Here is a 57671-nt window from a genome sequence, read left to right as displayed (position 1 = left end):
AATTCATCGGCGTTCAATTCGATTCGATGTTCCGGCAAATGTAACCAACCACGACTATTGACCAAGGCTTTTTGCTCCACCAAATCCTCAATAAATTGATTTGCCAAGTTTTCAGGCAAATCCAATAACGCTATGCGATATAAACGAGCTTTGGTCACGCCGATTTGATCTTGATGTTGCAGGTGGTATTCTGCCATTTTTTCCAACACCCGTTGCTGGGCTTGGGCTTTAAAATCCGAATTAAATAACCATTTAGACGAGACATCAAACCCCAGTTTTGCAATATCCTCTGCAAAACATTGCTCCGCCCATAACAGCAAGGATAAATCCATCGCTCTGTTTTGCAGATAGAGATCAAGGCGTGTCGCAAAGTCATTACAAGCGGTGGTTTTTGCTAAATTTTTTACCAAAGCTAAACGGGCTTCGGTACGTTTATGCCGTTTTGGTGAGTGAATTTCCAGCACCTCCGCTCCGGCTAACGTTAGGCTGTCATCACCGCTGCGGATGATCAACTTATCACCAACGGCAATATGAAGTGGTTCATCTAAAATCACTTCTGCAAAAAATTGCTGATTTTTGACCGCTTGTTGCCCCTCAAGCAAATTCAATTTGCCGGTAATGTGCGAAGCAAAATGGTAAAGATGCACAATGCTGTTTTCTTTGAAGGCTTGATTGGCAGTGAGTTGAACCGTAATGCGATCGGTGGCAAATTTCGGCTCAAGCTCGGTAATCCAATCGCCTCGCTTGATTTCCTCTTTTTCCACGTTAGCGATATTTAACGCCAAACGTTGCCCTGCCACTCCCGTTTCCGAAGGCGTATTTTGGGCGTGAATCGCTTTGACCCGCACTTTTTTACCATTCGACAAAAATAACTCAGAGCCAACGCTCACTTTTCCCGCCACCGTTGTGCCGGTAACGACCAACCCTGCTCCTTTCACATTAAACACACGGTCAATCGCATAACGGAACGGTTTATGGGTTTGGGTATGTTGTTGATTTAATTGAATTAAATGTGCTTTTAATTCTTCAATCCCTTGCTGCGTTTTTGCCGAAGTAACAAAGGTTTTTGCTTCCGCTAAAAACGGATAGCTTGTTTTCACTTGCTCAATTAAGTGGCTGATTTGAGTTTCTTCCGCCCGATCTGCCTTAGTAATCACAATCATAATATGCTGGAAATTCAGCAGGTGGAGAATATCCAAATGCTCTTCGGTTTGTGGCTTAATCCCTTCTTCGGCAGAAATCACCAACAGGGCGTGTTGAATGCCGCCAAGCCCTGCCAGCATATTAGATAAAAAACGCTGATGACCCGGCACATCAATAAACCCTAAAATATCGTTCTCAATCGGTAAATAGGCATAGCCCAAATCAATGGTTAGCCCACGTTTTTGTTCTTCGGGCAAATGGGCGGTGTTAGTGCCGGTTAAGGCTTGTAAAAGCGATGTTTTGCCGTGGTCAACGTGACCGGCGGTGCAGATGATCATTGATAGTCCTTATAAAAATGAGTAACTATTCTGGCGAGCAGATTTAAAATCTACAATATAGACATTTTCCTGACCAATCAGGAACTTTACTTGGTACTTACCGTTTAAAATGGGAATTTCTTTTTTCTTGCGAAGTCGATAAACATCGGCAGTAAAGGAAAGTTTATCCACTTCACTTTTTATTGCATCATAAAATTGTTCTGCAATAATCGGGTTTTGGGATTGTTGTAATATATAATCTGCTTGATAAAACAATTTTATTTCTGCTTTCTGTAGCCAAACAATATTGTAATCAAACTTCATCATTTTTCCGTGATTCCCAATTTTTTGCGTAAATCTTCCATCACCTGAGCGTGGGATTTAGTTTCAATTAAGCCATTTTCTAATTGATGTAATAAATCAAGTTCATCATTAGTATAAAAACTTTGTGGCTTATCTGTGCGTAATTTTGCTAAATCTTGTGCGAGTATGAGTTCCATATTTCCCCCTTACAAACTTAGATTATTCAATATTGTAACCTGATAAAACTAAAGTTCAAGGAGTGTATTTAAGGCGATAACCGCTCTTTTTTCCACTCATTATTTTCCAACCAGTAATGAATGCGGTCGTGTAGCCGGCTACTTCTGCCTTGCCAGAGTTCAATACTGTCGGGAATCAGAATATAGCCACCCCAATGCGGTGGGCGAGGCACTGAAAGTGGATATTTCAATGCAAATTGAGCTGATTTTAGCAACAAAGCCTTGTAGTTTTCGATAGGCTGACTCTGCTCGCTCGCCCAAGCCCCCAAACGGCTGGTGTAAGGACGAGAGTCAAAATAGGCATCGGATTCTGCCTCTGGAATTTTTGCTATTTTCCCTTCAATCCGCACTTGACGTTGTAATTCTGCCCAAAAGAAGGTTAAACATCCAAAAGGATTATCGGCAATTTCCCGCCCTTTACGGCTTTGATAATTGGTAAAGAACACAAAGCCTTGTGAATTTACCTCTTTCAACAGCACCATTCGGCTACTTGGTCGCCCGTTTGCTGCAACGGTAGCAATATTCATTGCTGTCGGCTCATTAACTTTGGCATTGATTGACTCACTCAACCATTGTTCAAATTGGGTGATTGGGTTTGAGTGACAATCTCGGATTGAAAGCACTTTTTTGGTGTAATCTTCTCGAATGTGGTGCAGATCCATAAGGATTCCTTTATCTTATTCTAAATAATCGGACAGGCACAGTCTGCCCTACCAAAATTAATATTCCAACATCTCAATCAACTTATCAAACTCCACGACCGAGCGTAAATCTAACCAAAATTTCTGCTGAGCAAAACGCCCGATAATCGGGCTTGGGTAGGTTTTAAATTGTTGTTCCAATGCAATTAAATCGCTCTGTTTTTCAGCGGAAATAGTCACTGCCACCGAAGGTAAGGTTTCTGTGGGTAACGCACCGCTGCCGATTTGAGCGAGGCTTGGCTCAATTTGCAAAATATAAGCAGAATTTAACCGCTTGTGTAGTGCCTGTTTTAATCGCTCTGCTTTGTGTTGCAAGGTTTCAAGCGGTTGAGTGAGTAAATGAAGAGTCGGCAAGTTATCGGTTAATTGCTCCGGAAATAAGTAGTGGCGTAGCGTTGCCTCAAGTGCCGATAAAATCACTTTATCGCAACGTAGCACCCGTTTTAGCGGGTGTTGTTGCAGTTGGCTAATCATCGCTTGGCTACCGACAATAATGCCGGCTTGCGGCCCGCCTAATAATTTATCGCCCGAGAAGGAAACCAAATCTACCCCAGCCGCTACTTTTTGCTGAACCTTTGGCTCAGCAGGCAAATTAAGAGCTTGCATATCAGTTAGCGAACCACTGCCTAAGTCGGTAATCACAGGCAGGTTAAACTCTTTACCGAGAGCCACCAATTCCTCTTCCGACGCTGAACTGGTGAACCCCTCAATGTGGTAGTTACTGGTGTGAACTTTCATTAAAAAGGCGGTATTTTCGGTGATCGCGTTGCGATAATCCTTTAAATGAGTGCGATTAGTCGTACCAACTTCCACCAATTTGCAACCGGCTTGAGCCATAATATCCGGAATGCGGAATGCCCCGCCAATTTCCACCAGCTCGCCACGGGAAACGATGACTTCCTTGCCTTGTGCGAAGGTTGCTAACATCAACAACACCGCTGCCGCATTATTATTCACAATGCAAGCGGCCTCCGCTCCGGTAAGTATTTGCAACAACTCGGAAATGTAGTTATCTCGGTGCGAGCGCTTGCCTGCTTCAATATCAAATTCCAACGCCACATTGTTTCGCATTGCGTTGGTTGCTGCCTGTATCGCCTTTTCCGACCACAACCCACGCCCTAAGTTGGTGTGTAACACCGTACCGGTTAAGTTGAACACGGAACGGATTTTCACCTCACTCAACGCTTGCACTTTTTGTTCCAGCCTTATAAAAAACAGGTTTTCATCGGCAATAAAATCCGGCAAGGCTTGCTGTTGGGAAATAAATTGACGTGCTTGAGTAAGCAAACTCCTAGCTTGTTCAGCCACGCTGGAATATGCAAATTTTTGGCATAATTCGACCGCTTGTGGCTTTTTCAACAAGAGGTCGAGCGAGGGAATTTGGCGAAATAGTTGTTGCATAATGTGAATGATTGAGAGAATATTTTGGACAATTCTAATAAATAAAGTACAATATTGCCAATTTTTCGGAAGTGCGTCATCTCCGGTGAGGTGGCAGGACTTCAAATCCTGTTGAGGACGCCAGCGTTCTCGGGTGGGTTCAACTCCCATGCACTTCCGCCACATTTCAAAAGCCGTTAATCTTTAACGGCTTTTTGCATTTCTGCCACATTCTCTCTTTCCGTTTTGATAAAAAATGAGACTTAGCTCACATTTTTTTATTTTTCTGTTTGTAGTAAAAATTTATTAAATTATAATTATTTGGAGTATTTCTTCACAAACAAAATCTAGTCCATTGACTACCTTTTGAACATAAAAAAGGAACTGTTATGTCAACACTATCTCGTGATTCTATTTTAAGTCAAATTCAAAACGGGCTGATTGCCTCCTGCCAACCGGTTGATGACGGCCCCATGGATAAACCTGAAATTGTCGCCGCAATGGCAGCAGCCTCTGTGATTGGTGGTGCTAAAGGCATTCGCATTGAAGGTGTCGATAATTTAAAAGCCGCTCGTGCGGCAGTGAATGTGCCGATTATCGGCATTGTAAAACGTGATTTGCCAGATTCCCCTGTGCGTATTACGCCATTTTTAGAAGATATTGATGCCTTAGCCGAAGCCGGTGCCGATATTATTGCGGTGGACGGCACATTCCGCACCCGCCCGGTCAGCATTGAAGAGGCGGTAAAACGCATTCACGAAAAAGGTTGCTTGGCAATGGCGGATTGCTCCACCCTTGAAGAAGGTTTACATTGCCAACAATTAGGCTTTGATATTGTGGGTAGTACAATGTCTGGCTACACCGGTGGCGAAGTGCCTGATGAGCCGGACTATCAATTAGTGAAAGATTTAAAAGCTGCCGGCTGTAATGTTATGGCGGAAGGTCGCTACAACACGCCTGAACTGGCAAAAACGGCGATTGAAATCGGGGCGGATTACGTTACCGTTGGATCGGCATTGACCCGCTTAGAGCATATTGTGAGCTGGTTTGCCGACTCTGTAAAATCGGCTCAAAAATAGGAGCTGCTTATGCGTTGTTTAGCAATAGACATCGGTGGCACGAAAATTGCCACGGCAATTGTGCAACACAATCAAGTGTCACAACGCCAACAAATTCAGACCCCGACTGATAAACCACAAGCTGATCAGGCAGGCAGTTTGCATCAAGCGATTGGTGAGATAATGCAACATTATCAAGGGCAATTTGATTTTGTGGCAGTTGCCTCAACAGGCATTATCAATAAAGGGGTGCTTACCGCATTAAATCCTAAAAATTTAGGCGGATTGGCAGAATTTCCGTTGAAACAAAGCATTGAAAAACATACCGATAAGCCGATTGCATTATTAAATGACGTGCAAGCGGCGGTGTGTGCCGAATATTTAAATGAAGACCAACAAGCGGTCAAAAATTTTGTATTTATTACCGTTTCCACCGGCGTAGGCGGCGGCATTATTTTAAACGGCGAACTGCAAATCGGCAGTAACGGCATTGCAGGACATATCGGGCATACTCTAGCCGATCCGAACGGGCCTCTCTGTGGTTGTGGACGAGTCGGCTGTGTCGAAGCAGTCGCAGCAGGGCGTGCAATAGAGGCAGTTTCCAGCCAATGGGAAAAGCCTTGTTCACCGAAAGAGGTGTTCGAGCGATTCCGCCAAGGCAACCCACAAGCGGTCGAATTAGTACAAAAATCTGCAAAAGCGATTGCTAATTTAATTGCAGATTTAAAAATCAGTTTAGATATACAAAAAGTGGTGTTAGGTGGCAGTGTGGGCTTAGCGGAAGGGTATTTACCGCAGGTGTCCAACTATTTAGCTGAAATGCCGAGCGTATATCATTGCATATTGGAAAATGCTCTATCCGGGCAAGATGCCGGCTTAATCGGTGCGGCTTGGTGGGCGGAAAACCAACTTAATCAAGGTTTTACTCTTTAACAAATTCTAACTCCGGAGATCCAAATGAAAAACTTAAAAGGTATTTTTAGTGCGTTACTCGTCTCTTTCAACGAAGACGGCACCATCAACGAAAAAGGCTTACGCCAAATTATCCGCCACAACATCGACAAAATGAAAGTGGACGGTTTATATGTCGGCGGTTCAACCGGTGAAAACTTTATGCTTTCTACCGAAGAGAAAAAAGAAATTTTCCGCATTGCCAAAGACGAAGCGAAAGATGAAATCGCCCTTATCGCCCAAGTCGGTAGCGTAAACTTAAAAGAGGCGGTAGAACTGGGTAAATATGCCACAGAATTAGGCTACGACAGCTTATCTGCGGTCACACCGTTCTACTACAAATTCAGCTTCCCGGAAATCAAAAATTTCTACGAAACCATTATTCGTGAAACCGGCAACAAAATGATTGTTTACTCCATTCCGTTCTTAACCGGCGTAAACATCGGTGTGAGCCAATTCGCTGAATTATTTGAAAACGAAAAAATCATCGGTGTAAAATTCACTGCCGGCGATTTCTACCTGTTAGAGCGTTTACGCAAAGCGTTCCCGAACCACTTAATCTACGCAGGTTTCGATGAAATGATGCTACCGGCAACGGTATTAGGTGTGGACGGTGTAATCGGCTCAACCTTCAACGTAAACGGTATTCGTGCAAGACAAATCTTTGAATTAGCCCAACAAGGCAAAATCAAAGAAGCATTTGAAATCCAAAATGTAACCAACGATTTAATCGAAGGCATTTTAGGCAACGGTTTATACCAAACCATCAAAGGCTTATTGGAGTTAGAAGGTGTGCAAGCAGGTTACTGCCGTGAGCCGATGACGAAAGAACAAACTCCGGCACAAAAAGAAGTGACCAAACAGTTAAAAGCTAAATTCTTGTAATTTAAGTTGCAAAAGGCTAAACGAAAATCACCGCTTGTAGTAACAAGCGGTGATTTTTTCTCAACGACTTGCAATTAATGAAGCCATTCTGCTTTTTCTACCACGGTGTAACGGTCACCATTATATTTTAATCGCACTTTTTCTTGGCGAGTATTTTCTGATTTCAACTCTCTACCTATATCATAAAACCCTGTACTCCAGATATTTTGAGTAATATCCGCTTTTACAATGATATCATTGAAGCCGTTGGTCTGTTTGTTATCCATTTGCAATACCAAGTTTGTCGTTTCCGTTTTGGTTTCTTTATCATCTAAAATAGACCAAAAAGTCATCGGGTAATCAAAAACAAGTTTTAACTTTTCTTTTTCCGGCACAAATAACATCAAATGATCATTTGCAGAATACTCAGGAGCACTTGGACCACGAGCAGCATTATTAAACCTCACGCCGAAAGCTCTTACTTTGTCGTTTAGAATATAACGGGCGGTATCAATTTTAAGACTATCTGCATTCACATCGATAGAGGCATCGATCTCCATATCCTGCTCCCACGATTGCAATATCGCATTATCATTCACACGAGCAACAAAAAGCGTCCACTTAGGTGTGTTTTCGTCGTTTTGATAATTTTCTTTGCTGTATTTAGGCTCTATTACCGCATAACTCACTAAGGTTTCCGTTGAATTGTTAGGAGCTGTTTTACAGGCAGAAGCTAAAGTACGAGCAGAAAGTTTCTCTTGAGAAATCTTAAAGTAATGAGCAATAATTTGATGTTGTTGCTCAGCACAAACCTGTGTGTTATTACCTTCATCTGCTTTTATTTGAGTTGCAAGCGTAAGTAAAAGAACTAAGAGGAGTATCTTTTTCATATAGATTTATCCGTATAGAAAGATAACTCATTCTAAAAGAAAAGCAGTCTATTCTCTACCACATTTTGCAAAAAGTGGCAAAAATAGACCGCTTGTATGGCATATCACTCCGATAAACTCACCCCATAAAATGGCGTGTAGCCAAACGGATTTTGCACAAAACCTTGCACCCGTTTGCTGAGTGGTACATAATTGATAGCGTGAGCCAGCGGAATAAATGGCGTTTGTTCGTTGGCAATTTCCACCGCTTGTTGATAGAGCTTCGCCCGCTCGTCACGGTTTTGGGTTTGTACAGCTTGAGCTAATAACTGCTCAAATTTCTCATCCGTCCAACGCCCATAATTTGTTCCCGGAATATTAGATTTGCTTAATAAAGGGAAGAGGAAATTATCAGGATCACCATTACGGCTTGTCCAACCATAAGTGCCGGTAGAGAACTCGCCTTCACGGGTGCGTTTGTTAAAATCCGCCCATTCGTGGGTCACTAATTTCGCTTTCACCCCGATTTTCGCCCAATCCGCCTGAATAATTTCAGCCGTTCGACGTGGGTTTGGGTTAGAAGGGCGCACTACCGGTTGTACCCAAATTTCCGTTTCAAATCCATCGGCAAAGCCGGCTTCTGTTAATAGGGCTTTGGCTTTTTCAAGGTTAAATTCATATTGCGGTAAATTTGGATTATAGCCCAACACCGAATCAGGGAACGGATTACTTGCCACCGTGCCACCGCCTTGATAAACAGCCTCGACAATCGCTTTCTTATCGGTTGCATAATGCAAGGCTTGGCGAACTTTGGCGTTATTTAATGCCGGTTTGGTGCTGTTTAAGCCGATATAAGCTAAATTCAGCCCGTCTCTCTGTAACAAATTCACCTTCGGATCTTGTTTCATTTGGGCAATATCGGAAATATTCGGGAAATCAATCACATCGCATTCACCCGCTTTCAGTTTAGCATAACGAGTGCCCGCATCAGGGGTAATACTAAAAATCAGTTTCTCAAATTTTGCTTTACCTTGGAAATAATCCGGGTTCGCAACATAACGCACCGCTTGATCGGTTTGATAGGCTTGGAACACAAAAGGCCCTGTGCCGATCGGGGCTTGATCCAATAACTCCGGCTTGCCTTCCGCCAGCAATTTATCCGCATATTCTTTTGAATAAATCGACAAGAAATCCATCGCTAAGGTTGTCAGAAAAGGAGCATTAGGTTGCTGTAAGGTGATTTTAACAGTGTAATCGTCCACTTTTTCCACTGTTTTTAAAATCTTCGGCAAATTCATCCAATGGTAATAGAAATAAGTACCGTCAGAGACCTTATGGTAAGGGTGGTTTAAATCCATCTGGCGTTGGAACGAGAACACTACATCATCCGCATTCAGCGTTCGAGTTGGCGTAAATTGTTTATTGGAATGAAATTTCACGTCTTTACGTAAATGGAATGTGTAACTTAAGCCATCGTCACTGATTTCCCAACGTTCCGCCAAACTCGGCTCAACCGTTAGTTCACCGGCTTTAAACGCTAATAAGCGATTATAAATTTGTTGTGAACTGGCGTTGAAATCATTGGCATCATTAGTAATTGCAGGACTAAGTTTCATCGGTGGAGTTGCCACGCAATTAATCAACGTATTTACCGGAGCTGCTGCCACCAAACTGCTGGCACTTAAGAGTAAAACAGAAAGAGATAATTGAGAAAGACGCATAAAGACTCCTTAACATTTTCTACTAACTTACTCGGCATTAACGTATTTTCAAAATAACTAAAGGTTATAATTTATAATCAGAATAATCAGTTGCAAACCAATGATTCTTGGCTAGAATATTGGCAGTTTTTTAAACGAGAGATTTACTATGACATCAATTTGTATCATCACCGGCAGCACCTTAGGCGGTGCGGAATATGTTGCCGATCACATTAATGAGGTATTAAGCGAGCAAGGTTTTGAAGTGGAACTGTTTAACCAAGCCACCCTTGCCGATATTGAAGGTAAAGCCAATCTGATTGTCGTTACCTCCACCCACGGAGCCGGCGAGCTACCCGAAAATATCCAGCCGTTATTTGATGATTTAGCAAATAGCACGGCGGATTTCAGCTCAATGAAATTTGGCGTAATCGGCTTAGGCAGCTCAGATTACGACACCTTCTGCAATGCAGTAAATATTGTTGAAGAAGCTCTCAAAGCGAAAGGGGCAAGCCAAGTTTGCGAATCACTGAGAATTGATGTAATGAATAATTTCGACCACGATGGCAGTGCTGAAGAATGGTTACCATCATTTATTGAACAATTATAACTTAAGTATCAATGAAAAAAATCAGTGCAAATAAGGCGAAGTGGATTAAAATTGCTATTATCTTAATCTATATGTTCAGCCCTGTAGATATTCTACCCGAAGCAATTTTAGGCCCACTCGGTTTGGTTGATGATGCTGCCGCATTAATGCTATTGATTAAGACTATTTTGGAAAAATAGGCATAGTAGACAAAATAGTTGCAAAAAACCAAAACAAAACGACCGCTTGTAACCCAATACAAGTGGTCTTATCTTTTACTTAATTCTTTTAAGGGAGAATATCTCTTGAAATAGGATTTTGAAGTGAAATAAGCGTTTCTGTTGACTGAATATCATCAATAGACTGAATTTTTCCTGCTAATACCGAATGCAACTCTTCGATGGTATGGGTCATTACTTTAATAAAAATAGAATAATTACCAGTGGTATAGTACGCCTCAACAACTTCATTAAATTCACTAAGTTTAGCAATTACTTTATCATAATCTTTGGCTGATTTTAAAATAATGCCAATAAAGCAACACACGTCATACCCAACCTTACGCTCGTCCACTACGATTTTGGTAGATTCAATAATGCCGGCTTGGCGCATTTTTTCAACACGGACATGGATTGTTGCGGCACTCACACCAAAAACTTTTGCCATTTCCGCATAAGGCGTGCGAGCATCTTTAATTAGCCAACGTAAAATTTTTTGATCCAGCTTATCAATTTCCGATTTAGTCGTGTTTTTACTGTACATTTTTTCTCCTCAAAATCAAACTAATTAGATAATATTTAAAAATATTGCAAATATTTTAAATGAAATTTATCACAAATGCTTTTTTATTTGATAAATATTGCATTTTTTAGATATTTCTTTAAATTAGCACTCATCAATTCTTAAATGCAATCAAGCACGAGAAATAAAAATCAACATTCTTTAATTAGGAAAGCAAACAATGAAAAAATCTTTTATTTTACAGCAACAAGAAATCAGTTTCGTTAAAAACACCTTTACGCAATACCTTATTGATAAATTAGGCATTATCGAAGTACAAGGTCCTATTTTGAGCGAAGTCGGCAACGGTATGCAAGACAACCTTTCCGGTATCGAAAAAGCGGTAAAAGTAAACGTAAAATGTATTCCAAGCTCTACTTATGAAGTGGTTCATTCTCTTGCAAAATGGAAACGCCACACCTTAGCTCGCTTTGGATTTAAAGAAGGAGAAGGGTTATTTGTTCATATGAAAGCTCTTCGCCCTGATGAAGATTCTTTAGATCGCACACACTCGGTATATGTTGACCAATGGGACTGGGAAAAAGTCATTCCTGAAGGTCGCCGCAACTTCGATTTCTTAAAAGAAACCGTAAACGAAATCTATAAAGCAATTCGTTTAACCGAATTAGCGGTGGAGGCTCGTTTCGATATTCCATCTGTATTGCCTAAACAAATTACTTTCGTTCACAGCGAAGACTTAGTGCAACGCTATCCGAATATGACCAGCAAAGAGCGTGAAAATGCTATCTGTAAAGAGTGCGGAGCGGTGTTCTTAATCGGTATCGGCGGAAAATTATCAGACGGTAAACCTCACGATGGACGTGCTCCGGACTACGATGACTGGACAACCGAATCCGAACAAGGCTACAAAGGTTTAAACGGTGATATTCTCGTTTGGAACGAAGAACTCGGCACAGCGTTTGAGCTTTCCTCAATGGGTATTCGTGTGGATGAAACTGCCTTACGCCTACAAGTCTCTTTAACCGGCGACGAAGACCGCCTCGAAATGGATTGGCACAAAGATTTATTAGCCGGCAGACTCCCGCTTTCTATCGGCGGCGGTATCGGTCAATCTCGCTTAGTGATGTTCTTACTACGCAAAAAACACATCGGTGAGGTGCAATCCAGTGTCTGGCCAAAAGCAGTATTTGAAGAGTTTGAGAATATTCTTTAATAAAACAAAAAAGCGAACCTTAGGGTTCGCTTTTGCTTTCTACAAGCGGTCTTATTTTGCAAAAAATTTACTGTTTTTAACCGCTTGTAAAACAAAACCCCACTTTCGAGGGGTTTTTTGATATTAACGTTTATTCGCTAATTTGGTTTTAGTGAGTTCGTAAACACGCAGTTTCGCAATTTCTCTCGCTAACTTCGCGGTTATATCCGCATCGCTGGTTTTTGAAAGTGTTTCTTCTACTTTGCGTTTTGCGGCAAGAATACGCTGTTCGTCTAGCTCTTCGCCACGAATTGCGGTATCTGCCAACACTGTTACTACAGTCGGTTGTACTTCAAGGAAACCACCTGAAACGTAAATAAACTCTTCTTTGCCGTCAGCTAAAGTGAATTTAACCATTCCCGGTTTAATTGCGGTTAATAGCGGTGCATGCCCTGCATACACCCCTAATTCACCGTCTGTTCCTGAAACACGCACGCTGGTAACTGTGCCTTCAAAGATTTTACGTTCTGCACTCACTACCGTGAGTTCAAATTGAGATGCCATGTTGTTCTCCTTTAGTTTAGAACAAAATTACATCTGTTTTGCTCTTTCAACCACTTCGTCAATTGAACCCGCCATATAGAACGCTTGTTCCGGAATATGGTCGTATTCGCCTTCTAAAATGCCTTTAAAGCCACGAATTGTTTCTTTTAACGGTACGAATTTGCCCGGTACGCCGTTGAATACTTCCGCAACGTGGAATGGTTGTGAAAGGAAACGTTCGATTTTACGCGCACGAGCAACAAGGCGTTTGTCGTCTTCCGATAATTCATCCATACCCAAAATTGCAATGATGTCTTTTAACTCTTTATAACGTTGTAATGTACCTTGTACACCACGAGCAACGTTATAGTGTTCCTCACCAACCACGAGTGGATCTAACTGACGAGAGGTTGAGTCAAGAGGGTCAACCGCCGGGTAAATACCGAGTGAAGCGATATTACGGCTTAATACCACCGTTGAGTCTAAGTGGGCAAAGGTAGTTGCCGGAGACGGGTCAGTTAAGTCATCCGCCGGAACATATACCGCTTGCACAGAGGTAATAGAGCCGGTTTTGGTTGAGGTAATACGCTCCTGTAATACGCCCATCTCTTCTGCAAGAGTCGGCTGATAACCTACCGCAGACGGCATACGACCTAATAACGCAGATACTTCGGTACCAGCTAAAGTATAACGGTAGATGTTATCCACGAAGAATAATACGTCACGACCTTCATCACGGAATTTTTCTGCCATGGTTAAGCCGGTTAATGCCACACGCAGACGGTTGCCCGGTGGTTCGTTCATTTGACCGTAAACCAGCGATACTTTGTCTAATACGTTAGAGTCTTTCATTTCGTGGTAGAAGTCATTACCCTCACGAGTACGCTCACCTACACCGGCGAATACCGAGTAACCGCTATGTTCGATAGCGATGTTACGGATTAACTCCATCATATTTACGGTTTTACCTACACCCGCACCACCGAATAAGCCAACTTTACCACCCTTAGCAAATGGAGCAACTAAGTCGATAACTTTGATACCGGTCTCTAAAAGCTCGGTGCTGTTCGCTTGTTCTTCGTAGCTTGGTGCTGCACGGTGGATTGTCCAACGTTCTTCTTCACCGATTGGGCCTGCTTCATCAATTGGCTCACCTAATACGTTCATAATACGACCGAGTGTTTTTGTACCAACCGGTACTTCAATCGCTTTATTCGTATTTTCAACTTTTAAGCCACGTTTTAAACCATCAGATGAACCAAGTGCGATACAACGGACCACACCGCCACCTAATTGTTGTTGAACTTCAAGGGTTAATCCTGATTCAACTTTTAATGCATCATAAACTTTTGGTACTGCATCTTGCGGAAACTCAACATCGATTACCGCACCGATGATCTGTACAATTTTTCCCGTTGCCATTACCGTTCCTCTATTCATTGTTAAATTGCTGCGGCACCCGCGACAATTTCATTTAATTCATTCGTAATACTTGCTTGACGAGCTTTGTTATACACTAACTGTAACTCATTAATCAGATTACCTGCGTTATCGGTTGCTGCTTTCATTGCCACCATTCGAGCAGCCTGTTCAGACGCAAGATTATCTACCACTGCCTGATAAACTTGAGATTCTAAATAACGAACCAGTAAGCTGTCTAATAACGCTTGTGGATTTGGTTCATAGAGATAATCCCAAGAACCAGTTTGCTCTAATGAGTCATTTTCCAGTGCAGGCAAAGGAAGCAACTGTTGTACTGTCGGTTTTTGTGACATCGTGTTTATAAAACGGTTATATACCACATACACTTCATCAATTTCGCCTTCACGGTAGGCATTTACCATACCATTAACAATACCGACTAAATCTTCCATTGCCGGTGTATCACCCAATCCATTGATATGACCTTTAATCTCTAGCCCCATTGGGTTAAAAAAGGAGATCCCTTTATTTCCCACCACAGCAAGTCGAGACTTAACACCTTGGTCATCTTTTTCTTTCAATTCATGTAAAACGGTTTTAAATAAATTGATATTTAAGCCACCACATAAACCGCGATCGGTTGAAACTACTAAATAGCCAACTTTTTTTACCGGACGTGGGGTCAAAAATGGGTGTTTATACTCAATGTTACCTTTGGCAATATGGCTAATTACCTTGCGAATACTTTCAGCATAAGGGCGAGAAGCCGCCATACGCTCTTGGGTTTTACGCATTTTTGATGCGGCAACCATTTCCATCGCTTTGGTAATTTTTTGTGTATTACGAACACTTGCAATTTTGGTTCTTATCTCTTTAGCACCTGCCATATTATTTCTCCGCTAAAAAGTTAGATTACCAAGCACTGTTCTTTTTGAAACCAGATAAAATCTCGTTCAATTTATCTTTAATTTCATCGTTGAAATTGCCGGATTTTGACAGTTCTTGCATAAACTCGCCGTAGTTACTTTGAGCATAAGCTAATAAGTTTGCTTCAAATGAGCCAACACGCTCAACCGGAATATCATCTAAGTAACCGTATTCAGCTGCTGCTAATGATAAACCTAATTGTGCAACAGACATCGGCTCGAATTGTTTTTGTTTCAACAATTCAGTTACTTTTTGACCGTGTGAAAGCTGTTTACGTGTTGCTTCATCAAGATCTGATGCGAACTGGGCAAATGCCGCTAATTCACGGTATTGAGCAAGTGCGGTACGGATACCACCGGCAAGCTTCTTAACCAGTTTAGTTTGTGCAGAACCACCTACACGGGAAACCGAGATACCCGGGTTTACCGCAGGGCGAATACCGGCATTGAATAAGCCTGATTCTAAGAAAATCTGACCATCGGTAATTGAAATTACGTTAGTCGGTACGAAGGCTGAAACGTCACCTGCTTGGGTTTCGATGATCGGTAATGCGGTTAAAGAGCCGGTTTGACCTTTCACAGCACCGTTAGTGAAACGTTCTACATAGTCTGCATTTACACGAGACGCACGCTCTAATAAGCGAGAGTGTAGATAGAACACATCACCCGGGAATGCTTCACGACCCGGTGGACGGCGTAATAACAATGAAATTTGACGGTAAGCAACTGCTTGCTTAGACAAATCATCGTAAACGATCAACGCATCTTCACCACGGTCACGGAAGTATTCACCCATTGCACAACCTGCATAAGGTGCAAGATATTGTAATGCAGCAGATTCAGACGCAGAAGCCACTACAACGATAGTGTTCGCTAATGCACCGTGTTCTTCTAATTTACGCACCACGTTGGCGATAGTTGATGCCTTTTGACCGATTGCAACGTAGATACATTTAATGCCTGAATCACGTTGGTTGATGATCGCATCAATCGCTAATGCGGTTTTACCGGTTTGACGGTCACCGATAATCAATTCACGCTGACCACGACCGATTGGTACCATTGAGTCCACCGCTTTGTAACCGGTTTGAACCGGTTGATCAACCGATTGACGGTCGATAACGCCCGGTGCGATCACTTCGATTGGTGAGAAACCGTCATTTTGGATTTCGCCTTTACCATCGATTGGCTGACCTAAGGTATTTACAACACGACCTAATAAGCCACGACCAACCGGCACTTCTAAAATACGACCGGTACATTGTACTTGCATACCTTCTGCTAAATCGGCATAAGGTCCCATTACAACTGCACCAACAGAATCTCTTTCTAAGTTTAATGCAATCGCATAACGATTGCCCGGTAATGCAATCATTTCACCTTGCATTACATCAGATAAGCCGTGGATACGAATAACCCCGTCACTTACCGAAACGATTGTCCCTGTGCTTTGAGCTTCACTCACCACATTAAACTGGGCAATACGTTTTTTAATCAATTCACTAATTTCAGTTGAATTTAGTTGCATTTTTTATTCCTCTTACAAGCTCAACTCTTGACTCAAGCGGTTTAGCTGTCCACGACTACTACCATCAATCACTACATCATCATAACGAATGATCACACCCGCAATTAATGAACTATCTATTGATGAAGTAATACGTACTTTCGTTCCGAGTCGCTTTTCCATAGCATTGGCAATTTTTGCTTCTTGTGCATCTGTTAATTTATCTGCAGAAACAACCTCAACATCTTTAATTGATTCCTGTTCTGCTCTTAATTCTAAAAATGCATTCAATACCGCAGGTAATACTGCTAAACGCTTGTTATCAGCCATTACGCGAATGAAATTTTGCCCATATTGATCTAATTGTTCGCCACAAATCTTGATAAACGTCTCAGAAATCTGACCGCTTGCAAGTGATGAGTTAAGAAAACTAGCTACTTGCTCATCGTTAGCGACGGCGGCAGAAAAAGTTAACATCTGCTGCCATTGTTCCAATTGACCTTGTTCTAAAGCAAAATCGAAAGCCGCTTTAGCATAGGGGCGAGCTACTGTGCTTAATTCTGACATCTGCCCCTCCTAGTTATAGTTCCGCAACTAGCTTATCAATAATATCGTTGTTCGCAGCGGTATCCACCGAACGACCCACGATTTTTTCTGCACCAGCAATAGCCAATGCAGCCACTTTTTGACGAAGCTCTTCTTGAACGCGTTTACGTTCGCTTTCAACTTCCGCGTAACCCTGTTCAATAATACGTTGACGTTCCACTTCAGCTTCTGCTTGTACAGATTCTAAAATTTCATTACGACGTTTTGTTGCTAAATCAATGATATTTTGTGCTTCTTCTTTCGCTCTAAGGATTTCTTGATCCGCAGCCGCTTTAGAATCAGCTTGTTCTTGTTTCGCTTTTTCGGCAGAAGCCAATGCGCTAGCAATATTTGCCTGACGCTCTTCTATCGCTCGAATTAGCGGTGGCCATACAAACTTCATACAGAACGCAACAAAAAGTGCGAACGCAATCAGTTGACCAATTAGTGTTGCATTTAAATTCACAACGCCCTCCTAAAAGCCGGTAAAGTTATTCAACTGAATAACGGTTAATCAAATCCCGACTTATTTCAATAAATCAATGAACGGGTTTGCGAAGATGAATAGTAATGAAATACCTACAGCGATCATTGCGATAGCATCTAAAAGACCAGCAACGATAAACATTTTAGTTTGTAAGCTTGATGCTAATTCCGGCTGACGTGCAGATGACTCTAAGAATTTGCCACCTAAGATAGCAAAGCCGATAGCAGTACCAAGAGCAGCGAAAGCTAATAAAATTGAAGCACCAATAATTGTTGCTGTGATTACTGATTCCATAATGTTCTCCATTAGATTGAGGAATTAGCCCGAAGGCTGGGTTGTTGATAAAAATACATATCAAGCGGTCAATATTTTGCAAAAATTTGCGAAAAACCTACCGCTTGTAAGGCTAGTTTAATGATCCGCTTTGTTATAAGCGATACTCAAATAAACAATCGTTAGCATCATAAAAATAAAGGCTTGAAGCGTAATAACTAAAATATGGAAAATCGCCCAAACCAAGTGTAATGGAATCCCCAACGCCTGTAGAGCGAAGTTGTCTGCCATATACATTACTGCAATAAGGATAAAGATTAACTCACCTGCATACATATTACCGAATAAACGGAACGCCAATGAAATCGGTTTTGCCAAAAGCGTTACCGTTTCAAGAATAAAGTTTACCGGAATGAATGCCCAGTGGTTAAACGGGTGTAACGTGTATTCTTTCACTAAACCGCCAAAACCTTTCGATTTCACCGTGTAAAATAAAATTAACGCAAATACACAAATAGACATACCCAGTGTTGCACTAATATCTGCCGTTGGTACTGCACGCAAATAGTGAATACCAAACAGATTGGCTAACTGTGGTAAGAAATCGACCGGGATAAGGTCGATCGCATTCATAATAAACACCCAACAGAAAATCGTTAATGCTAATGGTGCAATTACATTGCGAGGTCCGTGGAAGTTATCCTTCACTAAACCGTTTACCCACTCAATAACAATCTCAACAAAACATTGCAATTTTCCCGGAACGCCCGTTGTTGCATTTTTTGCTACACGCGAGAACACCCATAAAAAAATCGCACCTGCCACTAAAGAGAAGAACAGTGTATCTAAATGCACTGCCCAAAAGCCTTCACCTGTCGATAAAAAACTCAAGTGATGGCTAATATATTCTGCTGTCGTTCCAGCCATAACATATCCTTTTAAATTAAAATTAGTGGTGATGTTTGCTTAATACAAACGGGATCATATTATTTAAAAATAATGCGATAAAATAACCCACGAAAAACAACACAACATCTAGAGCAGGGATAAGTTTAAAACAGCCGATCACCAAAATAATAGTAACCAACCATTTCATTCCTTCACCACGATAGAAAGCGGTCATTTTTGACTGATTTTTTGCAGATTTCTTAAAGAAAACCCAATATACAAACACAAGATGAGGCAAAAAACTCGCTAAAGCACCGCCTAGAAAGGAAAAATTAAAATTCATTTTCCATAAAGACACTCCAAGTGCAAAAACGCACAAGAGAAAAAATTCAACCTTTAATGCTTGTTTATATTGTGATTTTGCTCTATTGATTACAGCTGACACATTTTATCCTTTTTGAATAAGTAAACCACACAATCAGGCTAATAATTAGCCACTGTTGAATCAAAGAAAATCCGTGCTAAATTATACTTTACAAATGAATTGTTGCAACCGAAAAGCGACACAAAAACTTGTTATTCTTCACATTTTTGAAAAAAAATTTTATTTACGTTGCATTTTTTTGAGTAAAACCATCAAAATCAGTTAACAAAAAAACAACAAATAGAGGTGTGTGTATTTTTCTCTGTCACATTATTTCAATATTTGATAAATTCCCCTTGCTTAAAAATGAATAAAAATTCATAATAATTGCATATATTTTCACTTCCGAGTAGAAAATGAAATAAAAAAAGAAGAAAGAAATAGGCAAAATAACTAATTTTTACTTGAATGCAAACGTTTGCTTGATTAAACTTAGTCGCCTACTTCTAAGGCTACACAGATAAAATTTGATGATTAGGAGTAAAACAATGTTCAAACCAGCAATTCTGGTTCTCACTGACGGTTCTGTCTTTTCCGGCAAATCCATTGGTGCTGACGGTCACACTATCGGTGAAGTGGTATTTAACACTGCGATGACCGGTTATCAAGAAATCCTTACCGATCCTTCTTATACTAAACAAATAGTCACCCTGACTTACCCCCACATTGGCAATACCGGCATTAATTTAGAAGATAAAGAATCCCCCAATGTTTGTGCCTCCGGCTTAATTATTCGTGATCTTCCTCTTCTCCATAGCAACTTCCGTGCGTCCTCCTCACTTTCAGATTATCTCATTCAACAAAACATTGTCGCTATTGCCGATATTGATACCCGCCGTTTAACCCGAATTTTACGCGAAAAAGGGGCACAAGCCGGTTGTATTTTAGTAGGCGATGCCACAGAAGAGAATATTGCTAACGCTTTGGCATTTGCCAACAGTTTCGGTTCTATGGCTGGGAAAGATTTGGCTCAAAGTGTCACCTGCAATGAATTATATAAATGGACAGATGGTGAATGGCAATTAGGTAAAGGTTATGTACCGCAACAACAAACCGAGTTCCACGTAGTTGCCTATGATTACGGTGTAAAACACAACATTTTGCGAATGCTTGCCGAACGAGGCTGTCGCTTAACCGTTGTGCCGGCAAAAACCTCTGCTGAAGCTGTGCTTGCGTTAAATCCGGACGGTATTTTCCTTTCTAACGGCCCGGGAGACCCGGAGCCGTGCGATTATGCCATTACCGCAATCCGAAAATTATTGGAAACGCAAAAACCCATTTTCGGCATTTGCTTAGGGCATCAACTTTTAGGTTTAGCGGCAGGCGGTAAAACCAAAAAAATGGTGTTTGGTCATCACGGAGCTAATCACCCGGTACAAGATTTAGACAGCCCAAAAGTGCTCATCACCAGCCAAAACCACGGTTTTGAAGTAGATGAATCCAGCTTACCATCTAATGTGCGAGTGACTCACCGCTCACTGTTTGACGGCACGGTGCAGGGGATTGAACTCACTGATAGACCGGCGTTTTCGTTCCAAGGTCACCCGGAAGCCAGCCCGGGGCCGAATGATGTTGCCTATTTATTTGACCGATTTGTCAGTGAGATGAAAAAAGTGAAGTAAGGACGTACCTATGTGTGTCCATCAAGCGGTCGAAATTTGCAAAAAACTTACCAAAAATAACCGCTTGTAGCCTGAAATAAACGAGATAAAAGAGAGCCCAAAATGCCAAAAAGAACAGACATAAACACTATCCTAATTATCGGTGCCGGTCCGATTGTGATCGGTCAAGCGTGTGAATTTGACTACTCCGGAGCCCAAGCGTGCAAAGCGTTGCGTGAAGAAGGGTATAAAGTGGTGTTGGTGAACTCCAACCCTGCAACCATTATGACCGACCCGAATATGGCAGATGTGACTTACATTGAGCCGATTGAATGGAAAACGGTTGAAAAAATCATTGAAAAAGAACGCCCTGATGCCATTTTACCGACTATGGGCGGGCAGACAGCGTTGAACTGTGCCTTAGATCTTTCGAAAAACGGTGTGCTGAAAAAATATAATGTAGAGCTGATCGGAGCTACCGAAGACGCGATTGATAAAGCCGAAGATCGTGGTCGTTTTAAAGAAGCAATGACTAAAATCGGCTTGAATACGCCAAAATCATTCGTTTGCCACAGTTTTGAAGAGGCCTTAGCAGCACAAGAGCAGGTTGGCTTTCCAACCCTGATTCGCCCCTCTTTCACGATGGGAGGCTCCGGCGGTGGTATTGCTTATAATCGAGATGAATTTATCGCCATCTGCGAACGTGGTTTTGAAGCCTCGCCTACTCACGAATTACTGATTGAACAATCCGTACTAGGCTGGAAAGAGTATGAAATGGAAGTTGTGCGTGACCGTGCCGATAACTGCATTATCGTCTGCTCGATTGAAAACTTCGACCCGATGGGTGTACACACCGGCGACTCCATTACCGTTGCTCCGGCACAAACGCTAACCGATAAAGAGTATCAAATTATGCGTAACGCTTCGCTGGCGGTATTGCGTGAGATCGGCGTGGACACCGGCGGTTCAAATGTGCAATTTGCGATTAACCCTGCAAACGGCGAGATGATCGTCATTGAAATGAACCCTCGTGTGAGCCGTTCTTCTGCACTCGCATCTAAAGCCACCGGCTTCCCGATTGCCAAAGTTGCGGCGAAATTGGCTGTAGGCTACACACTCAACGAATTGCGTAACGACATCACCGGAGGGCTGATTCCGGCTTCATTCGAGCCGACTTTAGATTATGTTGTGACCAAAATTCCACGCTTCGCCTTTGAAAAATTTGCCAATGCAGACGACCGATTAACCACTCAAATGAAATCGGTAGGCGAAGTAATGGCAATGGGAAGAACCTTCCAAGAGAGTTTACAAAAAGCCTTGCGAGGCTTGGAAACCGGCATTTGCGGCTTTAACTTGCTTTCCGAAGAGCCTGAAAAAATCCGCCGTGAACTTGCCAACCCCGGACCAAACCGTATTTTGTATGTTGCCGATGCCTTTGGAGCAGGCTTTTCATTGGAAGAAGTTCACCACTATTCTAAAATCGACCCGTGGTTCTTGGTGCAAATTCAAGACTTAGTACTTGAAGAATTAGCTTTAGAGAAAAAACAGTTTAGCGATCTAGATGCTAACGAAATCCGCCGCTTAAAACGCAAAGGCTTCTCAGACAAACGTATCGCACAGCTTACCAAAGTCAGCGAAAAAATGGTGCGGGATTACCGCCATACTTACGCTATTCTACCGGTGTATAAACGGGTAGATACCTGTGCAGCCGAGTTTGCCTCAGATACGGCTTACCTCTATTCTACTTACGAGGAAGAGTGTGAAGCCAAACCGTCTGATCGCAAAAAAGTGATGATTTTAGGCGGCGGACCAAACCGTATCGGGCAGGGGATTGAATTTGACTACTGCTGCGTTCACGCCTCGCTTGCTCTGCGTGAGGCAGGTTATGAAACCATTATGGTGAACTGCAACCCTGAAACCGTTTCCACCGATTTCGACACCTCCGACCGCCTCTATTTCGAGCCGCTAACATTAGAAGATGTACTGGAAATTGTGCGTGTAGAAAACCCGTGGGGCGTGATTGTGCATTACGGCGGTCAAACACCACTGAAATTAGCGAATGCCTTATCTGATGCCGGTGTAAACATTATCGGGACTTCCGCCGACAGCATTGATGCCGCCGAAGACCGTGAACGTTTCCAACAAATTCTAAACACTCTCGGTTTAAAACAGCCGGCAAATCGCACCGCCCGTAATGCGTTGGAAGCGGTGGCATTGGCAAATGAAGTAGGCTATCCGCTGGTGGTTCGCCCATCTTATGTGCTAGGTGGTCGGGCAATGCAAATTGTGTATAACGATGAAGAGCTAAACCGCTATATGCGTGAAGCGGTATCGGTTTCCAACGACAGCCCGATTTTACTCGACCACTTCCTCAATAATGCGATTGAAGTTGATGTGGATTGCATTTGTGACGGCGAAAATGTACTCATTGGCGGCATTATGCAACACGTTGAGCAAGCCGGTATTCACAGTGGCGATAGTGCCTGCTCACTACCTGCCTATTCGTTAAGCGGTCATGTTTTGGACGAAATTCGCAAACAAACCAACGCAATGGCGTTTGCTCTCGGTGTGAAAGGCTTGATGAACGTACAATTTGCAGTACAAAATGAGGTCGTTTATGTGTTGGAAGTTAACCCTCGAGCCAGCCGTACTGTACCGTTTGTCAGCAAAGCTACCGGTCGCCCACTGGCAAAAATCGCTGCTCGCGTGATGGCTGGTGAAACCCTTGCCGACTTAAATGCATTAGAGGAAATTATCCCAAGCAAATTCTTCGTTAAAGAAGCGGTATTCCCATTCATCAAATTCCCGGGTGTGGATACCATTCTCGGGCCTGAAATGCGTTCTACCGGCGAAGTGATGGGCATAGGTAATACCTTTGCTGAAGCGTTCTTCAAAGCACAACTGGGTGCCGGTGAACGAATTCCAAAAGTCGGCAAAGTGTTTATGTCGGTTATTGAAGAGCATAAACCTGCTTTAATTTACATTGCCAAACGTTTCCAAGAACAAGGCTACGGTTTATGTGCTACCTTCGGCACTGCAAACTTCCTACGGCAACACGGAATTGCAGTCCAAACGGTAAACAAAGTTCGTGAAGGGCGACCGCATATTGTCGATGCGATCAAAAACGGCGAAATTGCGTTGGTAATCAACACCGTCAGCGGAGAGCCTGAAGTGATTGCCGACAGCCACTCTATCCGCCGTACCGCCTTGCAACAACGTGTGCCTATTTACACCACCCTTGCAGGTGCTGATGCTATCTCCTACGGCGTAAAACATATCAATGAGTTTGATGTGTATTCAGTGCAGGAATTAGAACAAAAGGCTAACTAAAATAAAGCTAAAATGACAAGCGGTCAGATTTTGCAAATTTTTTACAAATTCTGACCGCTTGTGTTTGTAGAGGATTATTTAGTAAATTTATATGCTAAATCATTCCAGCGTAATTCATTTTTGAGTTGTGGTAGCTCGGTATTTTGGTTGATATGGATAAACTCAATACCAAAATATTCAGCGAACATTCGTAGCATATCGGCATCAATATCTAAACTAAATACACTATGATGAGCACCGCCGGCTAGAATCCATGCTTGAGTACCTACATCAAAATTTGGTTGAAGCTTCCAAAAAGCATGCCCAACTGGTAAATTTGGCATTGGATTTGGTGAGGCGATAGCGTCTAAATCCGCAACAACCATTCTAAAACGGTCTCCCATATCTACAACGGTTGCATTCACTGCTTTTCCCGCCTTACTACTGAAAATTAAGCGAACAGGATCTGCCTTACCGCCAATACCTAGCGGTCGAATGGCTAATGTTGATTTCTCTTTGGCAATAGACGAACAAACTTCAAGCATATGAGCCCCCAATACCACTTGGTTTTGTTCATCTAAATCATAGGTGTAGTCTTCCATAAAGGAAGAACCGTTTGGTAAGCCATAACCCATCACTTTCACTTCACGCACAAGAGCTGCGGTTTTCCAACCTCCTTCACCACCAAATCCGTAGCCTTGTTCCATTAAACGCTGAACAGCCAAGCCCGGTAATTGTTTAATCCCATTTAGATTTTGGAAATTATCAGTAAAAGCTTTAAATCCACCATTATCTAAGAATGTTTTTAAGCCGATTTCAATACGAGCAGAATATGCGAGAGATTCTCTTGCTGAACCATTTTCTTGCAAGCTATCCTCAACATTATACAAGCGGTCAGATTTTGCAAAAAAATGACCGCTTGTTGCCATTTCTAAAGTGTGATCTACCTCTCAAATTTACAAAATTTTTTATAACATATTGATTTAAAATGTTTTTTATATTTTTCCTTTAATTGACTTTAATTTGTCTTAAGAGTAACTTATAAAACGTGATTTTACTATTTGAAATATTGAGGTATTCAAGATGACTATTCGAGTTTCCTATGAAGAATTAAAAGCTCAATTTAAACGTGTTCTGTTGGCTCGCAATGTGCGTGAAGAGATTGCCGAAGAGTGTGCCACTGTGTTTGCCGACACCACTCAAGCGGGTGCTTATTCACACGGGGTAAACCGTTTCCCACGCTTTATTCAGCAGTTAGAGAACGGTGATATTGTGCCGGAAGCCGTGCCGACTAAAGTGCTTTCACTGGGGGCGATTGAGCAGTGGGACGCTCACCAAGCCATCGGTAACTTAACCGCAAAAAAAATGATGGACAGAGCAATGGAGCTTGCATCTGAAAACGGCATCGGCGTAGTGGCGTTACGTAATGCAAACCACTGGATGCGTGGCGGTTCTTACGGATGGCAGGCGGCAGAGAAAGGCTATATCGGGATCTGCTGGACGAACGCCCTTGCGGTAATGCCGCCTTGGGGGGCGAAAGAGTGCCGTATCGGGACGAACCCGTTAATCATTGCGGTGCCGACTAACCCAATCACGATGGTGGATATGTCTTGCTCAATGTACTCATACGGAATGTTGGAAGTGCATCGCCTTGCTGGTCGTCAAACCTTTGTCGATGCTGGTTTTGATGATGACGGCAACCCAACCCGTGATCCGGCAACGGTCGAGAAAAACCGCCGTCTAATGCCGATGGGCTTCTGGAAAGGTTCGGGCTTATCGATTGTGTTAGATATGATCGCCACCTTGCTCTCTAACGGTGAATCCACTGCGGCAGTCACCGAAGATAAAGACGATGAATATTGCGTGTCGCAAGTTTATATCGCTATTGAAGTGGATCGCTTAATTGACGGCAAAACCAAAGACGAAAAACTCAACCGTATTATGGAATATGTGAAAACCGCAGAACGTGCCGACCCTGATGTGGCAGTACGTTTACCGGGCCACGAGTTCACCCAAATTCTAGCCGATAACAAAGCCAACGGCATTCCGGTGGATGACACTGTTTGGGCGAAATTACAGGCGTTGTAATTGCAAATTGACCGGTAGGGTGGGCGTAAGCCCACGCATTAGACACAATCATAAGATGACGTGGGCTTACGCCCACCCTACAAGCGGTCATTTTTCCGCAGAATTTTACAAAACGGAGGTATGAATGTTTTTTGGTCATATTTCACAAGTTAAAGCGAATCGATACCCGCCGGCGATCCAAATTGCGTTGAACTATCTGAAAAATACCGATTTTGATGCGATGGAAGCAGGGGTTTACGAACTCAAAGGCAGACAAATTTATGTGCAGGTGTTGGATTTGAACACCAAATCGAAACACGAATTTCAGCCGGAAGTGCATCGCAATTACCTCGATGTGCAGTATCTACACCGAGGCAAAGAGATAATGGCTGCGGCGGTGGATACCGGCACCAATCCGATTGCGATGGAATACAACCCTGAGCGGGATATTCAATATTATCAATCCGTTGCCAACGAAAATGAATTTCGCTGCGTTGAAGGCAATTTTGCGGTGTTTTTCCCCGAAGATTGCCACAGAACGGCAATTTTTGACGACACGGAAACCATTCGCAAAGTGGTGGTAAAAATTGCGATGAGCGAAATTGAGGAGCAACGATGAAAGCCTTAGCTCAATTAGTCGGAAAACTGTTAGAAATCTTGGTGGTGGTGATTTTATCCGCAATGTCGATTTTGGTTTTCGTCAATGTGGTACTACGTTACGGTTTTAACAGCAGCATTAGCGTGACCGAAGAGGTGTCTCGCTATATGTTTGTTTGGTTGGCGTTTTTAGGGGCGGTGTTGGCATTTAGCGAAAATCAACACGTTAAAGTCACAATGCTGACCGATAAATTATCGCCAACGGCTCGTAATATCTTAAGCGTAGTCACAGATTTAGCGATGTTGTTCTGTTGCTACTTAATTGTGGACGGTAGCTGGATTCAATTTAACCTCAACCTGAATAACTTTGCCCCGATTTCAGGCTTACCGCAAGGCATCACTTTCCTTGCCAGCACAGTGGCAGGGGTATTAATCGGTTTATTAATTATTGCCCGCATTGTGGCAACGGTTGGCGTGATTGCAAAAGGAGAAAAATAGATGACTGTGGTAATTTTTCTTTCCGTCTTGCTTGGCTCGATTTTATTGGGCATTCCAGTAGCTTTCGCCCTGTTGGTCTGCGGTGTGGCGTTAATGTTGCATTTAGATCTGTTCGATGCCCAAATTTTGGCTCAACAAATTGTGAGCGGTGCAGACAGTTTCTCGCTAATGGCAATTCCGTTCTTCATTCTTGCCGGTGAAATTATGAACGAGGGCGGTCTCTCCAAACGGATTATCGACCTGCCGATGAAATTAGTCGGTCATAAACGGGGCGGTTTAGGTTTTGTGGCAATTTTAGCGGCGATGATTATGGCAAGCCTTTCCGGTTCGGCGGTGGCGGATACCGCAGCGGTAGCCGCAATGCTACTGCCGATGATGAAAACCACCGGTTATCCGATTGACCGCTCTGCCGGTTTAATCGGTACGGCAGGGATTATCGCCCCAATCATTCCGCCAAGCATTCCGTTTATCGTATTTGGTGTGGCTAGTGGCGTGTCCATTACCAAACTGTTCTTAGCCGGTATTTTCCCGGGCATTATGATGGGGATCTGCTTGGCTGCCCTTTGGTGGTGGCAGGCAAAACGTTTGGATTTAATGACCTTCTCCAAAGCGACCAAAGAAGAACTTTGCATTTCATTTAAAAACAGTATTTGGGCGTTATTGTTGCCTGTCATTATTATCGGTGGTTTCCGCTCGGGAATGTTCACCCCAACCGAAGCGGGTGCGGTCGCAACTTTCTATGCCTTGATTGTTTCACTGTTTGTTTACCGTGAAATGAAGTTCAAAGATTTATACAAGGTAGTGTTGGCGGCAGCGAAAACCACGGCAGTAGTGATGTTCTTAGTGGCAGCGGCAAATGTGACCGGCTGGCTGATTACCGTAGCGGAATTACCGATGATGCTCACCGAGCTGTTAGAGCCGTTAATTGAAAGCCCGACCACACTCTTATTGGTGATTATGTTAGCGGTGTTTATTATCGGAATGGTGATGGACTTAACCCCAACCGTGCTTATTTTAACGCCGGTATTAATGCCGTTGGTGGAAGAGGCAGGCATTGACCCGGTTTACTTCGGTGTGCTGTTTATTCTTAACACCTCCATCGGCTTGATTACACCACCGGTCGGCAACGTGCTAAACGTGATTACCGGCGTGTCGAAACTGCCGTTCGACCAAGCGGCTAAGGGCGTAATGCCTTACCTCGTAATGATGATTTGTTTACTACTGTTGTTCGTGTTCTTCCCGTCACTGGTGTTAGTGCCGTTAAGCTGGATGCAGTAATGGTTTGAACCGAAACAAGCGGTCGAATTGACGCAAAAATTTACAAATTTTTTTGGCAAAACAGACCGCTTGCAACTCAATTTTTAATCACAGGAGAACCCTATGAAATTATTTAATTTAAAAACCTTAGTTGCCTTAGTGGCAGGCGTTGCGGTAATGAGCGGCTCTGCAATGGCAGAAACCTCACTGCGTTTTGGTTATGAAGCCCCACGTTCCGATACCCAACACATCGCCGCCAAAAAATTCGATGAATTATTGGCAGCAAAAACCAAAGGTGAAATTAAATTAAAACTGTTTCCGGACAGCACCTTAGGTAATGCTCAAACGATGATCAGCGGCGTGCGTGGCGGTACTATCGACATTGAAATGTCCGGCTCGCCAAACTTTACCGGCTTAGAGCCAAAACTAAATGTGATTGATATTCCGTTTATTTTCAAAGATCGTGAACACGTTTACAAAGTATTAGACGGCGAAGTTGGTCAAGGCTTATTAAAAGATTTAGAAGCCCAAGGCTTAAAAGGCTTAGCCTTCTGGGACGTTGGCTTCCGTGCTTTCTCCAACTCAAAACACCCTGTGACCAAGCCGGAAGACATCAAAGGCTTAAAAGTCCGCACCAACCAAAACCCGATGTACATTCAAGCCTTCACCTTACTAGGCGGCAACCCGGTGCCAATGCCACTTTCTGAGCTTTACACCGCACTCGAAACCCGTGCCGTTGATGCCCAAGAACACCCAATCGGCATTTTCTGGTCGGCAAAACTGTTTGAAGTACAAAAACATTTAAGTTTAACCAACCACGGCTACACCCCGTTAATCGTGGTGATGAACAAAGCGAAGTTTGACGGCTTAGCTCCTGAATTACAAACCGCATTGGTTGAAGCCGCAAAAGAAGCCGGTCAATTCCAACGTGATCTCAACGTGAAAAACGAAAAAGAGATCATCGAAAAATTACGCAAACAAGGCATCGAAGTGATCGAACAAGTGGATAACGCCCCGTTCAAAGCAGCGATTGAAGCGGAAATCCGCAAAGCTTTCGTGGAAAAACACGGCGATGAATTATTGAAAAAAGTGGATGCGTTAGCACAGTAATTGACTTTATTTTAGTCTAAAGCTCCCTCCGTTTGGGGGGAGTTGTTGTATAGACTCTACTATAGGAGAGACTATGAAACTGTTTAATTTAAAAACTTTAGCCGCTTTCGTTGCCGGTTTTGCACTGTTTTCAACCGCACAAGCAGAAACCTCATTCCGCTTTGCGTATGAAGCTCCTCGTTCTGATACTCAACATATTGCAGCGAAAAAATTTAATGATTTGCTGCAAGAAAAATCCCAAAAAGGGCTGAAATTAAGCCTCTTCCCTGATAGCACGCTCGGCAACGCACAAACGGCGATTAGCGGTGTGCGTGGCGGTACTATTGATATTGCAATGTCCAGCTCCTCTAACTTTACCGGGTTAGAACCAAAACTGAATGTGATTGATATTCCGTTTATTTTCAAAGACAGAGACCACGCCTATAAAGCCTTAGATGGAGAGATTGGTCAAGGTTTATTAACCGCATTAGAGGCTCACGGTTTGAAAGGGTTGGCGTTTTGGGAAGTTGGTTTCCGAGCGTTTTCCAACTCCAAGCACCCGATCACCAAACCGGAGGATATTAAAGGCTTAAAAATCCGTACTAACCAAAACCCGATGTATATTCAAGCCTTCTCTATTTTAGGTGCAAATCCGGTGCCAATGCCGCTTTCCGAGCTTTACACTGCACTGGAAACCAAAGCGGTTGATGCCCAAGAACACCCAATCGGCATTTTCTGGTCGGCAAAACTCTATGAAGTACAAAAATATTTCAGCTTTACTAACCACGGTTACACCCCGTTAATTGTGGCGATTAACAAAGCGAAATTTGATGCACTGCCAGCCGAGCAACAAACCGCATTAGTTGAAGCGGCAAAAGAAGCCGGAAAATACCAACGCCAACTTAACCTAGAAAATGAGCAGAAAATTATCGACTCGCTCAAAAAAGCAGGTATTGAATTTGTGGATAACTTAGATACCACACCGTTCAAAGATGCCGTATCGGCTGAAACCCGCAAGGCATTTATCGAGAAAAACGGTGATGGCTTAGTTAAAGCCATTGATGCATTGGCGAAGTAAAAATAGAGCTACAAAGTGCTCGGTTAAACTAACCTCACACGAATCGTGTGAGGTACAAGCGGTCAAAATCCGCAAAATCTTTACACATCTTTCCTCAAAGGAGGAACAAATGGCACAGCCCATTTTAAGTATGCAGCACATCATCAAACGCTTTGGTAGCCATACGGCGGTGAATGATGTCAGCCTTGATATCCACTCAGGCGAGATCGTTGCCTTACTCGGTGAAAACGGTGCAGGTAAATCGACCCTAATCAAAATCCTTGCCGGTATTTATGACCGTGACGAGGGTGATATTCTTTTCCATAACCAAAAAATCCAATCTGCCCACGCTATTGAGAAAGGCAACAAAAAGCCCATCGCTTTTATCCACCAAGATTTAGGCCTAATAGAATGGATGACGATTGCCGAAAATATGGCATTTGTAATGGGGTTCCCTCGCAAATTTGGCTTGATTGACTGGGCGAAAGTGCGAGAGCAGTCGCAAAAAGCCCTTGATTTTGTAGGCATTAAACTCTCTGCCGACACTCGAGTGTTTGATTTAAGCCGTACCGAAAAAGCCTTACTCGCCATTGCCCGTGCGATTGCCGTCAATGCAGAAATCTTGGTTTTAGACGAACCTACTGCTTCCCTACCTGCCTCTGATGTAGAGCATCTTTTCACTGTGTTAAACCGCTTACGTTCCCAAGGTGTGGGAATGATTTATGTGACCCACCGTTTAGATGAAGTGATCGCCATTTCCGACCGCATTTTGGTGATGCGGGACGGTTTCCCGGTTGCAGAAGGGCAAACCAAGCTCTATGACGTCAAAGGCTTGGTCAAAGCGATTGTAGGCGAAGAGAGCCGTGGCAGACAGCGGGTGGATTTACCAACCGATACTCCTGAAATTTTAAGCCTGCAAAATGTCATGGTTGGCGACACCGGCCCGGTGAATTTCCGTCTGCACAAAGGTGAGATGATTGCCCTTGCCGGCTTGCGTGGAGCAGGGCAGGAAGAAATCGGCCGCTTATTATTTGGGGAGCGAACCTTAGACAAAGGCGAAATTCAGTTAGACAAGCGGTCATATTCTGCTAAAGATCCGCAAGATGCGATAGCCAAAGGTGTGGCATTGGTTGCGGGAGACCGCACCCGTGAAAGCGTGTTTATGTCAATGACTACCAGTGAGAACCTGTTTATCAACCCGGTACTAAGCGGTCATTCACCATTAAAACGCTACTCCCGCCGTGAAGAGTGGGGTGAGAGCTGGTACAAATTCCAACTATTCGATATTCGTCCGAAAAATTTGTTTATTGATGCCAGTGCGTTATCCGGTGGTAATCAGCAGAAAATCGTGTTGGCACGTTGGATGCTCCTCAATACGCCTGTTCTGATTTTAGAAGACCCGACTGCCGGCGTGGATGTAGGAGCAAGGGCAGAGATTTACGACTTGCTCAACAAAGCCCTTGCAGAAGGGGTCGCAATTATTGTGATTTCCACCGACTTTGAAGAGATCGCTCATTTGTGTAACCGAGCATTAGTCTTCAACCGAGGGGAAATTGCCGGTGAACTACTGAACGAAGAGGTGACTTTCGCCAATTTGCTGGCGTTGGCATCGGATAGTCAGTCGAAAAAACAATAACTTACTCTCGCCCGCTTGCGGGAGAGAGACAGCTAAAAATAGCGTCAGGCTATTTTTAGCAGAGAGAGGGTAAACAAGCGGTCATTTTTCTTAAAAAATATTGCGAACCCTCTCCCTCCGAAAGCCTAACGGCTTTCTCCTCCCTCTCCCGCAAGCGGGCGAGGGGAAAATGCAGAATTTTAACGGAGTAATTTATGGCTCAAACAAACATCAAATCAACCGCACTGGAACAACCGGTATCTATCGCCCGTGACGGTTTTATGGCATGGTTTTCACAAATGTCCACTCGTTATGGCTTACTGTGGTTATGTGTGTTATTGGTGATTATTTTCTCACTTACCACCGAATCTTTCGCCTCAATGCTGACATTAAATGCGATTTTAGAAAGTAAATCGAAAATTGCCCTACTTGCTTTGGCAGCCACAACTACAATGATTGTCGGCAAAATCGACCTGAACGTGGGTTTCGGTATTGTGTTGTGGCACATTCTTGTGATTACTCTGCAAGTCCAATACGGCTTCTCGTGGTATATGGCGATCTTAATCGTGTTAGTGATTGCCGCTCTTTACGGCTTGCTGAATGGGATTTTAGTTGCTCTTGCTGATATCGATAGCTTTGTGGCAACACTTGGCTCAGGCACAGTGCTTTATGCCGTAGCACTCTGGCACTCGGGCGGTCGCCAAATTGTCGGGGATTTACCCGATGAATTTATCGCACTCAACAGCACAGAAATTTTCGGTATCCCGATTTCTGCTTTCTATGTGCTGGCAGTGGCTATCGTAATGTGGTTGGTGACAGAACATACCCCGACCGGTCGTTGTATGTATGCGGTTGGTGGCAACCCAACGGCAGCTCGCCTAAATGGTATCAATATTAAAAAATACACCATTGTGCCGTTTATTGTCTCTAGTGTAATCACTGCTTTCACAGGCGTATTGATCTCTGCTCAACAAGGCGTTGGTCAGGCAAGTGTCGGTATGGACTACTTACTGCCCGCATTGGTTGGGGCATTCTTAGGGAGTACCACTATTCGCCCAGGGCGTATTAACGTATGGGGAACAGTGGTGGGGATTGCCATTCTTGCCATCGGTATTTCAGGTATTCAACAATTCGGTGGAGCGTTCTGGGTTGAGCCACTCTTTAACGGTGCAACACTGTTACTTTCCATCACTATTGCAGGCTATGCCCAACGCAAACGCTTGTTAAATCAAAAAGCTGTACAGAAAAAATCGACCAACTAAGAGGATTTGATTATGAAAAAAGCATTTCGTACAACCTTAACTGCAATCGCAACCTTAACTGCTATTGCTTTCGGAAATAATGCGTTTGCCAATGACGACCCGTTCGTACAAGAAGCAAAACAGCTTGTCGCAGCAGCTACGGCTAAGCAAGAAAAATGGGACGGACCGACAACCGGCCCTCAATTACAAAAAGAGAAAACTGTGATTTTTATTGCCTCTGATATGAAAAACGGTGGTGTACTTGGTGTGATTGACGGAATGAAAGAAGCTGTTGGCGTAACGGGCTGGAAGTTAGATGTATTAGACGGTGCAGGTACGGTAAACAACCAACTCGCCGCACTTAACCAAGCGATTGCCCGCAAACCGGATGCGATTGTGATTGGTGGCTGGAACCCGAATGTGGCGAAAATCCCACTACAAAAAGCGACTAAAAACGGCATTAAACTTGCAGCTTGGCACGCAACACCGGAGCCGGGTGCGATTGATAAATACGGCATTTTCTACAACGTGACCTCTGACTCAGACGAAATTGCACGCTTATCGGCAATGCTTGCGGTGGCAGAATCTAACGGTAAGGCAAAAGCGATTATTTTAACCGACTCGCTATATGAAATTGCGTTACGCAAAGCGAACGTCATGAAAGAAGTTATCGAAAAATGTAAAGAGTGTAAGGTGTTAGAGTTTATCGACACGCCATTGGCGGATACCTCAAGCCGTATGCCTAACCTCACTTTCAGCTTACTGCAAAAATATGGCGACGATTTAGAGTATGCGTTGGCAATTAACGATCTCTACTTTGACTTTATGGCTCCGTCTTTACGCACCGCTGGTAAAGATAAACCGTTTAGCATTTCCGCAGGTGATGGCTCAGTAACGGCTTATCAACGTATTCGCAATGGTGATAAACAGTTTGCAACCGTCCCTGAGCCACTTAACTTACACGGCTGGCAGTTAGTCGATGAGCTAAACCGTGCTTTCGCTAACGAAAAACCGTCTGGTTATATCACACCGGCTCACCTAGTGACTAAAGAAAATGTGGCGTTTGACGGTGGTGAAAACAACCTGTATGCCCCACAAAACGGTTACAAAGGCGCTTACAAAGCGATTTGGGGCGTGAAGTAATGACGTAGGGGCAAATAAATATTTGCCTCGAACAAGCGGTTGTTTTTTGCAAAGATTTTGCGAAATTTAACCGCTTGTCATAAAAAATAGAGAGGGTAATACAAATGAGCAATAAATTTATCCCCAAAATCTCCAACCCTCGTTTTAATGAGCTGGTTGGGAATACGTTTGAACTTGAAGAGCTTTTTGATAAGGCAATCTGGGCAGAAGGGCCGGCGTGGAGCAAGCCACAACAAGCCCTCTATTTTAGTGATGTAAAAGGTTGCACAATGTACCGCTGGACAGAGCAAGATGGTACACAGGTTTTCCGCCAGCCGTCTTATTTTTCTAACGGCAATGCGTTTGATGCAAACGACAACTTGATTACCTGTGAACACGGCAATCGAGGTATCAGTTTAACCACGCCAAGCGGTGAATATCGTTTTTTGGTCGGTCAATTAGACGGAAAACGACTGAATTCACCCAATGATGTGGTGGTAAAATCAGACGGCATCATTTGGTTCACTGATCCACCTTACGGTATTTTGTCGGATAACGAAGGCAAACAGTCGCCAAGCGAAATTATCGGTTGTTATATTTACTGCTATGATCCGAAAACCGACAAGCTGAATATTGCAACTTTCAACACGATGCGACCAAACGGCTTGGCCTTCTCGTCAGACGAAAAACAACTCTTTGTGGCAGATATGTCGAGCGTGGAATTTGACGAAGATGGCTTACACCACTTAGTCGTATTTGATGTGGACGGTAATAAACTAAAAAATCGCCGAGATGTGGCGGAAATTAGTCCCGGCATTCCGGACGGCTTCCGAATTAAACAAAACGGCGTAATTTTCTGCTCTTGTGAAGAGGGAATTATTGCTCTTTTACCTGACGGCACGGAGCTGGGACGATTTGTGCTGGGTAAGCTAACCTCAAATTGTAGCTTTGGCGATGATGAACAAACACTGTTTATTACTTGTTCGAATAGCGTTTATCGTTTAACAATTAAATAGCAGAATGCATTAAGTGCGTCTGTTGTAGCATTACAAGCGGTTTCTTTTTCAAAATTTTTTACAAACAAATAATGGATAACAAAATGAACTACACACTCGGCATTGATTGCGGTGGGACTTTTATCAAAGCCGCTCTTTTTGATACACAAGGTAATATTCAAGCCCTTCATCGTGAAAACGTTTCGGTAATCAGTGAACAGGCAGGTTATGCAGAGCGTGATATGTCACAACTCTGGGCTATTTGTGCGGAAGTAGTGCGTTCAACCATTGAAAAAAGTGGGGTAAACCCAGCGGATATTAAAGCAGTAGGGATTTCCGCTCAAGGCAAAGGGGCGTTTTTACTGGATAAGCAGAATCGACCGTTGGGGCGTGCGATTTTATCTTCCGACCAACGTTCCCTTGAGATTGTTAAACAATGGCAGGCTGAAGGCATTCCGCAACAACTTTACCCGATTACCCGCCAAACTCTTTGGACAGGACACCCTGTGTCGATTTTGAAGTGGGTGCAGCAAAATGAACCGGAGCGTTATGCACAAATCGGGGCGGTGTTGATGTCGCACGACTATTTGCGTTTTTGCTTAACCGGTGAGTTGCATTGCGAAGAGACCAACATTTCCGAAAGCAATCTTTACAATATGGAAAAAGGCGAATACGACCAACAGTTAGCCGATTTGTTGGGAATGCCGGATGTGTTGGAGAAATTACCACCAGTGATTGAACCGAATAAAATTTCGGGATATGTGACTGAAAATGCCGCCAAATTAACCGGTTTAGCGGTGGGTACGCCGGTAGTCGGTGGCTTGTTTGATGTGGTTTCTACCGCACGTTGTGCCAATTTAGATGACGAAACCAAACTGAATGCGGTGCTGGGAACGTGGTCGGTGGTGAGCGGCATTACCGATCATATTGATGCAAGCCAATCATTACCTTTTGTTTATGGGCGTTATGCCGAGGCAGGGAAATTTATCGTCCACGAAGCAAGCCCGACTTCTGCCGGTAATTTAGAGTGGTTTGTGAATCAGTGGAAACTCGATTATGTGAAAATCAACCAAGCTGTTGCCCAATTACCGCCGGCGGCAAGCTCGGTGCTGTTTGTGCCGTTTCTGTATGGCTCAAATGCAGGCTTAGGAATGCAAGCCGGTTTCTATGGTATGCAAGCCCACCATACCCAAGCCCATCTCTTGCAGGCAATTTACGAAGGAGTGTTGTTTAGCTTGATGAGCCATTTAAACCGTATGTTTATCCGCTTTCCAAAGGCTGACGTGCTGCGAGTTACCGGCGGACCGGTGAAATCTAAAGTTTGGATGCAAATGTTGGCCGATTTAACCGGAATGCGGCTTGAAATACCACAAATGGAAGAAACCGGCTGCTTGGGTGCGGCATTAATGGCAATGCAAGGGGTTGGGCTGGATATAAGCCAAGTTCAAGCCCTAAATAATGAAATGCAGGTGTTTGAGCCAAATCCGGAAAATTATGCGGCTTATCAGACGAAATATCAGCGTTACCAAAAATTAACTGAAGCATTAAATACAATGATTTAACCTGAATTTATGCTTTTACAAGCGGTAATATTTGGTTACTTTTTTGCAAAAATTACTGCTTTTTTGTTTATTTAATTTATGAATTTAATTAAATAATCTTTAAATTAAAGGTTGACATTATTAAATGTGGGCTGTATTTTAATAATGAAACATAAATCAATTATGTTTTATTTTTATAGATTACGTTTAATTAAATAAGGAGAGCAATTATGGCTAAAAGCTTAGATGCAAAACGTGAAGAGTTAACAAACGAGATTCGCGATATTTTGAAAAATGCAGAGGAATTATTTAATGAAACATCTGATTCTTCTACGGAGGAATATAAAAAGTTAAAAGATAAATTAGCAAAACAGTTTGATGATGTAAAAGATCGTTTTGCAACATTAAAAGATGATACCGTTGATAGTGCAAGAACTGTAGTTAAACAAACTGATACCTTAGTTCAAGATAATCCGTATAAAGCAATTACCGTTGCCGGTGTGGTAGGGTTATTATTAGGTGTTTTAATTTCTAGAAGATAATTATCTGTAATTCGTCATTAAGTCATTAAGCCACGCCATATTTGGGGTGGCTTATTATTTAATATAAGGAATGGTTATAATGTTAGATAATATTAAATCCGGATTTAGAAATAGTCTCATTACATTATTGGAAATAGCTCAAGTGCGTGGTGAGATGGCAAGAATTGAAATTAATGAGCAAAAAAATCAATTAATTTCAGTGCTTATATTTATCTTATTGGCTTTTGTATTTTTATTAGTTTCTTTTGTGAGTTTATTATTTGGTTTAGATAATTATTTGTTACCCGAACAGAAAGTTAAAGTATTCTTTTCTATTGCCATTATTATGTTTATTGCTGTGACTATTTGCGGAATGATGATACTTTCTGCCTTGAAAAAACAACGCCATTTTATGCAAAGTACATTAACCGAGCTAAAATTAGATATTGCCGCATTTAAGAGTGCTTTAACTTTGAAACAGAATGGAGAACATTAAAATGGAAGAGCTTAAATTAACCGAAAAGGAACTTCTAGTTCTAAAAGGTAATGCACTTAGAATGCGATTTAAAGCGGAAACCAATAAAACCAAAAATGAGATTATGCAGCCTTTTAAACAAGTGAAACAAACAGGGCTTGCACTGGTCAATTCACCGGCAGTTAAAACCATTGCATTAGATTTTTTGGTAAAAAGATTATTGAGTATGAAAGGAATTAGCTTTTCTGTATTGGGGTTAACAGCATTCTTTTTATTACAACAGAAACATAAAAGAGATGATAGCTAATATACAAGCGGTTAAAATGGTTTAAAAAGTTGCAAATAACGTAATTGCAATATTTTTATCGATTTTAACCGCTTGCTTTTAGCGTATTAGATTGGCTGTGGCTGATAATCTACCAATAAATAGTGCTTCGCAACATCAAGGAACTGGATAACTTGCTGTTGTTGCCACATTTCATCTTTACCTAATTCTTTCGCCATAATAGCAGCCACTTTTGCTGCACTATCAATCGCCGCTCTCGCATCAGTGAAGAGCAAACGAACACGGCGAGCTAATACATCCTCAACCGTTTGTGCCATTTCGTGGCGAACTGCCCAGATCACTTCTGCAACGGTATAATCTAGTCTCGGATGGATTTTTTGTGCATATTCCGGGGTCTCAGTCATTAAGGCGCGTAACTGTGGAATATCTGAGCCATATACATATAGATGATCTTGTAGATTCACTTGTGCTGCCGGAATATTACCGTGAATCGGTAAGTTGACGGTCACACAAGGTTTATTGCCTAGTTCAGAGTGGACTTTTAACGCTTCTTCTACGGTATCTTCTGCCATTTGACGATAAGTTGTCCATTTACCACCTGTAATCGTAATCAAACCGCTGGTTGCATCAGTGAGAACTTTGTGACTACGAGATACTTCTTTAGTGCTTTGACCTTCTTTTTCCGGTGCCGCAAGCGGACGTTGACCGGCAAAGACTGCTTTTACATCATCACGAGTTGGTTTTTTTGTCAGATATTGTGCGGCTGTCTCTAAAATAAAGTTCACCTCTTGTTCCAATGGAATTGGCTCATAAGAAGGATTTTCAATCAGAGTATCTGTTGTCCCTACGACTAACACTTCGTGCCAAGGTACAGCAAATAACACTCGTCCGTCAGAGGTTTTTGGAATCATTAACGCATCATTACTTGGTAAGAATGATTTATCTAATACTAAGTGAATCCCTTGGCTTGGTACGACAAATTTTTTCGTGCTACCGTGATCCATACTTAAAATATCATTCATAAATACGCCGGTTGCGTTAATCACCGCAGTGCCGAAAACAGTATGTTCTTGTTGATTGAGTTCATCGTAGAAAGTCACCCCATCAATTTTGCCTTGTGGCGTTTTGTGCAGTGAAGTCACTTTGGCGTGATTTAGTACTGTACCGCCGTGCTCTACTACCGTTTGTGCCATATTCACTGCAAGACGTGAGTCATCAAATTGCCCATCTTGATAAACAGTGCCTGTACGTAAACCAGTATCATTTAAGGTTGGTAAACGTCTTTTCGCTTCAGTTTTACTGATGTTTTCAGTCTTTCCTAAACTCAGGTTGCCTGAAAGCATATCGTATAAGCCTAAACCAACACGATACATTACACAGTCTTTGAATTTGTAGTTTGGAATAATAAAGCTTTGGTTTTTAAATAAATGAGCTGCATTTTTAGCTAAGCGACCTCGTTCACGCAATGCTTCTCTCACGAGTGCAACATCGCCATTTGCAAGATAGCGAACGCCACCGTGGACTAATTTTGTGCTTCGGCTCGATGTACCTTTCGCAAAGTCATGGCTTTCTAATAATAAGGTTTTATAGCCACGGGAAGCTGCATCTACCGCAATCCCCAAACCACTTGCGCCACCACCGATAATAATAAAATCCCATTTTTGCGTTTGTTGTACTTGAGCTAGCTGTTCATGTCTTTGCATTTTTTGCTCCTTTTGCTCGAATTAAAACATTTAATCATTACTTAATTAGCATAAACGAAAATAAAATGACTTCAAAGACATTTGTTTAAAAATTAGATCTATGTCACAAAATATTTCTATATTGTACTTTTTATGGTTCTTTCTCTGTACATAAGAAGAGAGTTTTATCGCTAGAGATACTGATGTTTGATTTTCTTTTTCAATCATTTTTTGTGGTTTAAGGTAAATTTTTTGTGAAATGAATCACATTTTTATAAAAAATAACTTTGTCATTTTTTATTTTCATTTATTATTGCTTCCCTAATTTCCTAAAAAGGAATTACTCAGAGGTTTTACTAAGTAATATTGGAGAATACTATGTTTGGTCCATTTAAACCCGCTCCGCACATTGCGGAATTACCGGCGGACAAAGTCGATGCAAGATATAAATTCTTGCGTTGGCAAGTGTTTGCAGGAATTTTCTTCGGCTATGCCGCTTACTATTTTGTGCGTGCAAACTTCGACTTAGCACAAAAAGGCTTGATTGAAGCTGGTATGTATACAAAAACCGATCTCGGTGTGATTGGTACAGCTGCCGGCCTGGCCTACGGTTTATCAAAATTCGTGATGGCAGGAATGTCCGACCGCTCTAACCCGAAAGTATTTTTACCGACCGGATTGTTACTTTCAGGTCTATGTATGACCCTTATGGGCTTAATGCCTTGGGCAACATCAAGCATTTTAGTAATGTGGGTAATGATCTTCTTAAACGGCTGGTTTCAAGGTATGGGTTGGCCACCGTGTGGACGAACAATGGTTCACTGGTGGTCTAAATCTGAGCGTGGTACTATCGTTTCTATCTGGAATACCGCTCACAACTTAGGCGGTATGGTGCCGGGGGCGATGGTGCTATTAGCAAGTGCGCTCTATTTCAGTGAGTATGGTGTAGAAGCAACGGCAAAAGATGTATGGCAACAAGCCCTTTATTTCCCGGGAATTGCAGCAATGATCGCAGCTATTCCAATCTACCTTGTGATGAAAGATACTCCACAATCTTGCGGTTTACCGCCAGTTGAAAAATGGCGTAACGACTACCCTGACGACTATAACGAAAAAACCTATGAACACGATTTAAGCACCAAAGAGATTTTCGTGACTTATGTGCTGAAAAACAAACTGTTATGGTACATTGCCATTGCGAATGTCTTCGTTTACTTAATCCGCTATGGCGTATTGAAATGGTCGCCGGTGTACTTAGGCGAAGTAAAACACTTCAACATTAAAGGTACAGCATGGGCATATACCATTTATGAATTAGCTGCGATTCCAGGTACATTACTCTGTGGTTGGGTCTCTGACAAACTGTTCAAAGGCAAACGTGGTTTAACCGGTTTCATCTTTATGATTCTTACCACCGCAGCAGTGGTTGCGTTCTGGCTCAACCCTGCGACACCGGAATCTGAAATTGCACAATATGCAGGCCATGCTTGGTATGAAAACCCATATCAATTAATGGACTTCATTTGGATGACCACTATCGGTTTCTTAATCTACGGCCCGGTAATGTTGATTGGCTTACACGCCCTTGAACTTGCACCGAAAAAAGCAGCAGGTACAGCAGCAGGTTTCACCGGTTTATTCGGTTACTTAGGTGGTACAGTGGCAGCCTCTGCAGTAGTTGGCTGGGCAGCAGATAAATTTGGCTGGGACGGCGGTTTCTACGTGATGATCGGTGGTGGTGTATTAGCCATTCTCTTAACCTTCATTGTGATGGTTGAAGAAGGCAAGCACAAAGCAAAATTAGAAGATCACTATGGTAAATAATAAATAACTTATCAAAAGGAAGGACATTTTTGTTCTTCCTTTTATTTTTACATTATATGAGGTAATTCTATGAAATTTAAATTCAAAACATTGGTTGCTGCATTAGCATTGTCCGCGACAGCATTGGGTGCCTATGCACAACAATCTGATAAATTAGTGATTGCCCACCGTGGTGCAAGCGGTTATTTACCTGAGCATACGCTTGAATCTAAAGCTCTAGCATTCGGGCAACAAGCGGACTATTTAGAGCAAGATCTTGCTATGACCAAAGATAACCGCCTGATTGTGATTCACGACCACTTTTTAGACGGTTTAACTGATGTGGCGAAAAAATTCCCTGAGCGTAAACGAGCAGACGGTCGTTATTATGTGGTGGATTTCACCCTTGATGAGATTAAAACCCTTGAAATGACCGAGAATTTTGAGGTGAAAGACGGCAAGCAGGCACAAGTTTACCCGAACCGCTTCCCGATGTGGCAGTCCCATTTCACCATTCACACTTTGGAAGAAGAGCTGGAATTTATTCAAGGATTAGAGAAATCAACCGGCAAAAAAATTGGGATCTATCCTGAAATTAAAGCCCCTTGGTTGCACCATAAAGAGGGTAAAGACATTGCACTCGAAACCCTGAAAGTGTTGAAAAAATATGGCTACGACAGCAAAACCTCACCAATTTACCTGCAAACCTTCGATTTCAACGAGCTGAAACGGATCAAAACCGAATTACTACCGAAACTGGGTATGGACGTAAAATTGGTGCAGTTAGTTGCCTACACCGATTGGCACGAAACCGAAGAGAAAGATAAAAACGGCAACTGGGTTAATTACGACTACGACTGGATGTTCAAAGACGGTGCGATGGCAGAAGTGGCAAAATATGCCGATGGTGTCGGCCCGGGCTGGTATATGTTGGTGGATAAAGAAAAATCTAAAGTCGGCAACATTGTTTACACGCCATTAGTGAAAGAGTTGGCGAAGTACAAAATGGAACTTCACCCATACACCGTGCGCAAAGATGCTCTGCCGGACTTTTTCCAAAATGTCGATGAAATGTACGATGCCCTGCTGAATAAAGCGGGTGCAACAGGCGTCTTTACTGACTTCCCTGATACGGGCGTGGAATTTTTGAAAAAGCAGAAATAGCTGATTTTTAAGTGAAACAAGCGGTTAGATTTCTCAAATTTTTTGCAAAAAAAGAAGGAAATTTAACCGATTTTCGTTTTCGCTCAAAATAATTTTAATCTTGCTCACAAATTTTCAAAAATCCACTTTTTCTGCTCCAAATGAAAGATTATAGTAGCCATAGGATTTCATTCTTAAAGGAGTAGTAAAATGTTTTCCTTTCTAAAAGCCTCTCCACCAGCAGAACAAAAAGTGGAAGCCAGCAGAGTTGATGCGGAATATCGCAAATTACGTTGGCAAGTGTTTGCAGGCGTCTTTATCGGCTATGCGGCATATTATTTAATTCGTAAAAACTTCTCGTTGGCAATGCCGTATTTGATTGATGAATATGGCTTCACCAAAGCAGACTTAGGTACGGTGGGCGTGGCATTATCACTCGCTTACGGCTTCAGTAAATTTATTATGGGTAACGTTTCCGACCGTTCTAACCCGAAATACTTTATCACTATCGGCTTGCTCGGTTCAGCGATTGTGAGTCTGGTGTTCGGTTTAGTACCGGGCGTGCTTTCGTCTATTCCAATTATGATCATTTTGGCGGCGTTAAACGGCTGGTTCCAAGGAATGGGCTATCCGCCGGGGGCGAAAACGATGACCAACTGGTTCTCAACCTCTGAACGTGGCGTGTGGTGGAGCTGGTGGAACGTGTCGCACAACTTGGGCGGCGGTTTAATCGGGCCGTTGGCGATTTTAGGCTTATCTATTTTTGGCGTGTGGCAATCCCTGTTCTATCTGCCGGCGTTGATTGCGATTGTACTGGCGTTTGTGATGTTCTATTTGATGCGTGATACGCCGGAATCTCAAGGCTTACCGCCGATTGATGAGTACAAAGGCGAGAAAGTGGTGGAAAAAGTGGAGTCTGCCCACACACTCTCTTCCAAAGACATTTTCTACAAATATATTTTAAACAACAAATTCCTGTGGGCAATTGCGATTGCCAACGTGTTTGTCTATTTCATTCGCTACGGCATTATCGACTGGGCACCGACTTACTTAAAAGAAGTGAAACATTTCTCTGTGGATAAACAGAGCTGGGCGTACTTCTTGTATGAATATGCCGGTATCTTCGGTATGCTTGCAAGCGGTTATTTAAGCGACAAAGTATTCAAAGGTCACCGTGCGCCGCCGATGTTGTTATTCCTTGCTGGTGTGTTAATTGCGATTGTGGTGTACTGGAAAAACCCAGCCGGCAACCCGTTAATCGACAACATCTGCTTAGTGGCGATTGGTTTCTTAATCTACGGGCCGGTGATGATGATCGGTTTACAAGCAGCGGATTTAGTGCCTCGTGTTGCCACCGGTACAGCAACAGGTTTAACCGGTTTATTCGGCTACTTGTTAGGCTCTGCAAGTGCAGGTTATGTGATGGGTAAACTGGTTGATATGTTCGGCTGGGACGGTGGTTTCTATGCCCTGATCCTTTCCTGTTTCTTAGCCTTTGCGTTTATTGCATTGACTCTGTTTAAGAAAACCTCTAAACAGTTAGAGGTTTAAGGCTAAAATTGACAAAAATGGAACTCAAGTTAGAGTTCCATTTTTTATAGCGTTGGATAAATTACCACAAATGATGCACACTTGGGCGAATTAAGCGGTTGTAAATATCTTCCACTTTTTGCATTTCATTTTCAGTGAGTGGAGGGAAATTATCCACCGCTGCGTTAGTAATTACTTGTGAAACCTTACTTGCTCCCGGGATTACTGTACTCACAGCTTCATTCATCAATACCCAACGTAGGGCGTAAGGAATTAAATCTTCCGTGCCGAATAGGGCTTTCAATTCTTCCACCGCTTGTAAACCGAGTTGATAATCCACACCCGAAAAGGTTTCGCCTTTATCGAAGGCTTCACCATTGCGGTTAAATGTGCGGTGGTCGTCTTTGCCAAATTGGGTGCAGGCATTATATCTGCCTGTAAGCAAACCACTTGCCAACAGTACACGGGCGATAATACCCACATTTTTTTGCTGAGCGGTTGGGAAGAGTTGCTCCAATGGTTTTAAGCGGAACATATTGAAGATAACTTCCATTGCCGCAATGTCATACTCCATTGCCAACAAGCCTTCCTCTACCGTTTCGATACTCACACCGTAGTCTATTAATTTTCCGCCGGCTTTAAGCTGTTCCAATTTCGTAAAAATCTCATCATTGCGATAAACCAACGTTGGCGGGCAGTGGAGCAAAATCATATCCAACTTTTCCGTGCCAAGATGGCTTAAACTACCATCAACAAATTTTTCGATTGCCTGTGGCGTGTACATTTCAGCAGTATGCGGGTTTAACGCACGTCCACATTTGGTAACGACATAGAAAAAGTCAGGGTATTTTTTCAAAATATCACCAATGGCTTTCTCGCTTTGCCCGTTGTTATACACATCAGCGGTATCAATAAAATTGATGCCTTGCTCATAAGCGGTTTCTAAAATTGCCATCGCCTCTTGATGATTGAACGGTTCACCCCATTTCGTCCCAAGCTGCCAAGTGCCTAACCCAATTTCTGACACCATTTTGTTGGTTTTACCAAATCTGCGTTGTTTCATTGTGATATTCTCCTCATTTTAGCCAAAGCAACTTTCAGATTTTTCCCAAGAGAATGAGCCGTCTGTAAGTTGCTTATCGCCTAACTCTTTATAGTCAAAGTAGCTAAATTCTGCTGTAGATTCATAACTGGAGTAATCCACTGCAGCCAGCCCGACAAAAGCTCCTGTGAAGAAACCGCCATAACTGCGTAACACATAATCATCTGAAAGCACTGCCGCATCTAATTCAACCGGAATAGTGTGCCATTGTGTGCCATTGTTTGCCATCGAATGAATATTCATAACGGTAAGTTTCTTTCCGAACTTTAGTCTTAAACCAAACATACTCCGTTCCATCAGGAATGACAATTGCTTTATCTTTAAGGTAAGAAGTATATTGCCCATTTCTGAGTCCACCTTTATTTTCTGCAACTTCAATCACCTGTTGTCCTTGATCATTTTTGGTGATGAAAATCCAAGACCAGTGTGAGTGATTGTAATAGTTAGTTAAACCTGCCATAGATTGATAAGAAAACGGTGTAAATTTCACTTTGGTTTCCGCATCAAAATAGAAGGCTTGCCAACGGCGTGCGATTAGCGATAAATCGTGTGTATTTGCAAGAGAGCCTCGCCCAATCAATTTTAAAACACCATTACCAACTTCGCCCATCTCTTTACTAAAAGGCACTCTTAAGTGTTCCAGTTAATATCTAACGTTGAGCTATCAAACTCATCGTGTTGAGAATGATCAATAGGAGCTTCGGTAAAAATTGCATCTTTTGGGGCTTCTACAAAGGTTTTTCCACCGTGTCCACCCACAATATAAGGCCAGCCGTCTTGATCAAATTCTACTTTTTGAATGGCGGCTTCACGCCCTAATGTTGACCAACCACGAGGATCGGTTGCGGATTCTGTTGCATGATTCCAAGGTCTTGCTGTGAGGGAAGCGTAATACCATTCACCACTTGGGGTATCAACTAATGAACCGTGCCCTTGTTTTTGTAGGTAAGAATTAGGTGTATCAAAATTAGTAATAAACGGTGTATTTGGAGCCAGTTGGAAAGAGTGAGCCTCCAATGTTTTAGAACGAGCCACTACTTCTTGATGCGTAAATACTGTGCCGCCTTCCGCCGCAAACAGATAATATTCGCCATTAATTTTATAAATATGTGGACCTTCCACCAATTTCACTTCTGTACCTTCAAAAATCGTACGCTGGGTTTCAGGTTTGAGTTTCATTGTGGCAACATCAAATTCCGTTAACGTAATACCGTCAAAGGGGTGATGATATTCACGGTGATCCCAAGTCTGTTGCACTAAATATTTTCGCCCATCATCATCGTGAAACAACGAAGCATCAAACCCAATACCATTCAATTTAATCGGAGCTGACCAAGGACCTTGAATTTCTTTGGCAGTAGTTAGATAGTTAGTCATATCTTTGAATGCACCGTCTGTAATTTTTACATCGGTATAAACCAACCAAAATTTACCTTCCGCATAAGAAAGATCAGGAGCCCAGATACCACCTGAAGAGGGATTGCCTCGCATATCTAACAACGTGGTTGTATCTAAGACATTTTTAACTAAATTCCAATGCACTAAATCTTTCGATTCGTGAATTCTCACTCCCGGAAACCATTCAAAAGTAGAAGTTGCAATGTAGTAAGTATCACCCACACGCACAATAGATGGATCTGGATTGAAACCGGGTAAAACTGGATTTTGAATTTGCATAATCTATTCTCCTATACTCAAATTATTTGGAATAAGCAGTAATTTTTTCGTTGATATGATCAATATCAGTATCGCTTAACGGATAGCGACTCATCACAAATCCTGCAATAATCGCTAAAATAATTGGAGCCCAAATCATTGAAAGATTGATACCAAATAAAGCCTCTTCGGTTTGAGCCAAAAGCGAGCCGTTAAAACCATAAACCGCATTAATATAACCCGGAATAATACCGCCTAACGCCAAGCCGATTTTAAAGAACAAGCCCATTAACGCATTAATAATACCTGCTACACGTTTTTTCGACTTAAACTCTCCAAAGGTAACAACCTCAGGCACTAACGCCCACATAAAACCGGTAGCAGAAGTTAATCCCCATTGTTGTAAGAAACGACCGATATAGCCTAAGGTTGGAGAGTATTTGAAGGAGTCAAATTGCCATACCCATAGACAAAGTTGCCCTAGAACGAAAATCCCAAGGATAGAGCCTAATAAACCGACGGAGGCAATCCACTCAGAATGCCCAATATTATATTTTAGGTAAAAAGGCCACACCGTATTTCCGAAGAACATAAAAGTAAAACCTATTAAGAAGAATAACCCTAAAATCTGTAATGGACGATTGCGTTTGAGTTCATTAACTAAATCTGAATACTTGACTTTATCTGTTTCTTCCGCTGTTGGAATAATCCGCTCTTTAGTACCAAAATAAGAGAGCATTAACGCCACAAATCCAATTACCATATAGACCGCATAAACCTTAAACCAAGCAGGGCCTGCAGCAGCAGACATATAATCACCTAAATAGAGCTCAATACCGAAAAAGCCGGTGTTTTTTAATTCGGCGTGTGGTGCAAGTAACTACACAAAAAGTGGGAATAAGGTATAAACAAACAAATTAGCGATATTTGCCATTGTCATACGGGTTGTGGTTAATTTAGCAATTTCGTCTGTGTCTCGAGTAAGAGAAGCAGAAAGCGAGCCATAAGGAATATTAACCCATCGCAGTGGCAAAATAAGAAAGGAAAGCATAAATCACTGAGCCACGTACTGATTCAAGAGGAAGAAATAGTAGTGAAGCTAAAACCACAAGAGGAATCCCAAATTTCAGTAAATACGGGCGGTATTTACCCTGTGCTGAGGGCTTGCTTTTGTCAATAAAGGCACCGACAAACGGATCCCAAAACACATTTCCCCATTTTACAATTAAGAAAATCGTTACTCCTGCTACGGCAGAAATGCCGTTTACAGTAGTTACGTAAGTGAGTAAGAAACCACCAACTGTACCAAAAACTAAATTTTGGGCTAAGTCGCCACTACCATAAGCAATACGTTCAAACGTACTGAGTTTAGCAAACTCATCTGCCTTATTTGTTACCCTGTTCATTACGAACCTCCTCGTTATATAATTAAGTTCGCTTATTTTCAGGTAAAGAAATAAGGGCTTCAATTACGAATATTTTTTACTACATTATGTTTTTTTGTTTTTGTGAAGCACATCACAAAATAGAAATAAATCAGATGAAATAATAGGTTATAAAAAAAGCACACCTTATTAACCAGGTATGCTTTATGAAAAATAGTTAACACAAGCAGTCAGATTTGCAAAAAAATTTACAAATTCGACCGCTTGTATCATTAAACTTCCAATGTATTAGGGCTTTTTCAACACTACTAAATGCCGTTCTCCTACCAACTCAGGTACTTCAAGCTTAATCACTTCCACTAGCTGAATCGGTTGTTTGATTTCAGTTATTTCCTGCTCATCATACACGCCTTTTAATGCATAAAATTTACCGTTTTCAGTCGGTAAATGATAACACCAGTCGATCATATCATTAAGCGAGGCAAAGGCTCGGCTTAATACGCCGTCAAACTGGCTTTCAGTGTATTCCTCCACTCGACTTTGCACTGGGGTAACGTTTTTAATACCAAGCTCACGCAACGCATTTTTGATAAAAGTGATGCGTTTGCCTAAGCTGTCTAGTAGCACGAACTGTTTATCAGGGTTAGCAATCGCCAGCGGAATGCCCGGTAGCCCCGGCCCCGTGCCGACATCAATAAACGTTTCGCCTTGTAAATGACGACTAACAACAAGGCTGTCCAAAATATGTTTAACCAACATTTCATCAGGGTTGCGAACGGAAGTGAGGTTATACGCCTTATTCCATTTATCCAATAATCTCACAAAACCAACTAACTGCTCTTTTTGTTGATCGGTCAAATTTATTTCGGCTTGAGCAAGCAAGCGGTTTAATTTAGCTAACATTTTGCAAATTCCTTAATCATTATTTTCATTAATACGCAATGCCCGATTACTTAACGAATGACTTTTTTCAAACAATAAATTTTCAAGAAACATCACTAAATACGCTTTAGTCACAAATACACCTTGTCGCAGATTTTCATAATTGGTATGAACAAGTGCATTGCAGAAATACCACGAAGGTTGGGCAAACATTTGGTGATCGAACGGCGAAAAACCGAGTTTACGCAGATATATCATTAAAAATACGGCGGTAGTTCGGGTATTTCCTTCTCCAAAGAATACAAGCGGTCAATTTTGCAAAAATTTCTGCAAAACCAACCGCTTGTAGTATTTACAGCTCACCCCGTTTCAACATTCCTTGCTTCTTCAAATTCACCAACAGAATGGAAATCGCTGCCGGTGTGATGCCGGAAATGCGACTTGCCTGCCCGATGGAGACAGGGCGGTGTTGCATCAATTTAGCTCGCACTTCGTTGGAGAGGCTTTCGACTTTGTCGTAGTCAAACTCTACCGGAATCAGGGTGTTTTCGTGGCGTTTATGGCGTTCGATTTCGTTGTATTGATGCTCAATATAGCCCTGATATTTGATCGCAATTTCCACCTGTTCTGCCGCTTGCTTGTCTTCAATAGCAGGGGCAAATAGGGCGATTTGGGTCAGCTTTTCGTAACTCATTTCAGGACGGCGGATTAAGTCTTCACCGCTTGCTTCACGGGCTAAAGGATTAGCCAATAACGCGTTCAATTCGTCCAGATTTGGCATTTGCAAATGTGCCCAAGTGGATTTCAAACGAGCTCTTTCTTGCTCAATCGCTTCCATTTTTTGGTTGAAACGCACCCAACGTGCCTCGTCAATTAATCCTAGTTCGTGGGCTTTTGGTGTTAAACGAATGTCCGCATTGTCTTCACGCAGCAACAGACGGTATTCGGCACGAGAGGTAAACACACGGTATGGCTCTTTGGTGCCTAATGTACAGAGGTCGTCCACCAACACGCCGGTGTAGGCTTGATCACGGGTTGGATACCACGCCTCTTTACCTTGAACCTGTAACGCTACGTTAATCCCTGCCAGCAAACCTTGCGCACCTGCCTCTTCGTAACCGGTCGTGCCGTTAATTTGTCCGGCAAAGAATAAACCGTCAATCGCTTTGGTTTCAAGGGTTGGTTTTAAATCACGCGGGTCGAAGTAGTCGTACTCAATCGCATAGCCCGGTTTGATGATGCGGGTGTTTTCCAAGCCTTTCATTGAGTTGACGATCCCCATTTGCACATCAAACGGCAAGCTGGTGGAGATCCCGTTCGGGTAAACCTCAATCGTATTTAAGCCTTCCGGTTCAAGGTAGATCTGGTGGCTATTACGATCGGCAAAACGCATTACTTTATCTTCAATAGACGGGCAGTAACGTGGACCAACCCCTTCGATAATACCGGTGTACATCGGGCTGCGATCAAGACTGTTGCGAATTAAATCGTGGGTTTGATCGTTAGTGTGGGTGATGTAGCACGGAATTTGGCGTGGGTGCTGTGAGACATCGCCCATAAAAGAGAAGACAGGTAACACCTCATCGCCGTGCTGTTTGGCAAGTACGTCAAAGTTGATGGTACGGGCATCGAGGCGAGGTGGTGTACCTGTTTTAAGGCGATCAACACGCAAATTCAGATCACGCAGACGATCTGCCAACATTGTTGCAGCAGGATCGCCGGCACGACCACCTGCATAGTTATCCAACCCAATGTGGATCTTACCCGCTAAGAACGTACCAGCGGTTAAAACTACCGCACGGGCTTTAAACGTTAAGCCCATTTTGGTAACTGCACCCACTGCACGGTTGTTTTCCACCAAAATATCCACTACTTCTTGCTGGAAAATATCTAAATTTGGTTGATTTTCTAACGCAGTGCGTACCGCATTACGGTAAAGCACACGGTCAGCTTGGGCACGGGTGGCACGCACCGCAGGCCCTTTTGAGTTGTTTAGGGTACGGAATTGGATCCCGGCAACGTCTGTTGCTTTTGCCATTAAACCGCCCATCGCATCGATCTCTTTAACCAGATGGCCTTTGCCGATCCCTCCGATAGCCGGGTTGCACGACATTTGCCCTAAGGTATCAACATTGTGGGTTAAAATCAGGGTTTTTAAGCCCATTCGTGCCGGTGCTAGGGCCGCTTCTGTGCCGGCGTGACCACCGCCGACCACGATCACATCGTAAATTTGGTTGTAAATCATATCTCTTCTACTATCTTACAAATTCTGCTGAAAAATGAGCGCATATTTTAGCGTAAAAAGGGATCATCTGGGAAATAGATTTTTAGAGAGGTTAAGATCTAAATGCGACACTAAATATAATATAGATCTATATAAAGATCTTTATTCTTACTCTTATTAGATCCTAATTTTTCTGTGAACAAAAGATCTTTTCATTTAAAAACAATAAGTTAGTATAATTTAAATAGGTGAATACTATCAATTAACCAATAAATTAACCTGTGGATAAAATCTTAAGTTATCCACAATCTATAGAATAAAGGCTTTTTAAAGCAATGAATACCCAAAAAATTCACGATTTTTGCATAAGTTATCCACAAGGGGTATGTCACGCTTTTTTATAAAATTTATTTTTCTTTATTTATAGCGTAAACTTTTCACATCTTTATTTTTATGCGGAAATGTAAAAATGTTAGAAAAAATCACCGCTTGTCCTTGCCAAACAGGCAAACGCTACGCTGAATGTTGCCAACCTTTCCATTTAAAACAGACATTTGCATCAACGGCAGAGCAATTAATGCGCTCCCGTTACAGTGCTTATACTTTGGTTAATATTCCCTATATTGTGGAAACGACAGTGCCAAGTCAGCAGAAATTACTTGATCAGACTGCAATGAAAGAGTGGGCTGAAAATACAAAATGGGTAGGATTATCCGTGCTAAATCACTTACCTTCTCTTTCGAGAATACATAGTCAGGTTGAATTTAAAGCCTTTTTTGATACAGATGAGGGGATACAGGGACACCACGAAACCTCTCTTTTTGTTCAAATTGATGAGCGATGGTTTTTTGTGGATCCTACCGTACCTTTGCCTCATCAAAAACAACCTTGTGTATGTGGCTCCGGAAAGAAGTTTAAGCACTGTTGTGGAAATTATCTTTAATTTGAATTGAACTCTTGTTTGAATCTAAGGACTAATGAGTAAATTTCATTTACTTACCAAGAGGAACAAAAATGGATTTCAGTAAGATTTTAAGTCAAGTATTAGATACAGCAAAAGATGCCGCTACAAACGGATTAATTAAAGGTAATTCTAAAAACGATCAGATCGCTAAAATTGGTGGCGGCGCTGTCGCTATTGGTTTAATTTCAACGTTATTTGGGCGTAATGGCGGTTCAAGTTTAGCAAAATTAGGCTCTTTAGCCGCTATCGGTAGCCTTGCTTATCAAGCATACCAAAAGTATCAAGCGCAAAATTCATCGGTTTCAGAACTTAGCCAAAATAATTTTGAAAATGTAGATGAAAATGTGGCAAGTAAAGTGATTTTACAAGCAATGATTGCCGCTGCTGCTTCAGATGGTGCTATTACTGAAGAGGAAAAAGCAGCTATTGTTTCCCAAGTTGGAGATGAGGCTGAAGTCATTGAGTGGATTCGTCAAGAAATGGACACTCCGGCTACAGTTGAAGAGATTGCCCGCCAAGTAGGTAATGACCAAGCATTGGCTACACAAGTTTACTTAGCTTCCCGTGCAGTATGCAGAGATTTAGAACGCAAAGAAATCGTTTTCTTAGCTAATTTAGCTGATGCTTTAGGTTTAGCTGAGGCATTAGTTGAACAATTAGAAAAAGACGCAGGTTTCTAATTTTCAGTTTTAGTAACAAGCGGTTATATTTTGAGAGTTTTTTGCGAAAAACTTGTGAAATATAACCGCTTGTTCTTTTATGTTTTATTGTAGAAATTATAAGCGTTATCTATAGAATCAAAAGTATGCATGATACCCTCTTCTAAAACCATTGCAGAATCGCAATATTCTTTAATTGAGGCTGGGCTATGAGAAACTAAAATCAATGAACGGTCTTTCCGTTTTTCAAAAAGCTCGTGCTTACATTTGGCAGCGAATCGAGCATCGCCTACTGCAATCACTTCATCAATTAAGTAACAATCAAATTCAATAGAAAGCGATAATGCAAAGGCTAAACGGGCCTTCATACCAGAAGAATAGCTTTTTACCGGTTCATATAAATATTCGCCGAGTTCTGAAAATTCTTCGGTGAAAGATTTTACATAGTCAAAATCAGCATCATAAATTCGGCTGACGAAACGAAGATTATCCATTCCGGTCAAACTACCCTGGAATGCACCACTAAATGCCAGTGGCCAAGAAATCGACATTTGACGTTCAATCGTACCTGTTGTTGGAGGTTCTACTCCGCTCATTAAACGGATTAAGGTTGATTTTCCTGCACCATTGCGCCCTAAAATACCCACTTTTTCACCTTTTTTTAGCTCAAAGTTAATATCTTTAAGAACGGTACGCCAACCGCTATTTGTTCTATAACGCTTACTGACATTTCTAATACTAATCATCTAGGTTCGATTCCTTTACTAAAACTTCTCACAAAGAGTAAGCCGATGAATAACAGAATAAGATCGCTGACTATAATATAACTAATGCTTTCATAGGTAATGACAGTTTCGCCAAAATAGCCATGTCTGAACATTTCTGTACCGTGAATCATTGGAAACCACAGTGCGATTTGCTGTGCTTGTGATGGTAAGTTATGGACGAAAAAGAATGCTCCGGACAATGGAAGTAATACGAAGCTAAAGGTTCCCCAAATTCTGCCAAATGGTTCAATATAATGTGCTAATGCACAGATAATTAAGCCTAAACCTAATGCAAAAAATGCCATTAATACCCAAGCACAAAGCATATAGAAAATATCGTGGGGTACATCTATCCAGCCAATAGCGATAAAAAACGCCATTAATAGGATTTGAGCAATAGATGTCCCTGCAACTTCCAATAAAGCTCGAGTGAATATGGTATCTAATACACGAACGTTTCGATGATAAAGCAGGCTAATATTTGCGGATATAGCTCCCTTAGATCTATTTGTTGTATTTCTCCACATCATTGCAATCGGATAGCCGGTAAGCATAAATGCAACAATATTAAGCGTAGAATATTTATCAGCTTTAATGTACTTCCAAGCTAATGAAATGATTAGAGTTAATAATAAGGGTTCAATAAACAGCCATAAAAAGCCAATATTTCTACGCCCATAACGGGTGATCAACTCTCGCATTAAAAGAGCGTGAATCACTCGTTTTTGAATCACGCAGGAACGTTTAAAGGTTGTATTATCACCATATCGCATTAGTTTTTATGCTCTCTGATACTTGCTATTAACAAACTTAATACTCCAAATAGAATTAAGCCGATAAAAAAAGTTGATATAATATTATAAATTCTGTAGGGTTCTAATGCCCAATCCGGTTTGCTTGGTTTACCAATTACCTCTAAATAAAGTTGCTGGCGATCAGCCTCTCCTCTTGTATTTTGTAGCGATGTCATTGCCGCTGAAAGCTGTTGTTGAGCTAGCTCGTTAGCTAAAACTAAACGCTGATATTCAGCTGTTTGCGTTGCCACAGAAGTATTACCTCCTGCAAGTTGTTTAGATTGGTCATCAATTTCTTTTTTCAAACTTTTTTGACGCATTTGTAATGCGGCTACCTGAGGATTATCCGGCGTAATTGACTGCAATTGTGCTAATTGTGTTTCAACCCGAATTAATTCACTTTTTAAGGTAGAAATTAATGAGAGCTGGACGCCGGATTGTGCAGGTAAATCATAAATTTTATTTTTGGTTCGATATTGGCTTAATGCTAACGCAGTATTATTGACATCTTTTTCGGCCTCTTTTACGCGTTCTTCTGCAAACTCAACCGTATCTTGTCTTGCTCTTTCATTAAGACGGTTAATTAATGTTTCTCCTTGCTGTAATAAATTCTCGTTAATTTTCTGCCCTTCTTCGGCATTAAAAGCACGAACGCGTAACGTCGCAATACCTGAAATAGAATCGACATCAATATTCAGATGTTCTTTAAAGTAACGGTAAAACGCTTCTTGGGTATCGTTAAATCCGAAACCGTTAAATTTGCTTAGTAAATCACCTTGCTCACTATAAAAACGTTTTACCGGAATTTCTGCTTCAAGTTGCTCTAATGCGGTACGGGAACGCATATATTCCTGAACTGAATAGGTATCATCTTGAGAACGGGCGAAACCGGAGTTTTGCAATAAAGCACCCACGCCGGTTAAGCTGGATTGATTATTCGGTGAACGAACCACAAAGCTAGATTCTGAAACATAAATATCAGAGGCAAATAAGGAATAATAAATTCCGGAACAAGCAGTTGGAATAATTACAGTTAGCCACAACAAAGGGTTGGCTAAAAAATGTTTTTTCTTCTTTGACATAAAATCCTCAACGAAAAGTGTTACAAGCGGTCATTTTTTAATGATTTTTTACCATTTTATCTATGAGCTAATTAGTACGCTCTAATTGTATTAGCTGTACCTGTAATTGGTGTAGTAATGGAGAAAATCATTCTCAAGAATTTTTGAAATTCAGACAGTGGAGCATTCGACACATATACAATATCTTTATCTTGAATAGGGAAACGCTGCAATAAAAACATTGATTGCGGTTTTAATAAATTCACCTGATAAACAGTTGGAACGTCCATTCCCTCTGCATAACCTTTTTCACGCCATTGAGCTTGGTTATCGTAATCTAATTGTGTAAAAGGAATATGGCGGAATACGAACACACCACGAGGGTCTGAACGATCATCAATTAATCCCCCCATCTTACCTATAGCTTCAGCAAGTGTAATCCCTTTACTTGAGAAACGCATTTGCTGATTATTTCCCACAGCCCCCAAGCCGGTAAAGCTATAAGGCGTATTCATTAAGGCAACAACATCGCCTGAACGTAATGTAATATTTTGTGAGGGATCGGCAATTAAGGTTTCAAACGCCATCGAACGTACTTTATTTCCACGTGTTAAACGAACCGTTACATCTTCAATATTTTCGCTTGTACCACCTACTGCCGCAACGGCATCTAAAATGCGCTCGTTATTTGCGCTTAATGGCATACGAATGCTATTTCCTTGGCGGATAACAGTAACATCAGACGACAAGTTATTCGCAATACGAACTAATGCTTGAGGCTGATTGGCCTTACGGCTTAATGCACCAACAATTTGATTTTGAATAGCTTCAGGCGTTTTCCCTGCCACTTTAATGTTACCGATAAAAGGCACAGTTACCGTACCATTTTTGTTCACCATTTGCTGTGGTAATTGAGTTAAATGCCCATTACCTTGCCCTTCTGCACTAAATGTTCCACCAAATAGCACGGCAGGTGGCGCTTCCCAAATGGATATTTCCAATATATCGCCTACATTAACTGTTCCGGCATAACCACCCACACCGATTGAGCCATCAAAGCCTGAAAAACGTTGAGATTGTTGCGCTTGGTATAAGTTTTGTACGGTGATGTTATCTAACTTGATTAAATTGACTTCAGGTAATTGTGTTTCAGCGTTATTTTCATTACTTGCTAAGACTTCGCTATAGCTCGGGCCGGACGTTGGTAGGCTGGAGCAGGCTGATAGTAAGCTAAAAGTGAATAGACTAAACAAAGATGTTTTTTTCATTAGATACCTCATTACATTTGATAGTAGTATAGCACTAATGTTAAGCTAGGCGTAGCTTAACTTATCAATACTATTTAATAGAAACAATAGGTTGTATTTTTGTATTTGATTTTGGGGCTGTCCTAGATAACTAACCTAAACTACCCTTAACCAATTGTTTTAAAAAGGATATTTGAGATTTTAAGTCACTGTGATTAAAACGCCATTCGCATTCTTTCAAATACAGCTCAAAATGCACTTTGGGAATGCCGTTAAACTTACGCAAATGGCGTTTTGCTTGGCTCCCAAAATTCTCAATTCCATTAATGTGATTTTGATTTTCAGCGAAGTGTGTGCTGTGATTAATGCGAAAATGGTTAAATTCACTCACATCAAGCACAT

Annotated in this window: 60 protein-coding genes and 1 tRNA gene (1 of these 61 running past the window's edge); 28 read left to right on the top strand and 33 right to left on the bottom strand. The window is 42.1% G+C overall.

From position 1 onward, the window contains the following. From selB to selA, 5 genes are all read right to left on the bottom strand, one after another. Positions 1-1481 carry the 5' portion of a selenocysteine-specific translation elongation factor gene (selB, locus tag EDC41_RS04545; protein ID WP_006249391.1) on the bottom strand. It extends 367 nt beyond the left edge of the window, so only the first 1481 of its 1848 coding nucleotides appear in the window; the start codon lies at positions 1479-1481; its stop codon lies beyond the left edge, outside the window. Positions 1482-1490: 9 nt separating this feature from the next. Beyond that, the gene (locus EDC41_RS04540; RefSeq protein ID WP_006251374.1) at positions 1491-1787 is read right to left on the bottom strand and encodes a type II toxin-antitoxin system RelE/ParE family toxin; all 297 of its coding nucleotides are present in this window, start codon (positions 1785-1787) and stop codon (positions 1491-1493) included. Then, positions 1784-1960, bottom strand: a complete 177-nt coding sequence (locus tag EDC41_RS13505; protein ID WP_006249389.1) for a hypothetical protein — start codon at positions 1958-1960, stop codon at positions 1784-1786. The genes EDC41_RS04540 and EDC41_RS13505 overlap by 4 nt, the downstream gene beginning before the upstream one ends. A gap of 68 nt (positions 1961-2028) precedes the next feature. Continuing rightward, positions 2029-2661, bottom strand: coding sequence for a pyridoxamine 5'-phosphate oxidase (gene pdxH, locus EDC41_RS04535; RefSeq protein ID WP_006251375.1), 633 nt, complete (start codon positions 2659-2661; stop codon positions 2029-2031). Between the two features lie 57 nt (positions 2662-2718). Beyond that, positions 2719-4101 carry an L-seryl-tRNA(Sec) selenium transferase gene (selA, locus tag EDC41_RS04530; RefSeq protein ID WP_115262465.1) on the bottom strand — a complete coding sequence of 461 codons (1383 nt, stop codon included), beginning with the start codon at positions 4099-4101 and terminating at the stop codon, positions 2719-2721. Positions 4102-4168: 67 nt separating this feature from the next. Between selA and EDC41_RS04525 the strand changes: the two genes are divergently transcribed. From EDC41_RS04525 to nanA, 4 genes are all read left to right on the top strand, one after another. Next, positions 4169-4263: transfer RNA gene (locus EDC41_RS04525), tRNA-Sec, on the top strand. Between the two features lie 206 nt (positions 4264-4469). Further along, on the top strand, positions 4470-5159 hold the full coding sequence (locus EDC41_RS04520) for an N-acetylmannosamine-6-phosphate 2-epimerase (protein ID WP_006251377.1): 690 nt from the start codon (positions 4470-4472) through the stop codon (positions 5157-5159). A 9-nt stretch (positions 5160-5168) separates the two neighbouring features. Continuing rightward, entirely contained in the window at positions 5169-6071 is a 903-nt protein-coding gene (locus EDC41_RS04515) for an N-acetylmannosamine kinase (protein ID WP_006251378.1), read from the top strand. 24 nt (positions 6072-6095) lie between these two features. Then, positions 6096-6974 carry an N-acetylneuraminate lyase gene (gene nanA / locus EDC41_RS04510; protein WP_006251379.1) on the top strand — a complete coding sequence of 293 codons (879 nt, stop codon included), beginning with the start codon at positions 6096-6098 and terminating at the stop codon, positions 6972-6974. Positions 6975-7048: 74 nt separating this feature from the next. Here nanA and EDC41_RS04500 read toward each other — a convergent pair whose 3' ends face one another. Both EDC41_RS04500 and EDC41_RS04495 read right to left on the bottom strand, forming a co-directional pair. Beyond that, positions 7049-7843, bottom strand: a complete 795-nt coding sequence (locus tag EDC41_RS04500; RefSeq protein WP_006251380.1) for a PA3715 family protein — start codon at positions 7841-7843, stop codon at positions 7049-7051. Positions 7844-7947: 104 nt separating this feature from the next. After that, positions 7948-9543, bottom strand: a complete 1596-nt coding sequence (locus EDC41_RS04495) for an ABC transporter substrate-binding protein (protein WP_006248978.1) — start codon at positions 9541-9543, stop codon at positions 7948-7950. A gap of 148 nt (positions 9544-9691) precedes the next feature. On the opposite strand from EDC41_RS04495, the gene mioC reads away from it, so the two are divergent. Beyond that, positions 9692-10132, top strand: a complete 441-nt coding sequence (mioC, locus tag EDC41_RS04490) for an FMN-binding protein MioC (protein ID WP_006251381.1) — start codon at positions 9692-9694, stop codon at positions 10130-10132. Between the two features lie 11 nt (positions 10133-10143). Next, the gene (locus EDC41_RS04485) at positions 10144-10311 is read left to right on the top strand and encodes a DUF1232 domain-containing protein (RefSeq protein ID WP_006251382.1); all 168 of its coding nucleotides are present in this window, start codon (positions 10144-10146) and stop codon (positions 10309-10311) included. A gap of 88 nt (positions 10312-10399) precedes the next feature. Here the strand turns inward: EDC41_RS04485 and asnC are convergent, their stop codons facing one another. Next, on the bottom strand, positions 10400-10873 hold the full coding sequence (gene asnC, locus EDC41_RS04480) for a transcriptional regulator AsnC (protein ID WP_006251383.1): 474 nt from the start codon (positions 10871-10873) through the stop codon (positions 10400-10402). A 199-nt stretch (positions 10874-11072) separates the two neighbouring features. Here asnC and asnA point away from each other — a divergent pair, with 199 nt between their 5' ends. Further along, complete coding sequence (gene asnA / locus EDC41_RS04475) at positions 11073-12065, top strand: aspartate--ammonia ligase (RefSeq protein ID WP_006251384.1); 993 nt, start codon at positions 11073-11075, stop codon at positions 12063-12065. A 123-nt stretch (positions 12066-12188) separates the two neighbouring features. On the opposite strand, the gene EDC41_RS04470 is transcribed toward asnA, so the two are convergent. The 9 genes from EDC41_RS04470 to EDC41_RS04430 all read right to left on the bottom strand — a co-directional run bounded on the left by EDC41_RS04470 (position 12189) and on the right by EDC41_RS04430 (position 19120). Beyond that, complete coding sequence (locus tag EDC41_RS04470; RefSeq protein ID WP_006251385.1) at positions 12189-12608, bottom strand: F0F1 ATP synthase subunit epsilon; 420 nt, start codon at positions 12606-12608, stop codon at positions 12189-12191. Between the two features lie 27 nt (positions 12609-12635). Then, positions 12636-14009 carry a F0F1 ATP synthase subunit beta gene (gene atpD / locus EDC41_RS04465; protein WP_006248984.1) on the bottom strand — a complete coding sequence of 458 codons (1374 nt, stop codon included), beginning with the start codon at positions 14007-14009 and terminating at the stop codon, positions 12636-12638. 20 nt (positions 14010-14029) lie between these two features. Then, positions 14030-14896 (bottom strand): F0F1 ATP synthase subunit gamma, encoded by an 867-nt coding sequence (atpG, locus tag EDC41_RS04460; protein ID WP_006251387.1) that lies wholly within the window; start codon positions 14894-14896, stop codon positions 14030-14032. 25 nt (positions 14897-14921) lie between these two features. After that, positions 14922-16463 carry a F0F1 ATP synthase subunit alpha gene (atpA, locus tag EDC41_RS04455; protein ID WP_006248986.1) on the bottom strand — a complete coding sequence of 514 codons (1542 nt, stop codon included), beginning with the start codon at positions 16461-16463 and terminating at the stop codon, positions 14922-14924. 12 nt (positions 16464-16475) lie between these two features. Further along, complete coding sequence (gene atpH, locus EDC41_RS04450) at positions 16476-17009, bottom strand: F0F1 ATP synthase subunit delta (protein ID WP_006248987.1); 534 nt, start codon at positions 17007-17009, stop codon at positions 16476-16478. Positions 17010-17022: 13 nt separating this feature from the next. Continuing rightward, positions 17023-17493 (bottom strand): F0F1 ATP synthase subunit B, encoded by a 471-nt coding sequence (gene atpF, locus EDC41_RS04445; RefSeq protein ID WP_006251388.1) that lies wholly within the window; start codon positions 17491-17493, stop codon positions 17023-17025. 60 nt (positions 17494-17553) lie between these two features. Further along, the gene (gene atpE / locus EDC41_RS04440; protein ID WP_005599073.1) at positions 17554-17808 is read right to left on the bottom strand and encodes a F0F1 ATP synthase subunit C; all 255 of its coding nucleotides are present in this window, start codon (positions 17806-17808) and stop codon (positions 17554-17556) included. A 117-nt stretch (positions 17809-17925) separates the two neighbouring features. Beyond that, complete coding sequence (atpB, locus tag EDC41_RS04435) at positions 17926-18714, bottom strand: F0F1 ATP synthase subunit A (RefSeq protein ID WP_006248989.1); 789 nt, start codon at positions 18712-18714, stop codon at positions 17926-17928. A gap of 22 nt (positions 18715-18736) precedes the next feature. Further along, positions 18737-19120 (bottom strand): ATP synthase subunit I, encoded by a 384-nt coding sequence (locus tag EDC41_RS04430; RefSeq protein ID WP_006248990.1) that lies wholly within the window; start codon positions 19118-19120, stop codon positions 18737-18739. 467 nt (positions 19121-19587) lie between these two features. Here EDC41_RS04430 and carA point away from each other — a divergent pair, with 467 nt between their 5' ends. Continuing rightward, a complete protein-coding gene (carA, locus tag EDC41_RS04425) occupies positions 19588-20721 on the top strand; it encodes a glutamine-hydrolyzing carbamoyl-phosphate synthase small subunit (protein ID WP_006251390.1) in 1134 nt (377 codons plus the stop codon). A 102-nt stretch (positions 20722-20823) separates the two neighbouring features. Further along, a complete protein-coding gene (carB, locus tag EDC41_RS04420; protein WP_006248994.1) occupies positions 20824-24030 on the top strand; it encodes a carbamoyl-phosphate synthase large subunit in 3207 nt (1068 codons plus the stop codon). Between the two features lie 74 nt (positions 24031-24104). Here carB and EDC41_RS04415 read toward each other — a convergent pair whose 3' ends face one another. After that, positions 24105-24938: an L-arabinose isomerase family protein gene (locus tag EDC41_RS04415; RefSeq protein WP_020830994.1), complete on the bottom strand. Its 834-nt coding sequence runs from the start codon at positions 24936-24938 to the stop codon at positions 24105-24107. A gap of 160 nt (positions 24939-25098) precedes the next feature. On the opposite strand from EDC41_RS04415, the gene yiaK reads away from it, so the two are divergent. The 14 genes from yiaK to EDC41_RS04345 all read left to right on the top strand — a co-directional run bounded on the left by yiaK (position 25099) and on the right by EDC41_RS04345 (position 38391). Then, complete coding sequence (gene yiaK / locus EDC41_RS04410) at positions 25099-26097, top strand: 3-dehydro-L-gulonate 2-dehydrogenase (protein ID WP_031200631.1); 999 nt, start codon at positions 25099-25101, stop codon at positions 26095-26097. 124 nt (positions 26098-26221) lie between these two features. Beyond that, on the top strand, positions 26222-26695 hold the full coding sequence (locus EDC41_RS04405; protein ID WP_006251393.1) for a NanQ anomerase/TabA/YiaL family protein: 474 nt from the start codon (positions 26222-26224) through the stop codon (positions 26693-26695). Beyond that, complete coding sequence (locus EDC41_RS04400; RefSeq protein ID WP_006248996.1) at positions 26692-27171, top strand: TRAP transporter small permease; 480 nt, start codon at positions 26692-26694, stop codon at positions 27169-27171. The genes EDC41_RS04405 and EDC41_RS04400 overlap by 4 nt, the downstream gene beginning before the upstream one ends. After that, positions 27172-28449, top strand: coding sequence for a TRAP transporter large permease subunit (locus EDC41_RS04395; protein ID WP_006251394.1), 1278 nt, complete (start codon positions 27172-27174; stop codon positions 28447-28449). Positions 28450-28551: 102 nt separating this feature from the next. Beyond that, on the top strand, positions 28552-29538 hold the full coding sequence (locus EDC41_RS04390; protein ID WP_006251395.1) for a TRAP transporter substrate-binding protein: 987 nt from the start codon (positions 28552-28554) through the stop codon (positions 29536-29538). A gap of 73 nt (positions 29539-29611) precedes the next feature. Continuing rightward, positions 29612-30595 carry a TRAP transporter substrate-binding protein gene (locus tag EDC41_RS04385; RefSeq protein WP_006251396.1) on the top strand — a complete coding sequence of 328 codons (984 nt, stop codon included), beginning with the start codon at positions 29612-29614 and terminating at the stop codon, positions 30593-30595. A 109-nt stretch (positions 30596-30704) separates the two neighbouring features. Next, entirely contained in the window at positions 30705-32210 is a 1506-nt protein-coding gene (locus EDC41_RS04380) for a sugar ABC transporter ATP-binding protein (protein WP_020830993.1), read from the top strand. A gap of 194 nt (positions 32211-32404) precedes the next feature. Beyond that, a complete protein-coding gene (locus EDC41_RS04375) occupies positions 32405-33451 on the top strand; it encodes an ABC transporter permease (RefSeq protein ID WP_006249001.1) in 1047 nt (348 codons plus the stop codon). 12 nt (positions 33452-33463) lie between these two features. Beyond that, positions 33464-34573 carry an ABC transporter substrate-binding protein gene (locus tag EDC41_RS04370; protein ID WP_006249002.1) on the top strand — a complete coding sequence of 370 codons (1110 nt, stop codon included), beginning with the start codon at positions 33464-33466 and terminating at the stop codon, positions 34571-34573. Positions 34574-34677: 104 nt separating this feature from the next. Then, complete coding sequence (locus EDC41_RS04365) at positions 34678-35568, top strand: SMP-30/gluconolactonase/LRE family protein (RefSeq protein WP_006249003.1); 891 nt, start codon at positions 34678-34680, stop codon at positions 35566-35568. A 71-nt stretch (positions 35569-35639) separates the two neighbouring features. After that, the gene (locus tag EDC41_RS04360; protein WP_006251398.1) at positions 35640-37109 is read left to right on the top strand and encodes an FGGY-family carbohydrate kinase; all 1470 of its coding nucleotides are present in this window, start codon (positions 35640-35642) and stop codon (positions 37107-37109) included. 209 nt (positions 37110-37318) lie between these two features. Then, complete coding sequence (locus EDC41_RS04355; RefSeq protein ID WP_006249005.1) at positions 37319-37630, top strand: ElaB/YgaM/YqjD family protein; 312 nt, start codon at positions 37319-37321, stop codon at positions 37628-37630. A gap of 79 nt (positions 37631-37709) precedes the next feature. Further along, positions 37710-38105: a phage holin family protein gene (locus EDC41_RS04350; protein ID WP_006249006.1), complete on the top strand. Its 396-nt coding sequence runs from the start codon at positions 37710-37712 to the stop codon at positions 38103-38105. Between the two features lies 1 nt (position 38106). Next, positions 38107-38391 carry a hypothetical protein gene (locus tag EDC41_RS04345; RefSeq protein WP_006249007.1) on the top strand — a complete coding sequence of 95 codons (285 nt, stop codon included), beginning with the start codon at positions 38107-38109 and terminating at the stop codon, positions 38389-38391. Between the two features lie 86 nt (positions 38392-38477). Here the strand turns inward: EDC41_RS04345 and EDC41_RS04340 are convergent, their stop codons facing one another. Continuing rightward, a complete protein-coding gene (locus EDC41_RS04340) occupies positions 38478-40073 on the bottom strand; it encodes a glycerol-3-phosphate dehydrogenase/oxidase (RefSeq protein WP_006251400.1) in 1596 nt (531 codons plus the stop codon). Between the two features lie 357 nt (positions 40074-40430). On the opposite strand from EDC41_RS04340, the gene glpT reads away from it, so the two are divergent. The 3 genes from glpT (at position 40431) to pgtP (ending at position 44549) form a co-directional block, all read left to right on the top strand. Beyond that, on the top strand, positions 40431-41876 hold the full coding sequence (glpT, locus tag EDC41_RS04335; protein ID WP_006251401.1) for a glycerol-3-phosphate transporter: 1446 nt from the start codon (positions 40431-40433) through the stop codon (positions 41874-41876). Between the two features lie 69 nt (positions 41877-41945). Further along, positions 41946-43019, top strand: coding sequence for a glycerophosphodiester phosphodiesterase (gene glpQ / locus EDC41_RS04330; protein WP_006251402.1), 1074 nt, complete (start codon positions 41946-41948; stop codon positions 43017-43019). 189 nt (positions 43020-43208) lie between these two features. After that, on the top strand, positions 43209-44549 hold the full coding sequence (pgtP, locus tag EDC41_RS04325) for a phosphoglycerate transporter protein PgtP (protein WP_006251403.1): 1341 nt from the start codon (positions 43209-43211) through the stop codon (positions 44547-44549). Between the two features lie 61 nt (positions 44550-44610). On the opposite strand, the gene EDC41_RS04320 is transcribed toward pgtP, so the two are convergent. The 9 genes from EDC41_RS04320 to mnmG all read right to left on the bottom strand — a co-directional run bounded on the left by EDC41_RS04320 (position 44611) and on the right by mnmG (position 51798). Then, positions 44611-45591, bottom strand: a complete 981-nt coding sequence (locus tag EDC41_RS04320) for an aldo/keto reductase (RefSeq protein ID WP_006251404.1) — start codon at positions 45589-45591, stop codon at positions 44611-44613. An 18-nt stretch (positions 45592-45609) separates the two neighbouring features. Continuing rightward, positions 45610-45873: a beta-xylosidase family glycoside hydrolase gene (locus tag EDC41_RS13835; RefSeq protein ID WP_235658918.1), complete on the bottom strand. Its 264-nt coding sequence runs from the start codon at positions 45871-45873 to the stop codon at positions 45610-45612. Continuing rightward, entirely contained in the window at positions 45818-46258 is a 441-nt protein-coding gene (locus EDC41_RS13830) for a beta-xylosidase family glycoside hydrolase (RefSeq protein ID WP_235658919.1), read from the bottom strand. Before EDC41_RS13830 ends, EDC41_RS13835 begins: the two co-directional genes overlap by 56 nt. A gap of 2 nt (positions 46259-46260) precedes the next feature. Beyond that, positions 46261-47307 (bottom strand): glycoside hydrolase family 43 protein, encoded by a 1047-nt coding sequence (locus tag EDC41_RS13665; protein WP_006251406.1) that lies wholly within the window; start codon positions 47305-47307, stop codon positions 46261-46263. 22 nt (positions 47308-47329) lie between these two features. Continuing rightward, on the bottom strand, positions 47330-48097 hold the full coding sequence (locus EDC41_RS13825; RefSeq protein WP_006251407.1) for an MFS transporter: 768 nt from the start codon (positions 48095-48097) through the stop codon (positions 47330-47332). A gap of 202 nt (positions 48098-48299) precedes the next feature. Further along, a complete protein-coding gene (locus tag EDC41_RS13820; RefSeq protein WP_006251409.1) occupies positions 48300-48692 on the bottom strand; it encodes an MFS transporter in 393 nt (130 codons plus the stop codon). A 267-nt stretch (positions 48693-48959) separates the two neighbouring features. Continuing rightward, positions 48960-49574: a 16S rRNA (guanine(527)-N(7))-methyltransferase RsmG gene (gene rsmG, locus EDC41_RS04305; protein WP_006251410.1), complete on the bottom strand. Its 615-nt coding sequence runs from the start codon at positions 49572-49574 to the stop codon at positions 48960-48962. Between the two features lie 12 nt (positions 49575-49586). Further along, entirely contained in the window at positions 49587-49811 is a 225-nt protein-coding gene (locus EDC41_RS04300; RefSeq protein WP_006248292.1) for a hypothetical protein, read from the bottom strand. Positions 49812-49905: 94 nt separating this feature from the next. Continuing rightward, a complete protein-coding gene (gene mnmG / locus EDC41_RS04295; RefSeq protein ID WP_006251411.1) occupies positions 49906-51798 on the bottom strand; it encodes a tRNA uridine-5-carboxymethylaminomethyl(34) synthesis enzyme MnmG in 1893 nt (630 codons plus the stop codon). 448 nt (positions 51799-52246) lie between these two features. On the opposite strand from mnmG, the gene EDC41_RS04290 reads away from it, so the two are divergent. After that, the gene (locus tag EDC41_RS04290) at positions 52247-52720 is read left to right on the top strand and encodes a YchJ family protein (protein WP_006248290.1); all 474 of its coding nucleotides are present in this window, start codon (positions 52247-52249) and stop codon (positions 52718-52720) included. 71 nt (positions 52721-52791) lie between these two features. Further along, complete coding sequence (locus tag EDC41_RS04285) at positions 52792-53421, top strand: tellurite resistance TerB family protein (RefSeq protein ID WP_006251412.1); 630 nt, start codon at positions 52792-52794, stop codon at positions 53419-53421. 77 nt (positions 53422-53498) lie between these two features. On the opposite strand, the gene EDC41_RS04280 is transcribed toward EDC41_RS04285, so the two are convergent. From EDC41_RS04280 to EDC41_RS04260, 5 genes are all read right to left on the bottom strand, one after another. Beyond that, positions 53499-54146, bottom strand: coding sequence for an ABC transporter ATP-binding protein (locus EDC41_RS04280; RefSeq protein ID WP_006251413.1), 648 nt, complete (start codon positions 54144-54146; stop codon positions 53499-53501). Continuing rightward, positions 54143-54940, bottom strand: coding sequence for an ABC transporter permease (locus EDC41_RS04275; RefSeq protein ID WP_006251414.1), 798 nt, complete (start codon positions 54938-54940; stop codon positions 54143-54145). The genes EDC41_RS04280 and EDC41_RS04275 overlap by 4 nt, the downstream gene beginning before the upstream one ends. After that, positions 54940-56043 carry a capsule polysaccharide transporter gene (locus tag EDC41_RS04270; protein ID WP_006251415.1) on the bottom strand — a complete coding sequence of 368 codons (1104 nt, stop codon included), beginning with the start codon at positions 56041-56043 and terminating at the stop codon, positions 54940-54942. Before EDC41_RS04270 ends, EDC41_RS04275 begins: the two co-directional genes overlap by 1 nt. Before the next feature lie 71 nt (positions 56044-56114). Further along, a complete protein-coding gene (locus EDC41_RS04265) occupies positions 56115-57290 on the bottom strand; it encodes a polysaccharide biosynthesis/export family protein (RefSeq protein ID WP_006251416.1) in 1176 nt (391 codons plus the stop codon). 130 nt (positions 57291-57420) lie between these two features. Then, positions 57421-57671: transposase (locus EDC41_RS04260; RefSeq protein WP_132303654.1), on the bottom strand; the 251-nt coding region annotated here is incomplete at its 5' end.

Source organism: Mannheimia haemolytica (genome assembly GCF_004342115.1).
GTDB lineage: Bacteria > Pseudomonadota > Gammaproteobacteria > Enterobacterales > Pasteurellaceae > Mannheimia > Mannheimia haemolytica.
This window is presented reverse-complemented; position numbering and strand designations above follow the sequence as displayed.

Excerpts from the sequence above, each read along its gene's own strand:
- EDC41_RS04540 (WP_006251374.1), bottom strand. The coding sequence starts at position 1,787 with ATGATGAAGTTTGATTACAATATTGTTTGGCTACAGAAAGCAGAAATA.
- EDC41_RS13505 (WP_006249389.1), bottom strand. The coding sequence starts at position 1,960 with ATGGAACTCATACTCGCACAAGATTTAGCAAAATTACGCACAGATAAG.
- pdxH (WP_006251375.1), bottom strand. The coding sequence starts at position 2,661 with ATGGATCTGCACCACATTCGAGAAGATTACACCAAAAAAGTGCTTTCA.
- selA (WP_115262465.1), bottom strand. The coding sequence starts at position 4,101 with ATGCAACAACTATTTCGCCAAATTCCCTCGCTCGACCTCTTGTTGAAA.
- EDC41_RS04520 (WP_006251377.1), top strand. The coding sequence starts at position 4,470 with ATGTCAACACTATCTCGTGATTCTATTTTAAGTCAAATTCAAAACGGG.
- EDC41_RS04515 (WP_006251378.1), top strand. The coding sequence starts at position 5,169 with ATGCGTTGTTTAGCAATAGACATCGGTGGCACGAAAATTGCCACGGCA.
- nanA (WP_006251379.1), top strand. The coding sequence starts at position 6,096 with ATGAAAAACTTAAAAGGTATTTTTAGTGCGTTACTCGTCTCTTTCAAC.
- EDC41_RS04500 (WP_006251380.1), bottom strand. The coding sequence starts at position 7,843 with ATGAAAAAGATACTCCTCTTAGTTCTTTTACTTACGCTTGCAACTCAA.
- EDC41_RS04495 (WP_006248978.1), bottom strand. The coding sequence starts at position 9,543 with ATGCGTCTTTCTCAATTATCTCTTTCTGTTTTACTCTTAAGTGCCAGC.
- mioC (WP_006251381.1), top strand. The coding sequence starts at position 9,692 with ATGACATCAATTTGTATCATCACCGGCAGCACCTTAGGCGGTGCGGAA.
- EDC41_RS04485 (WP_006251382.1), top strand. The coding sequence starts at position 10,144 with ATGAAAAAAATCAGTGCAAATAAGGCGAAGTGGATTAAAATTGCTATT.
- asnC (WP_006251383.1), bottom strand. The coding sequence starts at position 10,873 with ATGTACAGTAAAAACACGACTAAATCGGAAATTGATAAGCTGGATCAA.
- asnA (WP_006251384.1), top strand. The coding sequence starts at position 11,073 with ATGAAAAAATCTTTTATTTTACAGCAACAAGAAATCAGTTTCGTTAAA.
- EDC41_RS04470 (WP_006251385.1), bottom strand. The coding sequence starts at position 12,608 with ATGGCATCTCAATTTGAACTCACGGTAGTGAGTGCAGAACGTAAAATC.
- atpD (WP_006248984.1), bottom strand. The coding sequence starts at position 14,009 with ATGGCAACGGGAAAAATTGTACAGATCATCGGTGCGGTAATCGATGTT.
- atpG (WP_006251387.1), bottom strand. The coding sequence starts at position 14,896 with ATGGCAGGTGCTAAAGAGATAAGAACCAAAATTGCAAGTGTTCGTAAT.
- atpA (WP_006248986.1), bottom strand. The coding sequence starts at position 16,463 with ATGCAACTAAATTCAACTGAAATTAGTGAATTGATTAAAAAACGTATT.
- atpH (WP_006248987.1), bottom strand. The coding sequence starts at position 17,009 with ATGTCAGAATTAAGCACAGTAGCTCGCCCCTATGCTAAAGCGGCTTTC.
- atpE (WP_005599073.1), bottom strand. The coding sequence starts at position 17,808 with ATGGAATCAGTAATCACAGCAACAATTATTGGTGCTTCAATTTTATTA.
- atpB (WP_006248989.1), bottom strand. The coding sequence starts at position 18,714 with ATGGCTGGAACGACAGCAGAATATATTAGCCATCACTTGAGTTTTTTA.
- carA (WP_006251390.1), top strand. The coding sequence starts at position 19,588 with ATGTTCAAACCAGCAATTCTGGTTCTCACTGACGGTTCTGTCTTTTCC.
- carB (WP_006248994.1), top strand. The coding sequence starts at position 20,824 with ATGCCAAAAAGAACAGACATAAACACTATCCTAATTATCGGTGCCGGT.
- EDC41_RS04415 (WP_020830994.1), bottom strand. The coding sequence starts at position 24,938 with ATGGCAACAAGCGGTCATTTTTTTGCAAAATCTGACCGCTTGTATAAT.
- EDC41_RS04405 (WP_006251393.1), top strand. The coding sequence starts at position 26,222 with ATGTTTTTTGGTCATATTTCACAAGTTAAAGCGAATCGATACCCGCCG.
- EDC41_RS04400 (WP_006248996.1), top strand. The coding sequence starts at position 26,692 with ATGAAAGCCTTAGCTCAATTAGTCGGAAAACTGTTAGAAATCTTGGTG.
- EDC41_RS04395 (WP_006251394.1), top strand. The coding sequence starts at position 27,172 with ATGACTGTGGTAATTTTTCTTTCCGTCTTGCTTGGCTCGATTTTATTG.
- EDC41_RS04390 (WP_006251395.1), top strand. The coding sequence starts at position 28,552 with ATGAAATTATTTAATTTAAAAACCTTAGTTGCCTTAGTGGCAGGCGTT.
- EDC41_RS04385 (WP_006251396.1), top strand. The coding sequence starts at position 29,612 with ATGAAACTGTTTAATTTAAAAACTTTAGCCGCTTTCGTTGCCGGTTTT.
- EDC41_RS04380 (WP_020830993.1), top strand. The coding sequence starts at position 30,705 with ATGGCACAGCCCATTTTAAGTATGCAGCACATCATCAAACGCTTTGGT.
- EDC41_RS04375 (WP_006249001.1), top strand. The coding sequence starts at position 32,405 with ATGGCTCAAACAAACATCAAATCAACCGCACTGGAACAACCGGTATCT.
- EDC41_RS04370 (WP_006249002.1), top strand. The coding sequence starts at position 33,464 with ATGAAAAAAGCATTTCGTACAACCTTAACTGCAATCGCAACCTTAACT.
- EDC41_RS04365 (WP_006249003.1), top strand. The coding sequence starts at position 34,678 with ATGAGCAATAAATTTATCCCCAAAATCTCCAACCCTCGTTTTAATGAG.
- EDC41_RS04360 (WP_006251398.1), top strand. The coding sequence starts at position 35,640 with ATGGATAACAAAATGAACTACACACTCGGCATTGATTGCGGTGGGACT.
- EDC41_RS04355 (WP_006249005.1), top strand. The coding sequence starts at position 37,319 with ATGGCTAAAAGCTTAGATGCAAAACGTGAAGAGTTAACAAACGAGATT.
- EDC41_RS04350 (WP_006249006.1), top strand. The coding sequence starts at position 37,710 with ATGTTAGATAATATTAAATCCGGATTTAGAAATAGTCTCATTACATTA.
- EDC41_RS04345 (WP_006249007.1), top strand. The coding sequence starts at position 38,107 with ATGGAAGAGCTTAAATTAACCGAAAAGGAACTTCTAGTTCTAAAAGGT.
- EDC41_RS04340 (WP_006251400.1), bottom strand. The coding sequence starts at position 40,073 with ATGCAAAGACATGAACAGCTAGCTCAAGTACAACAAACGCAAAAATGG.
- glpT (WP_006251401.1), top strand. The coding sequence starts at position 40,431 with ATGTTTGGTCCATTTAAACCCGCTCCGCACATTGCGGAATTACCGGCG.
- glpQ (WP_006251402.1), top strand. The coding sequence starts at position 41,946 with ATGAAATTTAAATTCAAAACATTGGTTGCTGCATTAGCATTGTCCGCG.
- pgtP (WP_006251403.1), top strand. The coding sequence starts at position 43,209 with ATGTTTTCCTTTCTAAAAGCCTCTCCACCAGCAGAACAAAAAGTGGAA.
- EDC41_RS04320 (WP_006251404.1), bottom strand. The coding sequence starts at position 45,591 with ATGAAACAACGCAGATTTGGTAAAACCAACAAAATGGTGTCAGAAATT.
- EDC41_RS13835 (WP_235658918.1), bottom strand. The coding sequence starts at position 45,873 with ATGAATATTCATTCGATGGCAAACAATGGCACACAATGGCACACTATT.
- EDC41_RS13665 (WP_006251406.1), bottom strand. The coding sequence starts at position 47,307 with ATGCAAATTCAAAATCCAGTTTTACCCGGTTTCAATCCAGATCCATCT.
- EDC41_RS13825 (WP_006251407.1), bottom strand. The coding sequence starts at position 48,097 with ATGTCTGCTGCTGCAGGCCCTGCTTGGTTTAAGGTTTATGCGGTCTAT.
- EDC41_RS13820 (WP_006251409.1), bottom strand. The coding sequence starts at position 48,692 with ATGAACAGGGTAACAAATAAGGCAGATGAGTTTGCTAAACTCAGTACG.
- rsmG (WP_006251410.1), bottom strand. The coding sequence starts at position 49,574 with ATGTTAGCTAAATTAAACCGCTTGCTTGCTCAAGCCGAAATAAATTTG.
- EDC41_RS04300 (WP_006248292.1), bottom strand. The coding sequence starts at position 49,811 with ATGATATATCTGCGTAAACTCGGTTTTTCGCCGTTCGATCACCAAATG.
- mnmG (WP_006251411.1), bottom strand. The coding sequence starts at position 51,798 with ATGATTTACAACCAAATTTACGATGTGATCGTGGTCGGCGGTGGTCAC.
- EDC41_RS04290 (WP_006248290.1), top strand. The coding sequence starts at position 52,247 with ATGTTAGAAAAAATCACCGCTTGTCCTTGCCAAACAGGCAAACGCTAC.
- EDC41_RS04285 (WP_006251412.1), top strand. The coding sequence starts at position 52,792 with ATGGATTTCAGTAAGATTTTAAGTCAAGTATTAGATACAGCAAAAGAT.
- EDC41_RS04280 (WP_006251413.1), bottom strand. The coding sequence starts at position 54,146 with ATGATTAGTATTAGAAATGTCAGTAAGCGTTATAGAACAAATAGCGGT.
- EDC41_RS04275 (WP_006251414.1), bottom strand. The coding sequence starts at position 54,940 with ATGCGATATGGTGATAATACAACCTTTAAACGTTCCTGCGTGATTCAA.
- EDC41_RS04270 (WP_006251415.1), bottom strand. The coding sequence starts at position 56,043 with ATGTCAAAGAAGAAAAAACATTTTTTAGCCAACCCTTTGTTGTGGCTA.
- EDC41_RS04265 (WP_006251416.1), bottom strand. The coding sequence starts at position 57,290 with ATGAAAAAAACATCTTTGTTTAGTCTATTCACTTTTAGCTTACTATCA.